At 73.6% G+C, this 57671-nt stretch carries 41 protein-coding genes and 5 riboswitches; of the genes, 18 read left to right on the forward strand and 23 right to left on the reverse strand.

Going from position 1 to position 57671, the window contains the following annotated elements; genetic code table 11:
* Window positions 1–10: 10 nt before the first annotated feature.
* Window positions 11–871, reverse strand: coding sequence for a dihydropteroate synthase (gene folP, locus ACIQVZ_RS07495; RefSeq protein WP_402447911.1), 861 nt, complete (start codon window positions 869–871; stop codon window positions 11–13).
* A 114-nt stretch (window positions 872–985) separates the two neighbouring features.
* Between folP and metF the strand changes: the two genes are divergently transcribed.
* On the forward strand, window positions 986–1903 hold the full coding sequence (metF, locus tag ACIQVZ_RS07500; protein ID WP_402447913.1) for a methylenetetrahydrofolate reductase [NAD(P)H]: 918 nt from the start codon (window positions 986–988) through the stop codon (window positions 1901–1903).
* Between the two features lie 89 nt (window positions 1904–1992).
* Here metF and metE read toward each other — a convergent pair whose 3' ends face one another.
* The 6 genes from metE to ACIQVZ_RS07530 all read right to left on the reverse strand — a co-directional run bounded on the left by metE (window position 1993) and on the right by ACIQVZ_RS07530 (window position 12762).
* Complete coding sequence (metE, locus tag ACIQVZ_RS07505; protein ID WP_402447915.1) at window positions 1993–4308, reverse strand: 5-methyltetrahydropteroyltriglutamate--homocysteine S-methyltransferase; 2316 nt, start codon at window positions 4306–4308, stop codon at window positions 1993–1995.
* A gap of 164 nt (window positions 4309–4472) precedes the next feature.
* Window positions 4473–4695, reverse strand: a riboswitch (cobalamin riboswitch).
* Window positions 4696–4724: 29 nt separating this feature from the next.
* Complete coding sequence (locus tag ACIQVZ_RS07510; protein WP_402447917.1) at window positions 4725–5618, reverse strand: ECF transporter S component; 894 nt, start codon at window positions 5616–5618, stop codon at window positions 4725–4727.
* Window positions 5615–7318, reverse strand: coding sequence for an ABC transporter ATP-binding protein (locus ACIQVZ_RS07515; protein WP_402447919.1), 1704 nt, complete (start codon window positions 7316–7318; stop codon window positions 5615–5617). Before ACIQVZ_RS07515 ends, ACIQVZ_RS07510 begins: the two co-directional genes overlap by 4 nt.
* Window positions 7315–8562, reverse strand: coding sequence for a CbiQ family ECF transporter T component (locus ACIQVZ_RS07520; protein ID WP_402447921.1), 1248 nt, complete (start codon window positions 8560–8562; stop codon window positions 7315–7317). Before ACIQVZ_RS07520 ends, ACIQVZ_RS07515 begins: the two co-directional genes overlap by 4 nt.
* A gap of 4 nt (window positions 8563–8566) precedes the next feature.
* Window positions 8567–9769 (reverse strand): hypothetical protein, encoded by a 1203-nt coding sequence (locus ACIQVZ_RS07525; RefSeq protein ID WP_402447923.1) that lies wholly within the window; start codon window positions 9767–9769, stop codon window positions 8567–8569.
* On the reverse strand, window positions 9766–12762 hold the full coding sequence (locus tag ACIQVZ_RS07530; protein WP_402447925.1) for a prenyltransferase/squalene oxidase repeat-containing protein: 2997 nt from the start codon (window positions 12760–12762) through the stop codon (window positions 9766–9768). The genes ACIQVZ_RS07525 and ACIQVZ_RS07530 overlap by 4 nt, the downstream gene beginning before the upstream one ends.
* A 103-nt stretch (window positions 12763–12865) precedes the next feature.
* Window positions 12866–13009, reverse strand: a riboswitch (cobalamin riboswitch).
* Window positions 13010–13086: 77 nt separating this feature from the next.
* Window positions 13087–13163, forward strand: a riboswitch (cobalamin riboswitch).
* 133 nt (window positions 13164–13296) lie between these two features.
* On the opposite strand from ACIQVZ_RS07530, the gene ACIQVZ_RS07535 reads away from it, so the two are divergent.
* Entirely contained in the window at window positions 13297–14724 is a 1428-nt protein-coding gene (locus ACIQVZ_RS07535) for a hypothetical protein (protein WP_402447927.1), read from the forward strand.
* Window positions 14725–14832: 108 nt separating this feature from the next.
* Window positions 14833–15180, forward strand: coding sequence for a hypothetical protein (locus ACIQVZ_RS07540; protein WP_402447929.1), 348 nt, complete (start codon window positions 14833–14835; stop codon window positions 15178–15180).
* Window positions 15181–15247: 67 nt separating this feature from the next.
* On the opposite strand, the gene ACIQVZ_RS07545 is transcribed toward ACIQVZ_RS07540, so the two are convergent.
* Both ACIQVZ_RS07545 and ACIQVZ_RS07550 read right to left on the reverse strand, forming a co-directional pair.
* Window positions 15248–15727 (reverse strand): flagellar hook-length control protein FliK, encoded by a 480-nt coding sequence (locus tag ACIQVZ_RS07545; protein ID WP_350875822.1) that lies wholly within the window; start codon window positions 15725–15727, stop codon window positions 15248–15250.
* 41 nt (window positions 15728–15768) lie between these two features.
* Window positions 15769–16842 carry a prenyltransferase/squalene oxidase repeat-containing protein gene (locus ACIQVZ_RS07550; protein ID WP_402447931.1) on the reverse strand — a complete coding sequence of 358 codons (1074 nt, stop codon included), beginning with the start codon at window positions 16840–16842 and terminating at the stop codon, window positions 15769–15771.
* Between the two features lie 99 nt (window positions 16843–16941).
* Window positions 16942–17062, reverse strand: a riboswitch (cobalamin riboswitch).
* Between the two features lie 146 nt (window positions 17063–17208).
* Here ACIQVZ_RS07550 and cobF point away from each other — a divergent pair.
* Window positions 17209–17967, forward strand: coding sequence for a precorrin-6A synthase (deacetylating) (gene cobF, locus ACIQVZ_RS07555; RefSeq protein ID WP_402448074.1), 759 nt, complete (start codon window positions 17209–17211; stop codon window positions 17965–17967).
* Between the two features lie 46 nt (window positions 17968–18013).
* On the opposite strand, the gene ACIQVZ_RS07560 is transcribed toward cobF, so the two are convergent.
* Genes ACIQVZ_RS07560 through ACIQVZ_RS07580 form a run of 5 tightly spaced genes read right to left on the reverse strand, consistent with a single transcriptional unit; the run spans window position 18014 to window position 23420 of the window.
* Entirely contained in the window at window positions 18014–18790 is a 777-nt protein-coding gene (locus ACIQVZ_RS07560) for an enoyl-CoA hydratase (RefSeq protein ID WP_350875816.1), read from the reverse strand.
* Window positions 18787–19704, reverse strand: coding sequence for a 3-hydroxyisobutyrate dehydrogenase (mmsB, locus tag ACIQVZ_RS07565; protein WP_402447933.1), 918 nt, complete (start codon window positions 19702–19704; stop codon window positions 18787–18789). Before mmsB ends, ACIQVZ_RS07560 begins: the two co-directional genes overlap by 4 nt.
* Window positions 19701–20774, reverse strand: coding sequence for an enoyl-CoA hydratase/isomerase family protein (locus tag ACIQVZ_RS07570; protein WP_402447934.1), 1074 nt, complete (start codon window positions 20772–20774; stop codon window positions 19701–19703). The genes mmsB and ACIQVZ_RS07570 overlap by 4 nt, the downstream gene beginning before the upstream one ends.
* Window positions 20774–21913: an acyl-CoA dehydrogenase family protein gene (locus ACIQVZ_RS07575; protein WP_402447936.1), complete on the reverse strand. Its 1140-nt coding sequence runs from the start codon at window positions 21911–21913 to the stop codon at window positions 20774–20776. Before ACIQVZ_RS07575 ends, ACIQVZ_RS07570 begins: the two co-directional genes overlap by 1 nt.
* Window positions 21914–21920: 7 nt before the next feature.
* Window positions 21921–23420 (reverse strand): CoA-acylating methylmalonate-semialdehyde dehydrogenase, encoded by a 1500-nt coding sequence (locus tag ACIQVZ_RS07580; protein ID WP_402447937.1) that lies wholly within the window; start codon window positions 23418–23420, stop codon window positions 21921–21923.
* Window positions 23421–23636: 216 nt separating this feature from the next.
* A riboswitch (cobalamin riboswitch) is annotated at window positions 23637–23828 on the reverse strand.
* A gap of 250 nt (window positions 23829–24078) precedes the next feature.
* On the opposite strand from ACIQVZ_RS07580, the gene ACIQVZ_RS07585 reads away from it, so the two are divergent.
* The 3 genes from ACIQVZ_RS07585 to ACIQVZ_RS07595 all read left to right on the forward strand — a co-directional run bounded on the left by ACIQVZ_RS07585 (window position 24079) and on the right by ACIQVZ_RS07595 (window position 26222).
* Window positions 24079–24561 (forward strand): BlaI/MecI/CopY family transcriptional regulator, encoded by a 483-nt coding sequence (locus tag ACIQVZ_RS07585; protein ID WP_402447938.1) that lies wholly within the window; start codon window positions 24079–24081, stop codon window positions 24559–24561.
* Entirely contained in the window at window positions 24552–25499 is a 948-nt protein-coding gene (locus ACIQVZ_RS07590) for a M48 family metalloprotease (protein WP_402447940.1), read from the forward strand. The genes ACIQVZ_RS07585 and ACIQVZ_RS07590 overlap by 10 nt, the downstream gene beginning before the upstream one ends.
* Before the next feature lie 195 nt (window positions 25500–25694).
* Window positions 25695–26222 carry a MarR family winged helix-turn-helix transcriptional regulator gene (locus ACIQVZ_RS07595; protein WP_350875802.1) on the forward strand — a complete coding sequence of 176 codons (528 nt, stop codon included), beginning with the start codon at window positions 25695–25697 and terminating at the stop codon, window positions 26220–26222.
* A gap of 3 nt (window positions 26223–26225) precedes the next feature.
* Here ACIQVZ_RS07595 and ACIQVZ_RS07600 read toward each other — a convergent pair whose 3' ends face one another.
* From ACIQVZ_RS07600 to ACIQVZ_RS07615, 4 genes are read right to left on the reverse strand one after another with little or no spacing between them, the layout of a single operon-like run.
* Window positions 26226–27689, reverse strand: a complete 1464-nt coding sequence (locus ACIQVZ_RS07600) for an ABC transporter ATP-binding protein (RefSeq protein ID WP_402447942.1) — start codon at window positions 27687–27689, stop codon at window positions 26226–26228.
* Window positions 27686–28537: an ABC transporter permease gene (locus ACIQVZ_RS07605; protein WP_402447944.1), complete on the reverse strand. Its 852-nt coding sequence runs from the start codon at window positions 28535–28537 to the stop codon at window positions 27686–27688. Before ACIQVZ_RS07605 ends, ACIQVZ_RS07600 begins: the two co-directional genes overlap by 4 nt.
* A complete protein-coding gene (locus ACIQVZ_RS07610) occupies window positions 28534–29532 on the reverse strand; it encodes an ABC transporter permease (RefSeq protein ID WP_402447946.1) in 999 nt (332 codons plus the stop codon). The genes ACIQVZ_RS07605 and ACIQVZ_RS07610 overlap by 4 nt, the downstream gene beginning before the upstream one ends.
* Window positions 29529–31085, reverse strand: coding sequence for an ABC transporter substrate-binding protein (locus ACIQVZ_RS07615; protein ID WP_402447948.1), 1557 nt, complete (start codon window positions 31083–31085; stop codon window positions 29529–29531). Before ACIQVZ_RS07615 ends, ACIQVZ_RS07610 begins: the two co-directional genes overlap by 4 nt.
* 382 nt (window positions 31086–31467) lie before the next feature.
* Between ACIQVZ_RS07615 and ACIQVZ_RS07620 the strand changes: the two genes are divergently transcribed.
* The 6 genes from ACIQVZ_RS07620 to ACIQVZ_RS07645 all read left to right on the forward strand — a co-directional run bounded on the left by ACIQVZ_RS07620 (window position 31468) and on the right by ACIQVZ_RS07645 (window position 38681).
* A complete protein-coding gene (locus ACIQVZ_RS07620) occupies window positions 31468–32448 on the forward strand; it encodes a TauD/TfdA family dioxygenase (RefSeq protein ID WP_402447949.1) in 981 nt (326 codons plus the stop codon).
* An 84-nt stretch (window positions 32449–32532) separates the two neighbouring features.
* Window positions 32533–33522: an ornithine cyclodeaminase family protein gene (locus tag ACIQVZ_RS07625; protein ID WP_402447951.1), complete on the forward strand. Its 990-nt coding sequence runs from the start codon at window positions 32533–32535 to the stop codon at window positions 33520–33522.
* Window positions 33513–34856 (forward strand): Y4yA family PLP-dependent enzyme, encoded by a 1344-nt coding sequence (locus tag ACIQVZ_RS07630; protein WP_402447953.1) that lies wholly within the window; start codon window positions 33513–33515, stop codon window positions 34854–34856. The genes ACIQVZ_RS07625 and ACIQVZ_RS07630 overlap by 10 nt, the downstream gene beginning before the upstream one ends.
* Window positions 34857–34894: 38 nt before the next feature.
* Complete coding sequence (locus ACIQVZ_RS07635) at window positions 34895–35926, forward strand: cysteine synthase family protein (protein ID WP_402447955.1); 1032 nt, start codon at window positions 34895–34897, stop codon at window positions 35924–35926.
* 35 nt (window positions 35927–35961) lie between these two features.
* Window positions 35962–37443, forward strand: a complete 1482-nt coding sequence (locus ACIQVZ_RS07640; RefSeq protein ID WP_402448075.1) for an MATE family efflux transporter — start codon at window positions 35962–35964, stop codon at window positions 37441–37443.
* Window positions 37444–37736: 293 nt separating this feature from the next.
* Window positions 37737–38681, forward strand: coding sequence for a nitrilase-related carbon-nitrogen hydrolase (locus ACIQVZ_RS07645; RefSeq protein WP_402447957.1), 945 nt, complete (start codon window positions 37737–37739; stop codon window positions 38679–38681).
* 154 nt (window positions 38682–38835) lie between these two features.
* On the opposite strand, the gene ACIQVZ_RS07650 is transcribed toward ACIQVZ_RS07645, so the two are convergent.
* A complete protein-coding gene (locus ACIQVZ_RS07650) occupies window positions 38836–39234 on the reverse strand; it encodes a hypothetical protein (RefSeq protein ID WP_402447958.1) in 399 nt (132 codons plus the stop codon).
* Between the two features lie 586 nt (window positions 39235–39820).
* Here ACIQVZ_RS07650 and ACIQVZ_RS07655 point away from each other — a divergent pair.
* Window positions 39821–40531, forward strand: coding sequence for a TNT domain-containing protein (locus ACIQVZ_RS07655; RefSeq protein ID WP_402447960.1), 711 nt, complete (start codon window positions 39821–39823; stop codon window positions 40529–40531).
* Between the two features lie 85 nt (window positions 40532–40616).
* On the opposite strand, the gene ACIQVZ_RS07660 is transcribed toward ACIQVZ_RS07655, so the two are convergent.
* Both ACIQVZ_RS07660 and ACIQVZ_RS07665 read right to left on the reverse strand, forming a co-directional pair.
* Entirely contained in the window at window positions 40617–46979 is a 6363-nt protein-coding gene (locus tag ACIQVZ_RS07660) for a hypothetical protein (RefSeq protein ID WP_402447962.1), read from the reverse strand.
* Window positions 46976–47929 (reverse strand): hypothetical protein, encoded by a 954-nt coding sequence (locus tag ACIQVZ_RS07665; RefSeq protein ID WP_402447964.1) that lies wholly within the window; start codon window positions 47927–47929, stop codon window positions 46976–46978. Before ACIQVZ_RS07665 ends, ACIQVZ_RS07660 begins: the two co-directional genes overlap by 4 nt.
* Before the next feature lie 191 nt (window positions 47930–48120).
* Between ACIQVZ_RS07665 and ACIQVZ_RS07670 the strand changes: the two genes are divergently transcribed.
* A complete protein-coding gene (locus ACIQVZ_RS07670; RefSeq protein ID WP_402447966.1) occupies window positions 48121–50214 on the forward strand; it encodes a hypothetical protein in 2094 nt (697 codons plus the stop codon).
* Between the two features lie 208 nt (window positions 50215–50422).
* Window positions 50423–50629, forward strand: a complete 207-nt coding sequence (locus ACIQVZ_RS07675) for a hypothetical protein (RefSeq protein ID WP_350875769.1) — start codon at window positions 50423–50425, stop codon at window positions 50627–50629.
* A 47-nt stretch (window positions 50630–50676) separates the two neighbouring features.
* On the opposite strand, the gene ACIQVZ_RS07680 is transcribed toward ACIQVZ_RS07675, so the two are convergent.
* Complete coding sequence (locus ACIQVZ_RS07680; RefSeq protein WP_402448077.1) at window positions 50677–52275, reverse strand: FAD-dependent monooxygenase; 1599 nt, start codon at window positions 52273–52275, stop codon at window positions 50677–50679.
* A 107-nt stretch (window positions 52276–52382) separates the two neighbouring features.
* Here ACIQVZ_RS07680 and ACIQVZ_RS07685 point away from each other — a divergent pair, with 107 nt between their 5' ends.
* The gene (locus ACIQVZ_RS07685) at window positions 52383–53105 is read left to right on the forward strand and encodes a TetR/AcrR family transcriptional regulator (protein ID WP_402447967.1); all 723 of its coding nucleotides are present in this window, start codon (window positions 52383–52385) and stop codon (window positions 53103–53105) included.
* Window positions 53106–53185: 80 nt separating this feature from the next.
* Here the strand turns inward: ACIQVZ_RS07685 and ACIQVZ_RS07690 are convergent, their stop codons facing one another.
* Window positions 53186–53500, reverse strand: coding sequence for a hypothetical protein (locus ACIQVZ_RS07690; protein WP_402447968.1), 315 nt, complete (start codon window positions 53498–53500; stop codon window positions 53186–53188).
* A gap of 284 nt (window positions 53501–53784) precedes the next feature.
* Here ACIQVZ_RS07690 and ACIQVZ_RS07695 point away from each other — a divergent pair, with 284 nt between their 5' ends.
* Window positions 53785–57630, forward strand: a complete 3846-nt coding sequence (locus ACIQVZ_RS07695) for a cytochrome D1 domain-containing protein (protein WP_402447970.1) — start codon at window positions 53785–53787, stop codon at window positions 57628–57630.
* Window positions 57631–57671: the final 41 nt, after the last annotated feature.

Here is a 57671-nt window from a genome sequence, read left to right on the forward strand (position 1 = left end):
ACTTCCTCTCTCAGACCCGGTTGGTTCGGATCGCGGCCTCGACCCGGACGGCGTCCGCCGTGTCGCGGACCTCGTGCACCCGCACCGCCCACGCGCCCTGCGCGGCGGCCAGGACGCTGGCCGCCGCGGTGGCCGCGTCGCGTTCCCGGGCCGGACGGGCCTCGCCCGTCCGCGGGTCGGCCAGCAGCTCGCCCAGGAAGCGCTTGCGCGAGGCCGCCACCAGGAGCGGGCGCCCCAGTACGCGCCAGGCGTCCAGCGACGCCAGCAGCGCCCAGTCGTCCTGCCGGCGTTTGGCGAAGCCGAGGCCCGGGTCCACGATGACCCGGGAGGGGTCGACCCCGGCCGACACCACCGTGTCCATCTGCCGTGCGACCTCACGGATCACCTCGGCCGCGACGTCCTCGTACGCGGCCAGCTCGTCCATGTGGGCGGACTGCCCGCGCCAGTGCATGACGACGAAGGGCACCGCGGCCCTGGCCGCGGCGCGGGCCATGCCCGCGTCGGCCCGGCCCCCGCTGACGTCGTTGATGATCCGGGCGCCGGCCTCCACCGCCGCTTCGGCGACCCGGGCCCGCATCGTGTCGATGCTGACCAGGACGCCCTTGTCGGTGAGCGAACGCACCACCGGCAGGACCCGGCGCAGTTCCTCCTCCTCGGACACCCTGGCCGCTCCCGGCCGGGTCGACTCCCCGCCGACGTCCACGATGTCCGCGCCCTGCTCGGCCAGCAGCAGTCCACGGTCCACCGCGCGCCCCGGGTCCAGCCAGCGGCCGCCGTCCGAGAACGAGTCGGGGGTCACGTTCACGACTCCCATCACCGCGCACCGATCCCATCCGGGCAGCCCCGACAATACCTGCGAAGGTCTTTTCATGCGCCCATTGTGCCGCCCGCCCCACCCGTCTCCCAACTCGTACCCCCGAGAGAATTCGTATCACAGAGTGGACACCTGAGGACTATCGCGAGCCCGGCTGGTTAACCTCCTGCCATGACACTCGGAATTCCCTCCACGCGCACGGATCGGGCGACCTCCGTCCGCGAACTCCTCGCGACCGGCAGGCTTTCCTATTCCTTCGAATTCATGCCGCCCCGGAGCGCCGAATCGGAGGTCGGCCTGTGGAATGCGATCCGGCGCCTGGAAGCGCTGTCCCCCACCTTCGTCTCCGTGACCTACGGCGCCGGCGGGTCGACACGGGAGCGGACGGTGAACGTCACCGGCCGCATCGCGCAGGAGACCACCCTCACGCCGACCGCCCACCTGACCGCGGTCGACCACAGCGTCGCCGAACTGCGGAACATTCTCGGCCACTACGCTGACCAGGGAGTTCGCAACATCCTGGCGCTGCGCGGCGACCCGCCGGGCGATCCGCTGGGCACCTGGCACCGCCACCCCGACGGGGTGGAGTACGCCGCCGACCTGGTGCGGCTGATCAAGGAGTCCGGCGACTTCTGCGTCGGTGTGGCCGCCTTCCCGGACCTCCACCCGAGGTCCCCCGACTGGGATTCCGAGATCAGGCACTTCATCGAGAAGTGCCGGGCGGGAGCCGACTACGCCATCACCCAGATGTTCTTCGACGTGGACAGCTACCTCCGTTTCCGGGATCGACTGGAATCGGCCGGCTGCACCGTTCCGATCATTCCGGAGATCATGCCGGTGACCAGCATCCGGTCACTTCGCAGGATTCCGACGCTGACCACCGCCGCCATTCCCGATGGGCTTTCCGAAAGCATGCTGAAGCAGCAGGAGAACCCGAACGCCGTCCGGGCGATCGGTATCGATCACGCCACCGGAATGTGCCGGCGCCTGCTGTCCGAGGGTGTTCCCGGGCTGCATTTCATGACCATGAACTTCTCCACGGTGACGACGGAGATCTACCAGAACCTCGGGCTTCCCGGGTCCGGGTGAAACCGGCCGGGCCGCCGTCGGGGAAGCGGCCCGACCCGGCCGGGCCCCGCACGCCGTGCGGGGCCCGGCCGGGTCGCGTCACCGGCGGGTCAGCCGGCGAGCTCCGCGCGCAGGTGGCGGGCGGCGCCGACGAGGCTGTCGAGCGAGGCGCGGGTCTCCGTCCAGCCGCGGGTCTTCAGGCCGCAGTCGGGGTTGACCCACAGCCGCTCGGCGGGGATGGCGGCCAGGCCCGCGCGCAGCAGTTCCACGGCCTCCTCGGTGCTCGGGACGCGCGGGGAGTGGATGTCCCAGACGCCCGGCCCGACCTCGCGCGGGTAGCCGGCCCCGGCGAGTTCTCCGGCGACCTCCATGTGCGAGCGGGTGGCCTCCAGCGAGATGACGTCCGCGTCGAGTTCGTCGATCGCCGTCATGATCGCGCCGAACTCGGCGTAGCACATGTGGGTGTGGACCTGGGTGTCCGCGCGGACGCCCGAGGTGGCCAGGCGGAAGGACTCGGTGGCCCACGCCAGGTACGCCGGGCGGTCGGCGGCGCGCAGCGGCAGGGTCTCGCGCAGGGCCGGCTCGTCGACCTGGACGACGGCCGCGCCCGCGGCCTCCAGGTCGGTGACCTCGTCGCGCAGGGCGAGGGCGACCTGCCGGGCGGTGTCGCCGAGCGGCTGGTCGTCGCGGACGAAGGACCAGGCGAGCATCGTGACGGGGCCGGTGAGCATGCCCTTGACCGGGCGGTCGGTGAGGCCCTGCGCGTAGCCGAACCAGTCGACGGTCATCGGGTGCGGGCGGGAGATGTCCCCGGCCAGGACCGGCGGGCGCACGTACCGGGTGCCGTAGGACTGCACCCAGCCGTGCCGGGTGGCGAGGTAGCCGGTGAGCTGCTCGGCGAAGTACTGGACCATGTCGTTGCGCTCGGGCTCGCCGTGCACCAGGACGTCCAGTCCGGCCTTCTCCTGGAAGGCGATGACCTCCCGGACCTCGGTCTCCATCCGCTCCCGGTAGGCCGCCGCGTCGATCCGGCCCGCCGTGAGGTCGGCCCGCGCGACCCGCAGTTCGGAGGTCTGCGGGAACGAGCCGATGGTGGTGGTCGGCAGCAGCGGCAGGCCGAGCCGGGCGCGCTGGGCCTCGGCCCGCTGCGGGTAGGCCTGGGCGCGGCGGGTGTCGTCGGCGGTGACGGCGGCGGTACGGGCGCGCACCGCCGGGTCGTGGGTGATCGGCGAGTTGGCGCGCGAGGCGAGGTCGGCGCGGTTGGCGGCCAGGTCGGCGGCGATCGCCCCCGTGCCCTCGCGCAGACCCCGGGCCAGCAGCGCCACCTCCCGGGCCTTCTGCTTGGCGAAGGCGAGCCAGCGCAGGATCTGCGGGTCGACGTCGCGTTCGGCGGCGGCGTCCAGCGGCACGTGCAGGAGCGAGCAGGACGGGGCGACGTCGACCCGCTCGGCCAGGCCCAGCAGGGTCGCCAGGGTCGCCAGCGACTTCTCCAGGTCGTTGATCCAGATGTTGCGCCCGTCGACCACCCCGGCCACCAGCCGCTTGCCGGGCAGCCCGCCGACGGCGGCCAGATCGTCCAGGTTCGCAGCGGCGGGCCCCGTGAAGTCCAGCGCCAGGCCCTCGACCGGGGCCTTGGCCAGCACGGGCAGGGCCTCGCCCAGGCGGTCGAAGTAGCTCGCGACCAGCAGCTTCGGACGGTCCGCCAGGCCGCCCAGCTCACGGTAGGCGCGGGCGGCGGTGTTCAGCTCGGCCGGGGTGCGGTCCTGCACCAGCGCGGGCTCGTCCAGCTGCACCCACTCGGCGCCGGCCGCCTTCAGGTCCGCCAGCAGCTGCGCGTAGACCGGCAGCAGCCGGTCCAGCAGGGTGATCGGCTGGAAGTCCTCGGCGACACCGGGGGCGGGCTTGGCGAGCAGCAGGTAGGTGAGGGGGCCGACCAGCACGGGGCGTGCGGTGTGGCCGAGCGCCAGCGCCTCCCGGAACTCCCCGACGGCCTTGGCCGGGTCCGCGGTGAAGACGGTGTCCGGGCCGAGTTCGGGCACCAGGTAGTGGTAGTTGGTGTCGAACCACTTGGTCATCTCCAGCGGCGCGACCTCCTGGGTGCCGCGCGCCATGGCGAAGTAGCCGTCCAGCGCGTCCGCCTCGACGGCCGCCCGGTGGCGGGCCGGGATCGCGCCGACGGCGACCGTGGTGTCCAGTACGTGGTCGTAGAACGAGAAGTCGCCGGTGGGCACTTCCAGGACCCCGGCCTGGGCGAGCTGCGCCCAGTTCTCCCGGCGCAGGCCGACCGCCGTCTCCCGCAGGGCGTCGGCGGTGACCGTGCCCTTCCAGTAGCCCTCGATGGCCTTCTTCAGCTCCCGGCCCTGGCCCTGCCGGGGGTAGCCGTACACGGTGGCCCTGGTCGCCGCGGCTGCGGACTTCGTGGTCAAGGGACTCTCCTTCGCGAGTCTGGCTCCTCAAGTGCCCGGGGACGGGACGAGAGCGCGAAGGGATGACGAACCGGGCGGCGGCTCACGTCGACGCGTGTGCCCGATCCGCCTGGTATGGTCGCCGACCCGCCCACGAGGTCACCGGGGTATCCGCACGCGGAACGGTCCGCGGGCGGGCAACGGGCAGGTCTTCGGACTCGTGGGCGCACCGGGCCTGTCGGCGTCCGGTACCTACTGGCCATCGCTTCCCAGACCCGTCCCGGGTCCAGTGCGTATGACGGCGGTCGTTCCCACTCACCGCTGCGGGGCAGTCCCGGATTCCCACCGGGTTCCCTCTTGCGACGTCCTGCCTGGCGGACAGGACGAACCAGCTGCGTGGCCAGCTTAGGGGCAAACCACCGGGGCCGACGCGGAATTCACGGAAGCCGTCCGCATGGTGAGACTCCCTCGCCGTTCGCGGCGCCGTTCGCGGCGCCGTTCGCGGTGCCGCTGGCGGTGCCGTTCGTGGTGACTCGTCGACCGTCCGGGGCTTCGAAGCGCACCACGGGCTCGAAGTTGGCGCGGCGGGCCGCGCGGCGGAGGACGGTGAGGACGGCCGGGCCGACGACGAGCACGGCCGTGAAGGTGGTGACGGCCCGGCCGGTGTCCCAGCCGAGCGAGGTGGCGAGGTCGAAGAGCAGGTAGCGGTGCCACTGCTCGGTGAACGGCAGCCCCGGCAGGTAGGCGATGGAACTGTTCGGGTCGGTGGAGAACGGCCAGAAGGAGAGGTTGAGAAGGAAGCCGAAGAGGTACCCGGAGAAGGCCCCGTACGCCGCCAGCATCGCCACCTCCCAGCGCCGCCGCCGGGTTCTCGGCAGGAGCCCGGCGAGCATGCCGACGAACGCGCAGCCGAACATCTGGTACGGCATCCAGGGGCCGACGCCGCCGGTGAGCAGCGCGGAGGCGAACAGCGAGGTGCAGCCGAGGGTGAACCCGAAGCCCGGGCCGAAGACCCGGCCGGCCAGGACGAGGATGAAGAAGACCGTCTCCACTCCTGCGGTGCCGGCGCCGAGCGGGCGCAGCCCGGCGTTGACGGCGGACAGGACGCCGAGCATGGCGAGGGCCTTGGCGTCGATGCCGCCGGCCGCGATCTCCGCGATGACGACGGCGAGCACCAGGATCAGCAGGGCGCCGAAGATCAGCGGCGGGGCGTAGGAGGAGCCGAACTTTCCCGGGGCGACGACGAACGGCCAGGTGAAGGCGACCAAGCCGATGAAGGCGGCCAGGGCCGCGACGACGCGGGCCCGGCCGGGGATCCGGACGGCGCTCACCGGGCGGTCTCGGCGGGCGCCAGGGCCTCGGCCACCTGCCGGGTCGTCAGGTAGGGCAGCGGGGCGAGGATCTTGGCGGTCTGGGGGGCGAAGGTGGGCGAGGCGACGATGACCTCGGCGGTGGGGCCGTCGGCGACGATCTCGCCCTCGGCCATCACCACCACCCGGTCGGCGGTGGCGGCGACGAACTCGACGTCGTGGGTGGAGACGACGACCGTACGGCCTTCGGCGGCGAGGGCGTCCACGATGCCGGTGAGCGCCTCCTTCGCGTGGTAGTCGAGCCCTCGGGTGGGTTCGTCCAGCAGCACCACCCTTGGCGCGGCGGCCAGTTGGATCGCCAGGACCAGGGCCAGCTTCTGGCCCTCGGAGAGGTCCCGGGGGTGGGTGCCGTCGGGGATCCCGGGGGCGAGCCGGTCGAGGATCTGCCGCGCGGTCGGGCCGGCTGCGGTCCGGCCTGCTGTGGTCGGGCCTGCTGCGGTCCGGCCTGCTGCGGTCGGGCCGGCGGCGCCGCGGGCCTCCAGGTCGCTCTGGGCGAGTTCCTGGGCGACCGTCTCCAGGTACAGCAGGTCGGTCGGGGTCTGCGGGACGAGCCCGACGAGCTGCCGGGCCCTGGTCGCGGAGAGCCGCTTGGGGTCCGCGGCCGGCCCGCCGTCGGCTCCGAGGACCCGCACGCTGCCGCCCTGTCGCGGGCCCGAGCCCTGAAGGGCCCACAGGAGCGAGGACTTGCCCGAGCCGTTGCGCCCCATCAGCGCCGTGACCTCACCGGCCCGCAGGTCCAGCCCGACCTCCCGGACGGCGGCCACCGGCCCGTACCGGACGACCACCCCCCGGGCGTCCAGCACCCGATCCCCCACCACCGCTGCCCGGCGCGGCGGAGGAACGGGCACGTCGGTGAGCCGCTCCCGCAGCGGGGCGGCGGCGCGCCGGGCGTCCCGGACGGAGAGCGGCAGCGGCCGCCACCCGGCCAGCCGCCCGAGGTCGACGACCGGCGGCGCGATCGCGGTGTGCCGGAAGACCTCGGCGGGCGGCCCGTGCACGACCGTGCCGTCGCCGGGCAGGTAGGCGACGCGGTCGGCGTACTGGACGACCCGCTCCAGGCGGTGTTCGGCGAGCAGGACGGTGACGCCGAGGTCGTGGACCAGGCGGGTGATGGCGGCGAGCACCTCCTCGGCGGCCGTCGGGTCGAGCGCCGAGGTCGGTTCGTCCAGGACCAGGACGCGGGGGTGCGCGGTGAGCACCGAGCCGATGGCGACGCGCTGCTGCTGGCCGCCGGAGAGCTCGTGCAGGGCGCGGTGGCGCAGGTCGGCGAGGCCGAGCAGGTCGAGGGTCTCCTCGACGCGCTTGCGCATCACCTCCGGCGGGACGGCCAACTGCTCCATGACGTAGGCCAGTTCCTCCTCCACCGTGTCGGTGGTGAAGCCGGCCAGCGGGTCCTGCCCCACCACACCCACCACGTCGGCCAGTTCGCGCGGCGGGTGGTGCGCGGTGTCCCGGCCGTCCACGGTGACCCTGCCTCGCAGGGTGCCGCCGGTGAAGTGCGGCACGAGGCCGTTGACGGCGCCGAGCAGGGTCGACTTGCCGACGCCGGTACGGCCGACCACCAGGCAGAGCTCGCCCTCCGGGATGTGCAGGTCGACGTCGCGCAGGACGGGGGTGGTCTCGCCGTCGTACACCACACCGACCTGGTCGAATCGGATCACGTGCTCACCTCGGGGGTCGTACGGTCGGTGCCGGTACGGCGGGTACCGGTGGCGGGCTCCGGGGTACCGCCCGGCGGCGGCGCGATCACCCCGGCGGCGCCGGCCAGCAGCAGGGCGAGCACCGGGACGAGCGGCAGGCTCGGCCAACTGAGCGGGTAGAGCGACGGGTTGAGATCCGTGGCGTCGTAGCCGACGGTGGCGAACAGCAGGACGGCGGCGGTCACCCCGCAGCCCGCGACGGCCCACTCGGCGGCCCGCCAGCGGTCCGGCCGGTAGGTAGTGCGCCGTACGCGCCGGCCGCCGAGGACCAGCCCCGCCACGCAGAGCAGGGCGCCCGCGAGGAAGGCCGGAAGCCCCAGGGCAGCGGGGGCGGTCCCGTCCAGGAGCCCGTACACCCCGGCACACAGGCCGCACATGCCGAGCAGCATCAGGGCGCCGGTGACGCGACGGGAGCGGCGGGTCGCGGTGCCGGAGCGGCCGTAGCCACGCGAGTCCATCGCGGCGGCCAGGTGCAGCGAACGCTCCAACGCGTCCTCCAGCACCGGGACGACGATGCTGCGCAGCGCGCGGACGCCCTTGCGCTGCCCGGCACGCAACCGCCGTGCCCGGGCGACGCGTTGGACGCTCTGCACCAGCTGCGGGGCGACGCTCAGCGACACCGTCACGGCCACACCCAGCTCGTACAGGGCGCCGGGCAGGACGCGCAGGGCGCGCTTGGGGTTGGCGAGGGTGTTGGCGGCGCCGATGCAGCAGATCAGGCAGGCCAGGCGCAGCCCGTCGAAGGCGGCGGAGAGGGTCGCCTCCAGGGAGACCGGCCCGCCGATCCGGATGCCCGCGTACCAGGCGGGGGTGGGCAGGTGCGGGAGCGAGAAGAGCAGATGGTCGTGCGGGGTGATACCGGTGGCGAAGACGCACCGGAACACCACCCGGATCGCCACCACGGTCAGGGCCAGCCACAGATAGTAGGTGAACCCGCGCGCCCACGGGGCCTCCGTCCGGCGGGCGGTGACCACGTAGCCGAGCACGGCGAGGACGAGCAGGAGCAGCAGCGGGTTGGTGGTGCGGCTGGCCGCCGTCGCCAGGGCCAGCGCCCAGGTCCACCAGGCCAGCGGGTGCAGGTTCCGGGGGCTGCGCCGGCTCCCGGCGTCGCGTCCGGGGGCGGGCTTCGGCTTCGGGTCGGGCTTCGGGTCGGGCTTCGGGTCGGGCTTCGGGGGGACGGCGGCGTGCTGGTCGGGCATGGTCACCGGATCACTCGGCCCGGCGGCGGCGCCGTCGCGCGACGACCACGGTGGCCGCGCCCAGCACCCCCACGAGGGCGGTCGCGATGACGGCGGGGGCCATCGACCCGGAGTCGTGCGGGGCGTCGGCCACCGGGTTGGCGTCCACCACGCCGCCGGGCACGGCGGGGGTGGACGTCGGCGCGGCCGCTGCCTCGACCGTCTGCGGGGTCGGCTGGTCGCTCGGGGCGTCCGCCGCCGGCGCGGTGGACGGCTCGACCGGCACCGGCGTGGCGGGCACGGGCGTCGGCGCTCCGGGCGGCGTGATGCCCTCCTCGGGGGTGACGACGGCGCCGGGCCCCGGGGTGGTGGCGGGCGCGGGCGGACGGGCTCCGCCCGCCGGGGGCTTGGCGGGCGCCGGGGCCCGGCCCGATCCGGTGCCACCGGCCGTGCCGGCGGTTCCGCCGCTGCTGCCGGTGCTGCTCCCGCCGCTGCTGCCGGTTCCGCTCGCGTTCCCGGTCCCGCCGCTCGAACCGGTGCCACTGCTCGAACCGGTGCCGCCGCCGGTCGTCCCCGTGGCACCCGTCGACCCGCCGCCGGAACCGTTGGAGCCGCCGGAGCCGCCGGAGCCGCCCGTGGTGCCCTGGCCGGGGTCGGCGGGCTGCCCACCGGGGCTGGAGTTGTTCGCGCGAACGCTGTCCGGTGAGAAGCCCGGCCGCCCCTCGGTGCCCTCGACGTTGGTGCCACCGAAGATCCAGAGGTCGACGCTGCCGGGCTTCGGCTGGTAGCTCATCGCGCCGAGCTGGCTGTAGGACCACTCGTTCTGGCCCGGATCGGCGTGCCAGTACGACCAGTAGGCCGTGGCCGGGGGCGTCAGAACGCACTTCTCCTGGTCCGGGGCCGGGAACTGCTTGCCGCCCTGGAAGCCGCTGTAGCCGATCCGGCAGATGAACGCCGGACCGTCGTGCCCGGTCCCGGTGGTCTTCCAGCCGCCCTGGTTGAGCAGGGTGAAGCCGGTGGTCGGGGTGGTCCCGCAGGAGCGCAGCAGCGGGCCGCCCCACTTGCTGAAGTCCACGGCGAGCACCACGCCGGAGGTGGTGGTGCACTGGTCGATCGGCAGCGGCGCCGCGGACGCCGGGGCGGTGCCCGCGGCGACGCCGCCGAACGCGAGGGCGAAGGTCAGGGCCGCCGCCCCGGACAGCCGGCCGAGCCGGCCGCCGAGTCCCCGGCTCACCGGTGCCGCCCCGGGGCGGCCGCGGCGCGGCGTCGGGCGACGAGGACCGCCGCCGCACCGAGCGCGGTCAGCACACCCGCACCCGCCGTCAGCGTCAGAGCCTGGGTTCCGGTCCCGGCCAGGCTGCCGGAGCCGGTCTGCGCCGCCGCGCCACCGGCGGGGGCGCCCCTGCCATCGGCCGGGGCGTCGATGCCGCCGGCCGACCAGGTGGCCGAGCCGTCGCCGGTCGAGGGAGCGGCGGTGTCCGAGGGCCCAGCCGTGGCGGGCGAGCCCGTCGGGCTCGGCGTGTTCGTGGGAATGCTCGTAGGTGTGCCGGTCGGGGTGCCCGTGGGCGTGCCGGTCGGGGTGCCGGTCGGCGAACCCGTCGGGGTCGCCGTCGGGGTCGCCGTCCCGGTGGAGGTCGGAGTGGGCGTCGGCGTCGACGTTCCCCCGAGCTCCCGGAACAGCGTGCCGAACGAGATCCCGGTGGCACCGCCGAGCACCTGCGTGGACGCGCGGACGTCCGACCCCGGCTGCCCGGCGGAGGCCACGTTGAACCCGCCGTCGCCGTTCTGCTGGCCCGACAGGAAGTCGCGCGCCTTGGCGATCTGGGCGCCGTACGTGGACTGGCGCAGTGTCATGCCCTGGATGGCGAGCGCGGCCGAGTTGGTCGAGTCGCCGGCCGCTCCCGGGAAGCCGCCGTCGGGCAGCTGCCGCGCGGCGAGCCAGTCGAGGCCCTGGTCGACGGCCCGCGCGGCTTCGTCGCCCGGCACGAGGGCGAGGGCCATGACGGCCATCGCCGTGCTGTCCACGTCGGAGTCACCGGTGGCGGGGATCAGGCTCGGCCACGAGCCGTCCTGGTGCTGGAGGCCCTTCAGGTAGGCGATCGCGGGAGCCGCGTTCGTCGAGTCCCCGGCCCGGAGCTGGGCCATGATGCCGAGCGCCTGGGAGAACACCGAGGTCGCGTAGGTGTAGTTGCCGGGCGCCGCGCAGCCGGTGCTCTGGTCGGCCTTGGTGCACACGAGGGCGGCCAGGGCGGCGATCAGGTCGTGGCCGCCGAAGGCGCGCGGGTTGCGGCCGACCGCCTCGGCGAGCAGCGCCTCCTTTCCGATCGAGCCGCCGCCTGCGTACTCGGTGCCGATGCCGGTCCAGTCGTTGACGGTGCGCTCGCCGGCGTCCTTGCCCGGCTGGTCCAGGAAGTCGACGATCCTGCGCAGCGCGGCGTCGTCGGTGCCGGTGGCCGCGAGGGCGTAGGCGCCGTCGATGGTGAGGCCGAAGTCGGCGAAGGCCGGGAAGCCCTCGTAGTAGCGGCCGTTGATCAGGCGGGACGGGTCGGTGAGGTAGGCGCTGCCCTTGGCGGCGTCGGGGGTTCGCCCGGCAGGCGGCGTGGTCGCGGGCGAGGTCGGCGGGGTGGTGGCGGGTGTCGTCGGCGGGGCGGTGGCGTCCGGGTTGTGCCGGACGCTGGTGAGGTCGGTGCCGGTCAGGGCCAGGATCGCCTGCTCGGTGGCCGCCGGGTCCGGGTCGGTGGTCGACGCGTCGGGGCCGAAGCCGCCGTCCGTTCCCTGCCGGGCGGCGAGCCAGGCCGTGGCGGCGGCCCGGCGGGTGTCCTGTCCGGTGGCCCTGAACGCCTGGGCCGCGCTCGCGGTGCTGATGGTGTCACCGGGGGCGCCGAGGTACGGGAGGAGGGAACCGTCGGCCTGCTGTCCGGCCGCGAGCTGGTCCGACGCCTTCTTCGCGGCCGTCTCGTACCCGGGGGCCGTGCGCAGGGCGAGGACCGCGAGGCCGGTGGTGAGCGGGTCGGACTCGCAGTGGTCGCCGGCGACGATCATCGATCCGGCCACCCCGCCGTCGGCGCACTGGAGCACCGTGAAGCGGGCGAGCGCCGGGGCGGGTGGCGTGACGCCGGCGCGCTGGAGGGCGATGACACCGAGGGACTGGACCCAGGGCGAGGCCGCGCCGAGGAAGTCCCCGGCGGCGGTGCACTTGCCGTTCTCCCCCGCCGCCGTGCAGACGTGACCGGTGAGCGCGGCGATCAGGTCCCGGCCGCCGAAGGCCCGGGGATCGCCACCGGTGCTCTCGGCGACGAGGGCCAGCAGTGCGGCGGCCTTCGCATCGGGCCGGCCGGCCGGTCCGTCGGGATACAGGAAGGCGTCGGCGTGGGCGGAGAGGAAGGCGGTCGTCCGGCGCAGCGCCGGGTCCTGCGTGCCGGCGGCGGCGAGGGCGATGGCGGTGAGGGCGGTCCGGGGGTGGTCCGGCCCCTCGACGGCCCAGTTCTCCATGTGGTCGCCGCCGACGAGTTGGCGGGCCAGCCAGGCTGCGGCGGCCGCCGGGTCTCCGGTGGCGGACGGCCCGGTCGAAGTCGAGGTCGGAGTCGGGCTCGGGGTCGGGGTCGGGCTCGGGGTCGCCGAGGGTGACAGCGGGGCGGACGGCGAAGCCGACGAGCCGCCGCTCTTCGCCCGGACGGAGTCCGGCGCGAAGCCCGGCGCCCCGCTGGTGCCGCCGATGTCGGTGCCGCCGTACACCCAGGCCTCGACCTCGCCGGGCTCGGGCTTCTGCGTCCCGGCGCCGAACCGGCTGTAGGACCACGCCTGTTGGCCGGGTTCGGCGATCCAGTACGACCAGTACGCGGTGGCCTGCGGGGTGTTGACGCAGGGTTCTTCGGCCGGCGTCGGGTACTGGGTGCCGTTGTTGAAGGTCCCGGTTCCGAGTCGGCAGATGAAGGCGGGTCCGTCGTGCTCGGTTCCGGCGGTGGTGAAGCCGGCGGCGTGCAGCAGGTTCATCCCGGTCGTGGGGTGGGCGTCGCAGCCCCGGACGACGCCGCCGCCCCAGTGGGTGAAGTCGACGGCGACGATCGCGCCCGTCGTCGCCGTGCACTGCTCGATCGGGTCGGCGGCCGCGGTACCGGGGCGCCCGAACAGGACGCTTCCGCAGGCGGCGGCCGCGACAGCACCGGCGACCACCAAGGAGGCGAGGTCCCGGTTCCTGTGACGTGTGCGACTGCTGCTGACCCTCACGACGACTCCCTGGTCGGTCGACGCAGGACGCAACGGCGCAGCCCACGGTCTCCTGGGCAGGGACCGTCCGGACCGCGTCGTAGTCCGCGACGACGCAAGTGCTCTGTGAACAGGCCCCCGGTCCAGGCATTCCGGCTCACCCACCACAGGTGGGTCCACGGTTGCGGGTCAGCGCCGGAGTTCGACCGGCTTCCCCTGAATGCCGAGGGCAAAAAATCGGTTCATCAGACCACGCCGGTCGAACGGGAGTCAACGGGTCGTCATGTCGATCACACCACCTCGTGCGCCGGTGCGCCGTGCGGTAGCGTCCGCGGTGGCCGAGCGGGGGAACCCGGTGCGAATCCGGGGCTGACGCGCAGCGGTGTGGGGCGGCGATCACGCCGCCCTGAGCCCGAATGCCCGACCGGCCACGCACCATGGCGAAAGCCGGCCCACGCGATCCGGGCGGCGACCGCTCCGGCAGTCGCGCGCCCTCGAACGGGCGCCGGAACTCCGGGGCAGGGTCGGCGCCCGCCACCCCAAGGAGCCTGTCCCATGTCCCTCCTCGCCCCCGCGCGGACCACACCTTCCCGCGCCGCCTCCGCCGTCACCGTCGCCCTGACGGCCGGCGCGCTCCTGCTCTCCGCCGTCCCCGCCCACGCGACGGCCAGCCCGACCCAGATAGCCACCTCGAAGAGCACCGGCGTCACCTACCTGAAGTCGCTCCAGGCCGCCGACGGCAGCTACGTCACCGGCGGCGGGCTCTCCAACGAGTGGGCGTTCAGCGCACTCGCGGCCGCCGGCACGGCCGCCGCGGACGTCACCCCCGGCGGCGACCCCACCAAGAACGCCCGCCTGGTCTACCGCGGCCAGCTCGCCGCCCCCGGCTGGCCGAGCGCCTCGCCGGTCGTCACGGACTACGAGCGCGGCATCCTCAACGCCTACGCCGCCGGCATCGACCCCTCCCGGGTCGGCCCGGGCCGCAACCTCGTCGCCGACCTCGCCGCCTACTGGCAGACCGCCGAACCCGGCTACTACGGCCCGTCCGCCAACTTCAACGGCACCGTCTTCGGCCTCCTCGCCCTCGCGGGCGCCAGAACCCAGGCCGGCAGCCCTCGCGTCCCGCAGCCGCTGCTCGACGCCTCCGTCACCGCGGTGCGCGCCAACCAGCACAACGACGGCGGCTGGAACTTCAGCAAGGCCGCGGGCGACCCGAACGCCCTCGCCCAGGGCAGCGACATCGACATGACCGGCGCCGCCATGGCCTCGCTCTGCACCGGGGGCGTCGCCGCCACCGACCCGGCGATCGTCGCCGCCAAGAACTTCCTCAAGGGCAAGCTCACCGCCTCCGGCGCCTTCAACGCCATGTTCGGCGTCAACACCGACTCCAACGGCTGGGCCGTCTCCGGCCTCAACGCCTGCGGCATCAACCCCCAGGGCACCGACTTCACCAGCGGCACCGGCAAGAGCCCCGTCGACTTCCTGATCGCCCAGCAGTTCAAGCCCGGCGGCGGCTTCAAGTACCTGCCCACCGACACCAACCCCTCCCCCTACGCCTCCGTCGACGGCCTGCGCGCCGTCGCCGGCGCCGGCTTCACCGCCACCCCGCCGACCCCGACCACCGCCGGCGAGCCCGCCTGGGCCGCCACCACCGGCTTCACCGCCGGCACCGCCGCCAGGCTCGCCCTGGTCGTCGACGACGGCACCGGCGCGCTCAAGGTCTGCGCCGTCACCCTCACCCCGACCGGCACCACCGCAACCCTCGGCGACGTCCTCGACGCGGCAGGCAGCGCCACCCCGGGCGGCTGCGTCACCTCCGTCACGCCGTCCACCGGCGGCGGCACCGTCACCGCGCTCAACGGCACGGCCAACAGCGGCTCGTCCACCTGGCAGGTCGGCTTGGACGGCGGCGCCGCGACCGGCGCCACCCGGGCCACCACCGTCCACCTCGGCGACACCGTCTCGCTGCGCTACGGCAGCTGATCGCACTGCGCCGGAGGGGAGCCGACCACGGATCGCCTCCCCTCCGGCGGGGCAGAACCACGATGGCCCGACGGATCCGCCGCCGGACCGACAGGACAGGGGGAACGGATGCCGACGGGTGTTTCCAGATGGGTGGCGGGCGGCTATGTGGCCTTGGTCGGCGGGCTGGCCGTCCTGGGCGGGCTGACGGAGAACGGGCGTTACTACCTCGCGTCGATCGTCCTCACCCTTCCCGTCGGCCTTGCTGCGCTGGCCGCCGTCTACCTCGCACGAGGGGTGCTGACCGGCATCGGCGGGCTGTTCACCGACACCACACTGCCTAACGGCGAGGAACCCGGCTGGCTGACCACGGGCGGCATCGTGGCCAACGCGCTGCTGTTCACCGCGGCGGCCGTCGCCACCGTACTGCTGGTCGAGCGCTTCGTCCGCCGCCGGAGGGCTTCTCACGGCAGCTGAGCCACGGGTACGCGGTGCCCCGGCCCCCCCTTCCGGAGGGGCCGGGGCACCGGGGTGTCCCCGGGGGTCAGGGCGCGGTGACGCCCGGCTGGGCGCCGGCGCCGAAGGACCAGCCCTCGACGTCGCCGGGTGCCGGGTTGTAGCTGCCCGCGCCCAGGTTGCTGTAGGACCAGGGGCCGCCGTGCTGGGCGTGCCAGTACGACCAGTAGGCGCTGCCGGTGGGGTTGGTGCAGGTCGTCGGCAGGGCGTTGATGGTGCAGACGAAGCCCGGGTAGCGCGGGTGGAAGGTGTACGCGAACCCGGCGCCGGTCAGCGCGGCCAGGCCGCTGGCGGGGTCGCCGGGTGCGCAGCCGGTCTGGATGCCGCCGCCGACGGCGGTGAAGTCGACCACGACGGTGACGCCGGTGGTGCCGTCACAGGCGGCGGCCCGCGCCTGCGGGGCCTGGACGGCGGAGACGCCGAGCAGGCCTGCGGTCAGAGCGGCGGCGGCGGCGATCGAGCCGAGGGTACGGCGGGCCGGGCGCGCGGGCGCCAGGGTGTCGGTCATCGGAGCTCTCCTTTCGGGGTCAGCGAGTGGTCAGCGAGTGGTCAGCGGGTGGTCGCCGGGCAGGCCGGCACGGGCGCGTCCCGGCGGGCACCGGCGGCGGAGAGGGCGGCCAGCGGGGTGCCGGCCAGGCCGAGGACGGCCTGCGCCGTGGCCCGGGCACCGGTGGCCGCGTTGAAGCCGTTCGCGTCGTAGGCGACGGCCCCGCGCACCGCCGGGTCGGCGGAGCAGCCCTGCTGGAGCTTGACGAGACCGCTCCAGCCCTTGAGACCGGCCCCGAAGCGCCCGCCGGCCAGCAGCGCCTGCGTGGCGAGGCCGGTGGTGTTGGCGTTGGACGCGGCGGCCCCGGCGGCCGAGAAGCCGCCGTCGGCGTTCTGGTGGGCGGTCAACCAGCCGAGCCCGGCGCCGGCCTTGGCGGTGCGGCCGGTCGCGGCGAGGGCCTGGGCGGCGAGCGCGGTGGCGTCCGGGTCGCTGGCGCAGGTGGCCTGGCCGAAGGACAGCGGGTAACCGCCGTCCGCGCACTGGCTGTCGGCGAGGAAGTCGACAGCCGCCGCCGGGGCGCCACCGGCCGTGCGGTGCAGGGCGATCACGGCCAGGGACTGGCCGAAGGCGTTGCTGTAGTCGCCCCACTGCGAGCGGTCGGAGAACCGGCCGTCGGCGGTCTGGAGCGAGCGCAGCCGGGCGGGCAGGTCGACGCCGCCGAAGGCCGTCGGGTTCCCGCCGCGCACCTCGACGGCGAGCAGCAGCTTGGCGGTCGCGCCCGCGTAGGCCTCGGTGGTGCCGTCGCCGAGGTAGCCGGTGATGATCTCGGGCTTGGCCAGCCAGGCGGTGGCCTTCGCGGCGGCCTGGTCGGAGCTGTGCGAGGCGGCGAAGGCCAGCACGGCGTCGATGGTCAGGCCCTGGTCGGGGTAGGCGGTCCCGTTGAAGACGGACTCGAAGTGGTCGCCGTCGACGAGCTGGCGGGCGAGCCAGCCGCCCGCGGCGGCGTCGGGGCGGAGCGTCGGGGACGAGGTCGCGGCAGCGGGCGCGGCCTGGGCGGCGGCGGCCGCCGGGAGGACGGTGGCGAGGGCGAGCGCGGGTATCGCGAAGAGGCGCAGGGGGCGTCGGAACGAGGACACGGTGGGCCTTTCCGGGCCCGCACGCAGGGGCCCGGAGGACGGCGGCGACAAGCCGGGCAGCCCTCGGAGCTCCGGCCCGCAGACCACGACGGGAGGAGGGGACGACACACCTCCGCCGCCGGGTACTCGGGCTCGCCGCCGACGTGAATCGGCGGCCTACCGTTGCGGGTCAGCGCCGGATTCGGACCGGACTTCCCCCAGCGGCGGAGTCACAACATGACGGCCCATCATGGCGATACGGAAAAGATCCGGTCAAGGGTTCGCGCGTCATCTCACGGTGGTCCGCACCCGGCTTCGCGACGCGCTCCTCCCGGCTGCCGGCGTGATCAGGGTGTCCTGGACGGCAGAATTCCTCCCATGCGGAACATGCGGAACCTTCTCGTCATCGGCATCGGCGCGGGCGACCCCGACCACCTCACCCTGCAGGCGGTCAAGGCACTCGCCCGCACGGACGTCTTCTTCATCCTCGACAAGAGCGAGGAACGGCAGGACCTGATCCGGTTGCGGCGCCGGATGCTGACCGAGCACGGGCGGCCCGGGCACCGCGTGGTGGAGGTGCCGGACGCGGAGCGGGACCGCACCACCCCGGCGTACGCGGCCGCCGTGGACGACTGGCGCGTCCGCCGTGCCGATCTGGTCGAGCGGTTGGCGGTCGAGCACCTCGGTGAGGGCGAGACGGGCGCGTTCCTGGTCTGGGGGGATCCGAGCCTCTACGACAGCGTCATCGCCGTGGTGGAGGACGTACGGGCCCGCGGCGCCGTCGTCTTCGACTACGAGGTGGTCCCGGGCATCAGCAGCGTCTCCGCACTCGCCGCCCGCCACCGCACCACGCTGACCCGGGTGGGCCGCCCGGTGCAGATCACCACCGGCCGCCGTCTGGCCGAGGGCTTCCCCGAGGGCGTGGACGACGTCGTGGTGATGCTCGACGGCCGGGCCGCCTTCGCCGAGATCGACCCGGAGGGGCTGGAGATCCACTACGGCGCCTACCTCGGCACCCCCGACGAGATCCTCGTCGCCGGCCCGCTTGCCGAGGCCGCCCCGCGGATCCGCGAGCTGCGCGAGTCGGCCCGCGAGAGCAAGGGCTGGATCATGGACACCTACCTGCTGCGGCGCTCCGAGAGCTGACCGGCGTGCGCCGCCCCGGGCGAGGGGCGGCGCACCGGGCGGGATGTCAGCGGTTGAGGAACTCCGGCGGGCGCTTCTCGGCGAAGGCCGCCATGCCCTCCTTCTGGTCCGCCGTCGCGAAGGTGGCGTGGAACAGCCGCCGTTCGAAGCGGACGCCCTCGGCGAGCGTGGTCTCGTACGAGCGGTTGACGCTCTCCTTGAGCATGACCGCCGCCGGGGTGGACATCGCCGCGATGGTCTCGGCCACCGTCAGCGCCTCGGAAAGCAGTTGATCGGCCGGGACGATCCGGGAGACCAGGCCGGCCCGCTCGGCCTCCTCGGCGCCCATCATCCGGCCGGTCAGGCACAGTTCCATCGCCTTCGCCTTGCCGACGGCCCGGGTCAGCCGCTGCGAGCCGCCGATGCCGGGGATGACGCCGAGCTTGATCTCCGGCTGCCCGAACTTCGCGGTGTCCGCCGCCAGGAGGACGTCGCACAGCATCGCCAGCTCGCAGCCGCCGCCCAGCGCGTAGCCCGCCACCGCCGCCACCACGGGCTTGCGCAGCGCGGCGAAGCGGTCCCAGGCGGCGAACCAGTCGCCGAGGTAGGCGTCGACGAAGTCGAGCGTCTGCATCTCCTTGATGTCGGCGCCGGCCGCGAAGGCCTTCTCCGAGCCGGTGACCACCAGACAGCCGATCTCCGGGTCACGGTCGAACTCCGTTGCGGCCGACACGACTTCGTTCATCAGCCGGGTGTTGAGCGCGTTGAGCGCCTTGGGCCGGTCGAGCGTGATCAGCCCCACCCGGCCCTTGCGCTCGACCAGGATCGTCTCGTAGCCGGTCACTTGCCGTCCTCCCGCAGGGTGGTGATGATCGCCGAGAAGTCCAGGCCGGCGCCGCCGTCGGCCTGCGCGAAGTCCGCGTACAGCTGTGCCGCCCTGCGTCCGAGGTCCGTGGACAGGCCGGCGGCGTCGGCGGCCCCGGCGGCGAGTCCGAGGTCCTTGGCCATCAGGGCGGCGGCGAACCCGGCCGCGTAGCCGCGGTTGGCCGGGCTGGCCGGCACCGGCCCGGGGACGGGGCAGTTGGTGGTGAGCGCCCAGCACTGGCCGGAGGCGGTCGAGGCGACGTCGTAGAGGGCCTGGTGGCTGAGCCCGAGGCTCTCCCCGAGCACGAAGGCCTCGCTGACCGCGATCATCGAGATGCCCAGGATCATGTTGTTGCAGATCTTCGCGGCCTGCCCCGCGCCGGGGGATCCGCAGTGCACGACCTTGCGGCCCATCGCCTCCAGTACGGGTCGGGCCGCCTCGAAGTCCGGCTCGGCGGCTCCGACCATGAAGGTGAGGCTCGCGGCCGTGGCACCGACCACCCCGCCGGAGACCGGCGCGTCCACCGCCCGGTGCCCGGCGTTCACGGCCAGGGCGTGCGCCGCCCGGGCGTCCGCGACGTCGATCGTGGAGCAGTCGACGAAGAGCGTTCCCGGGCGGGCGGCGGGCAGCAGGTCGGCGTAGGCGGCCAGTACGTGCCGGCCGGCCGGCAGCATGCTGATGACGACGTCGGCCTCCCGCACCGCCTCGGTCGCGGACGGCGCCGGACGGACGCCGCCCTGCTCCGCCCGCCGCAGCGCCTCCGGCGCCAGGTCGTAGCCGGTCACGGTGTGTCCGGCCGTGGCGAGGTTGGCGGCCATCGGGCCGCCCATGTTGCCGAGTCCGATGAATCCGATGACTCCGTTGACTCCGTTGAATCCGTTGCGGTGGGTCACCAGCGCTCCAGGGGTGTGGTGGGGGCCAGGCCGAGTTCCCGGTCGCCGAGCGGGGCGAAGTAGCGGGCCACCGCGGCGGGCCCGACGGCGCTCAGCGTCGACGGGTTCCATCGCGGGGAACGGTCCTTGTCGATGACCTGGGCGCGGATCCCCTCGGCCAGGTCCGGTGTGGAGAGCGCCGCGCAGGAGGTCCGGTACTCCTGGTCGAGCACCGCCTCCAGCGGACCGAGGGTGCGGGCCCGGCGCAGCGCCGCCAGGGTGGCCTTCACGGCGGCGGGCGAGTTGGCGGCGATCCGGTCCGCGGCCTTCTTGGCCTCCGGTTCGCCGCTGTCCCGCAGGCGGTCGAGGATCTCCTCCACGGTGTCGGCCCCGTAGCAGTGGTCGATCCAGGCCCGCCGGCCGTCCAGCACGCCGGCCGGTGCGGGCCCGACGTTGCGTTCGAGGGCGTCGTGCACGGGGAGTTCGGCCAGGTCGTCCAGCAGCGCGGGCAGCCGCTCGGCCGGGACGAAGTGGTCGGCGAGGCCGCACAGCAGCGCGTCACCGGCCTCGACGGAACCTGCGGTCAGGGCCAGGTGGGTGCCCGACTCGCCGGGTGCGAGGGCGAGCAGGTAGGTGCCGCCGACGTCGGGGACGAAGCCGATGCCGGCCTCGGGCATGGCGACGCGCGTGGTCTCGGTGACGATCCGGACGCTGCCGTGGGCGGAGACCCCGACCCCGCCGCCCATCACGATGCCGCTCATGAGCGCGACGTAGGGCTTGGGGTAGCGGGCGATGCGGGCGTTGAGGCGGTACTCGTCGCGCCAGAACTCCTCGACGGCGCCCGGGTCCGCGCCGGTGGCGGCGCGGTGGATGGCGACGATGTCGCCGCCGGCGCAGAAGGCCCGCTCACCGGCGCCGGTGATGACCACGGTCGCGACCCGCTCGTCCTCCTCCCACGCGTCCAGCGCTTCGGAGATCCTGCGCACCATGCCGTGGGTGAGGGCGTTCAGGGCCGCGGGGCGGTTGAGGACGATCAGGCCCGCCCGGCCCTCGCGGTGGACCAGGACCTCGTCGAGGTCGGTCCCGGCCATCACGCGGCCCCGATCAGGCCGCGGGCGACGATGACGCGCATGATCTCGTTGGTTCCTTCCAGGATCTGGTGCACCCGCAGGTCGCGGACGATCTTCTCGATGCCGTACTCGGCCAGGTAGCCGTAGCCGCCGTGCAGTTGGAGCGCCTGGTTGGCGACCTCGAAGCCGGTGTCGGTGGCGTGCCGCTTGGCCATCGCGCACAGCTCCGGGGCCCTCGGGTCCCCCCGGTCAAGCGCCGAGGCGGCCCGCCAGAGCAGCGATCTGGCCGCCTCCAGCTCCGTGGCCATGTCGGCGAGCCGGAACTGCAGCGCCTGGGCGTGCAGCAGCCGGGCGCCGAACGCCTCGCGGTCCGCCAGGTAGCCGGTGGCCCGTTCCAGGGCGTCCTGCGCTCCGCCGAGGGAGCAGGCGGCGATGCCGAGCCGGCCTCCGTTCAGCCCGTTCATGGCGATCCGGAAGCCCTCGCCCTCGGCTCCGAGGAGGCGGTCGGCCGGGAGCCGGACGCCGTCCAGGAGCACCTGGCGGGTGGGCTGGGCGTTCCAGCCCATCTTCTTCTCGTCGGGACCGAACGAGACGCCGGCGTCCTCGCGTTCGACGACGAACGCGGACACCCCGCCGGCCCCCGGCCCGCCGGTGCGGGCCATCACCAGGTAGATCCGGGAGACGCCGGCACCCGAGATGAACTGCTTGACGCCGTCGAGGACCCAGTGGTCCCCGTCCCGGCGGGCCCGGGTGGTCAGTGCCGCCGCGTCCGAGCCCGCGCCGGGCTCGGTGAGGCAGTAGCTGGCGGGGGTCGCCATGGCGCTGAGACCCGGCAGCCACCGGGCGCGCTGGGCGTCGTCGCCGTAGCGGTCGATCATCCAGGCGACCATGTTGTGGATGGACAGGTAGGCGGCGATGGACGGGCAGCCGGTGGCCAGCGCCTCGAACACGAGCACGCCGTCGGCGCGGGTGAGTCCGGAGCCGCCGGACTCCTCGCGGACGTAGACGCCGGCCAGGCCGACGTCCGCCGCCTTGCGCAGCACGTCCACCGGGAAGTGCTTGGCCTGGTCCCACGCGACCGCGTTCGGCGCCAGGTGTTCGCGGGCGAAGGCCCGGGTGGTCGCCGCGATGGCGAGCTGGTCCTCTGTGAGGTCGTGCACGACGCCCTCAGCCCATCGTCGGGATGGTGAAGCTCGCGCCCTCCTTGACCCCGGAGGGCCAGCGCGAGGTGACGGTGCGGGTGCGGGTGTAGAAGCGGATCGAGTCCGGCCCGTGCTGGTTGAGGTCGCCGAACCCGGAGCGCTTCCAGCCGCCGAAGGTGTGGTACGCGACCGGCACGGGGATCGGCACGTTGACGCCGACCATGCCGGTGTTCACCCGGCGGGCGAAGTCCCGTGCCGTGTCGCCGTCCCGGGTGTAGATGGCCACGCCGTTGCCGAACTCGTGCTCGCTGGGCAGGCGCAGCGCCTCCTCGTAGTCGGCGGCGCGGAGCACGGTCAGGACGGGGCCGAAGATCTCCTCCCGGTAGATCCGCATGTCGGGAGTCACCCGGTCGAACAGCGAGGCGCCGAGGAAGTAGCCGCCCTCGTGCCCCTCCAGCCGGAAGTCGCGCCCGTCGACCACGAGTTCGGCGCCCTCCTCGACCCCGAGGTCGAGGTAGCCGCGGACTCGCTCCAGCGCGTCGGCGCCGACCAGCGGGCCGAAGTCCGCCGCCGGGTCGTCCGAGCGCCCGACCTTCAGCGCGGCGATCCGCTCGACCAGTTTGGCCACCAGGGCGTCGGCGGTCTCCTCCCCCACCGGGACGGCCACCGAGATCGCCATGCAGCGCTCGCCGGCCGAGCCGTAGCCGGCGCCGATCAGGGCGTCCGCGGCCTGGTCGAGGTCGGCGTCCGGCATCACGATCAGGTGGTTCTTGGCGCCGCCGAAGCACTGCGCCCGCTTCCCGTGCGCGGCGGCGGTGGCGTAGACGTACTGGGCGATCGGCGTGGAGCCGACGAACCCGACCGCCTGCACCCGCGGGTCCTCCAGCAGGGTGTCCACGGCCTCCTTGCCGCCGTTGACCACGTTCAGCACGCCCGGCGGCAGCCCGGCCTCCAGGAACAGCTCGGCCAGGCGCAGCGGCACCGAGGGGTCGCGCTCCGAGGGCTTGAGGACGAAGGCGTTGCCGCAGGCGAGGGCGGGTGCGGCCTTCCAGAGCGGGATCATCGCCGGGAAGTTGAACGGCGTGATGCCCGCGACCACGCCGAGCGGCTGGCGCATCGAGTACACGTCGATGCCGGTGCCCGCGTTGTCGCTGAACTCGCCCTTCAGCAGGTGCGGGATGCCGGCGGCGAACTCGACGACCTCCAGGCCGCGCTGGATGTCCCCGTGGGCGTCGGCCACGGTCTTGCCGTGCTCGGCGGACAGCAGCCGGGCCAGTTCCTCCTTCTCCTGCTCGACGAGCTGGAGGAAGCGCAGCAGGACGCGGGCCCGCCGCTGCGGGTTCCAGGCCGCCCACGCGGGCTGGGCCTGCGCGGCGTCGGCGATCACCGCCTCGACCTCGGCCCGGCTCGCCAGCGGCACCCGGGCCTGCACCCGGCCGGTGTTGGGGTCGTACACGTCGCCGAAGCGACCGGAGGTGCCGGCGGTGGGCTTGCCGGCGACGAAGTGGGTCAGTTCTCGGACCATCGGGTTCCTTCTCTCGACAGGGGTGGGGAGAGGAGGAGGATCGGAGGCCGCCGCGGGTCGGCGGGCACACGGTGGTGCGCCCCGCGGCACGGGCGTGCGGCGGCGGAACGGAACGTCAGGGCGTGGACGCCCCGGCGGCCGTGGGCACGGGACAACCAGGAGCGGCAGTGGAGCGGGAGCAGCCCGGGGTCATGCGTGTCGTCTCCATCCTCGTGGAAAACACGGAACACCCGCGGCCGGTATCCTGACTCCCGGATCACCGCACGCCCCCAGGCCTTCCCGGCTGGCTGCCAGTGGCCTTCGTCTGCGAGGACGAACTCCCCGGTCACAGTGGCGGGACCGTGCCGGACTCACACCGGCTTCCCTGACACCGCGGACCTGCCATCGACCATATAGTTGGACGTCCTAGTAAGTCCAGAGGCCCGCACGCGCGTTGCGCCACCGGCTTTCCACCGCGCCGAGCGACACGCGACCGGACGGGGTCCGCGATCAGGCGCCCGGCAGCGCGGGGCCACGAGCCCGTAAAGTTAGCTGAGGCACACCTAAGCAACACAGGCCGAGCCCATCCTCGCCATACCGGCGCGGGTGGGCCTCGACTGCCGACCGCTGTCGGCGCCGGGGGTGTGTCTGCCGGGAGTGTCGGGACAGGGAGAACGATGTGAGGGACGGTCGGGACGCCAGGCGTCCGCACGGGGAGCTGGTCGCGGACGTGCTGGCGGTGTTGTGGGCGGCCGGCGAGCCGCTGACCGCCCAGCAGGTCAAGGCGGCGCTGGACCACGGGCTGGCCCGCACCACCGTGGCGACGATCCTCACCCGCCTGCACGAGAAGGGGACCCTGGTCCGCAGCCGCCCCGCGCGGTCCTTCGCCTACGCCCCGGTGGAGGACGCCGCCGGGCTGGCGGCCGGGCGCATGCGCCGGGAGTTGGAGAAGGAACCCCAGCGGGACCTCGTGCTGAAGCGGTTCGTCTCCTCCCTGTCCGAGGACGACGAGGACGTCCTGCGCCGTCTGCTCCTCGATGCCGAGACCGAGGCCGAGGCCCAGACCGATGCCGCTGCCGAGGCCGCGACCGCGACCGCGACCGCGACCGCGACCGCGACGGACTCCGGCAGGCCCGAGCCCGAGGACGACGCATGGGCCTGATCCTGGTGGTCGTCGCCCTGGCCCTGCTGCTCCCCTGGGCCGCGGCGCCCGCCGCCCGCCGCCTGGCTCCGCTGCTCCCCCCGCGCGAGGCCTCGCTCGCACTCACGGGCGCGGCCGCCCTGCTGGCGGGCGGCACCGTCGCGGCACTCGTCGGGCTGTTCCACGTCCCGTTCCTGGCAGGACTGGAGCACCTGCCGCTGTCCGACGTCGTCACCCGGTGGCCCGCCGTGGTACCGGTGTCCTGCGCCGCCGGGGCCGCGCTGGCCGTCCAGGCGGTACGGCTGACGCTGCGGTGGCGCGGGCACCGCGTGCTCCTCGCCCGCGCCTGGGGCCTGACCGCCGATGCCACGAGCGACGGCGACCTGCTCGTGGTCGCGGGCAAGGAGCCCGAGGCCTTCGCCCTGCCCGGCCACCGGGGGCGCCCCGGCCGCGTCGTCGTCTCGACCGGCATGCTGAGCGCGCTGGGCCCGGCGGAGCGCGCGGTGCTCCTCGCCCACGAGCGCGCCCACCTGCGCGGGCGCCACCACCTGCTGTCCGTCGCCGCCGACCTCGCCGCCGCCGTACACCCGGCGCTGGCCCGGCTGCGGGCCGACCTCGACTACCACCTGGAGCGCTGGGCCGACGAGCGGGCCGCCGCCGCGGTCGCCGACCGGCGCACCGCCGCGACCGCCATCGCCCGGGCGGCCCTGGCCGGATCGCCGGCCGCCCACCGGGGCGCCGGGCCCCTGCTGTCCGTGAACACCGGCCCCGTGCCCCAGCGCGTCCAGGCCCTCCTGGGCCCCGAACCCGCCCGCCCGACCGGCCGCAGGGCGCACGCCGCCGTCGCCCTGGTCGCCGCCGTCACGGTCGCGGCCCTGCTCGGCCTGGCCCTGGCCTACGGGCTGCACGAGTACGTCGAGTACGCGGCCCGGACCTTGAGGGCTCACGGCACGGTCTGACGACATCGATGTAGACCAACCGTGCGGGTCCGGGTATCGTGAGGCTCGGCTTACCCGCGCGGGCCTTGGCGCAGCCGCCCGCCGGCGATTCGGAGGCCGTGTCCACCCCGGCCTCCGGGCTCGGCACCCCCGCGCGGTGCCGCCACCACGGCCCCGACCCGAGAACACGGCGGCCACCGGACGATGGGACCTGGTGTGTACGACGGGAGGACGGGCTCGACGAGCCCCTTCGAACAGACCGTCTACCTCCTGTCGACGGCCGGCCGGGCGGTCGACCGGCTGCTCGCCGACCGGCTCGACGCGAGGGGACTGGGCCCGGCCCACCAGGCGCTGCTGTCCACCCTCTCCCGGCTGGGGCCGCACGGGCGCCGTGACCTCGCCGAGCACGCCGCCGCACCCGAGACCGACTCCGCCCGGGCACTGGACGACCTCCTGTCGGCAGGCCTGGTGCACTCCATGGTCGTCCAGATCGGCGGGCGGCAGGAGGTGCTGACGATCACCCCGGCCGGGCAGGCCGCGCTGGACGTGCTGCACGACGACGCGTCCGCCGTACAGGGCGACCTGCTCGCCTCGTTGACGAAGGGCCAGCGCACCGAACTCAACTCCCTGCTGCGGCGGGTGTGCACGGCGGCTGCCCGCGGCGCGGGGCGCCGCACACCCTCGCGGCCGGGCCCCGAGCGGGAGCTCATCGGCGGACAGCGCCGACGGTGGGTCGCCGAGTAGGGGTCAGCGGATGCCCGCGGGGTGCTGCGCCGTGAGCGGTGCGGGGTGGGGGCCCGCGAGAGGCAGGACGTGGTCGGCGCGGCCGGTGACGAGGGGGAGGTCGTGGCTGACGAGGACCACCGCCAGGCCCCGGCTGGTGCGCAGGTCGTCGAGGAGTTCCATGAGCGCGGCGGCGGTGTCGGTGTCGAGGGCGGAGGTGACCTCGTCGCAGAGCAGGACGTCGGGTTCGGCGGCCAGGGCGCGGGCGAGGGAGACGCGCTGGCGTTGGCCCCCGGAGAGTTCGTGGGGGTGGCGGGTCGCGTGGTGCGGGGGCAGGCCGACGGCGGTGAGCAGGTCGGCGACGCGCTCCTCGCACCGGGCGGCGGGAAGGCCGAAGTGCAGCTTCAGCGGCCGGGTGAGGGTGGCACCGACGGTGTGGGCCGGGTTGAGGGCGCCGAGGGGGTTCTGGGGGACGAGCTGGATGCGGCGGCGCTGGTCGCGGCTGCGGCGCCGGTAGGACGGGGCCAGGTGCTCGCCGTGGAGGATGACGCTGCCGGACTCGGGCCGGTGAAGGCCGGCCAGGGTGCGGAGCAGCGTGGTCTTGCCGCATCCGGACGGGCCGGTGATCCCGGTCAGCGTGCCGGGCATCAGGACGAGGTCGACGGCGGCGAAGACGCGGTGGCGGGTGCGGGCCGTACCGATGCCGGCGCTGAGCGCCTTCACCTCCACGACGGGCGGCATCTCGGCGGCCCGGGTACGAACGCGCGCGGCCTGCGCGCCCGTCGCCGACGCAGCCCCGGCCGGGACTGCGGCAGGGCGGTCGGGCCCCAGGGCCAGAACGTCGTCCGCGCAGCGGGCGACGAAGTCGGGGTCGTGGCTGGTGAGGGCGATGGCGAGGCCGTCGGAGTCGGCGATCTCACGCAGCAGGTCGGCGATGTCGTCGCGCAGCGCCGCATCGAGGCCGGCGGTGGGTTCGTCGAGGAGGAGGATCTCGGGCCGTCGGGCGAGGGCGCGGGCAAGCGCGACACGCCGCTGCTGACCGCCGGACAGGCCCGCGGGGCGGCGGTGTTCGAGGCGCTCGCCGACCGGCAGGCGGACCGCGCGCAGCAGGTCGGGTACGGAGGTCCGGCGGCGGTCGGCGGCGGTCTCGGTCAGGAGGCGGTCGACGCGCATGCGCGGGTTGAGGTCCGAGCCGGGGTCCTGGCCGACGAAGGCGAGCTGGTGGCGGCGGAGGCGGCGCAGGTCCTCGGGCGGGAGGGCGAGGATGTCGTGGCCGAGGACGTCGAGGGTGCCGGTGGTGACGCGGGCGCCCGGCGGGAGGGCTCCGACGAGGGCGCGCAGGAGGGTGGTCTTGCCGGCGCCGGAGGGGCCGGTGATGGCGGTGACGCGGCCCGGGGTGAGGGTGAGGGTGGCGTCGGTGAGCAGGGGCGTGTCCGCGAGGGTGATGGACAGGCCCGTGGCGCGGGCGGCGGGGGCGGCGGTGCTCACAGCGGGGTCTCCGGGGTCGGCCGGGCGGGGACGAGGGCTTCGGCGGCGAGGTTGACACTGATGGCGAGCAGCCCGATGGCCAGGCACGGCGCGCCGACCGCCCAGGGGTTGAGGGTGATCCCGGCGGCGTTCTCGCGGATCATCAACGCCCAGTCGGCTTCCGGGGGTTGGGGGCCGAGCTGGAGGAAGGCGGCGACCGAGACGATGTAGACGCCTTCGACGAAGCGCAGGCCGAACAGGGCGAGGAGGGTGGAGCGCAGGTTGGGCAGCACCTCGCGGACCGTCAGGTGCCACAGGCGTTCGCCGCCGACGGCCGCGGCCTCGACGTAGCCGGTGGCGGCGATGGGGGCGGCTGCCGCGGCGACGATGCGCACCGCGTAGGGAATGCCCAGGAGGGTGGCGGCGGCCGCGACGGCCAGGCGTCCCCCGGCGGGCCAGGCCAGGGCGATGAGCATGATGGCGAGGACGGAGGGCAGGAGGATCGTCAGGTCGGCGGCGCGTTCGATCCACCGGCCGAGCCGGGGCCGCAGGACGGCGAGGATGCCGAGGACGGTGGCCGCCGCCGTGACGACCAGGGCGATGGCCACGGCGGTGGCGATCAGGGGCGCGCCGCCGGTCAGCAGGCGGCTGAGGACGTCGCGGCCGAGCTGGTCACCGCCGAGCGGCGCGTCGCCGCCGGCTTCGGCGTAGGGGAAGGTGACGGGGGTGTCGATGGGGTGCGGGGCGAGGAGCGGTCCGGCGAGGGCGAGGAGGACGAGCAGGAGCGCGGGCACGGCGCGGACGAGCACGCGCCTGCTTCGCCGGGTGGCGGGCGCGGGGGCCGCTGCGGTCGGGGCATCGGCGGTCATCGGCGCTCCTCTCCGAGGGCGGTGGTGCGGATGAGGTCGGCCAGCATCAGGAGCAGGCTGATGGCGGCGCCTGCCGCGGCCACGACTCCGGCGACGAGCGGGGTGTCGCGGTCGGCGATGGCCCCGGCCAGGACGGCGCCGATGCCGGGGTAGTTGAAGAGGGTCTCGACGACGACGGTGCCGCCCAGCAGCATGCCGGCGGAGGTGGCGATGCCGACGGCGATGGCGGACAGGGCGCCGGGGAGCATGTGGTGGCTGAGGATGCGTCGGCGCGCGAGGCCGTCGAGGACGGCGGCCTGGACGTGCGGCAGCGCGGCCTGGTCGGCGAGCGCGCCGCGCACGATGCGGGTGTTCCAGCCGATCTGGGGGATGGCCAGCGAGAGCACCGGCAGGACGAGCATGGTCCAGGACTCGGGGGCTCCGTCGGGGCCGGTGAGGGTGACGGCGGGCAGCCAGCCGGTCCACTGGGACAGCAGGAGCAGGAGCGCGACGGAGACGACGAACTCCGGGAGGGCGAACGCGGCGGTGGAGGCGGCGTCGATGGCGCGGTCGGTGCGTCCGCCGGGGCGCAGGGCGGCCCGGCTCCCGAGCGCGAGGGCGCCGACGGTGCTCAGGGCGAGGGCGAGGGTGCCCAGGAGCAGGGTGTTGGGGAAGGGGCCGGCGAGGATGTCGGTGACGTGCTGGCCGCGCGCGGTGACGCCGAGGTCGCCGGTGGGCAGGCCGGTCATCCAGTCCCAGAAGCGTTCGGCCACCGGGCGGTCGAGCCCGAGGGCGCTGCGGCGGGCGGCGAGGTCGGCGGCGGTGACCCCGCGCTCGGCGGTCGCGCCGGCGGCGTCGCCCGGGAGCAGCTCGACGGCGGCGAAGACGCCGGCGAGCAGGACGGCGAGCAGGGCCAGGCGCCGGGCCGCCTGACGGGCGACCCGGCCCGCACCGGGGAGGATGCGGGCCGGGACGCCCTGCGGCGCGCGGGCGCCGGCCGGCTGAAGCGTGGTCAACGCGCCAGCCAGGTCTTCTCGAGCTGGACGCGGCCGTAGCCGGGAAGCCTGGGCAGGTCGCGCACGGCGGCTCCGGCGAGGTCGATGCCGTCGGCCATGCCCCACAGCAGGTAGCCGGACCGGGCGAACTCGATCTCCTGGAGCCGGTGCAGCAGTTTGTCGCGCGCGGCGGCATCGGCGGTGCCCATGGCCGTGCGGTAGGCCTCGTCGAATGCGGGGTCCTTGAAGGCGGACTCGTTCTGGCCGGCGTCGGAGAGCATCGTCTTGGAGGCGAAGAAGACGACCGAGTCGTTGGTGCCCCAGTACGTCGTGTAGAGCGGCGCCTTGAGCCAGGTGGCGTCCCAGAAGGTCTTGGAGTCCTGCTTCACGACGTTGATCTTCACGCCGGCCTCGCGGACCTGGGTGGCGAAGAGGGTCGCGGACTCGGCGAGGCCGGAGACGTCCTCGGTGGTGATCAGGTCGTAGGTCCGGGAGGTGTCGAACCCGGCGTCGGAGAGCAGCTGCCTGGCCTTGGCGAGGTCGCGCCCCCGCTGCGGTATGTCCTTGGCGAAGGCGGGGTCGCCGGTGCCGAGGACGTCGTTGGCGACGCTGCCGTAGCCGGAGAGGACCTGCTTGACCATGGCGTCGCGGTCGACCGCCAGCTTCAGGGCCTCGCGCACCCTCGCGTCGGCGAACGGGCCGTCGGCGGTACGCATGACGACGGGCATCGCCATGTCGTTGGGGCGGCGCAGGATCTGGACGTCCTTGCGGGCCTCGGCGGTGCGGGCGGCGACGGCGCCGACGTTGGAGGCGAGGTCGATCTGCCCGGCGAGCAGGGCGTTGGCCATGGCCTGCGGGCTCTCGAACAGGCGCACCTCGACGGCGTCGAGCAGCACCTTGCCGCCGTACCAGTTGTCGTTGCGCACCAGCCGGGCGTTGCCGTCGCGGTACCAGTCGAGCTTGAACGGGCCGGTGCCGGGGGCGCCGGCGATCGCGTCGTCCTTGGTGTCCTTCTTCAGGACGAAGGTGGTCAGGCGGGTCAGCAGCGGCAGATCCGCGTTGGGGTAGTCGGAGACCAGGACCACGGTCTTCGCGTCCTCGGCGCTGATGCCCTCGGGCTGGATGCCGGGCAGCCGGCTCTTGCCCGCCGGGGTGTTGCGCAGGCGCTGCAACGACCAGACCACGTCGGCGGCGGTGACCGGGGTGCCGTCGTGGAACGTCGCGCCGTCGGCGATCGTGAAGCGCCAGGTCTTCAGGTCCTCCGACGGCTTCCAGGAGGCCAGGCGCGGGACGGTGTTGGCGGTGGATCCGGGAACGGCCAGCGTGTCGTAGAGCAGGCTGATGATCAGGTAGTCGCTCTCGTTGGCCTGCGTGCCGTGCGGGTCGCGGGTGACCGCGGAGGCCTTGCCGAGAGCGCCGACCTTCAGCGTCCCCCCGGCGCGGGGCCGCGAGGACGCCGAGCCCGCGGATGCGGCGTCCCTGGATCCGCCCGCGCCACTGCCGCAGGCGGCGAGCGCGCCGGCCGCCCCGACACCGGCACCGACCCACAGCAGCTGTCGTCTGGTGACGCCCACGTTCGTTCCTCGATTCGGGTTGAGCTCGATTTGCTTAGGCTTACCTACCCTAAGTTTGAGACAGGTCGCAAGCCGCCCGACGGAGCGCACCGACCCACCGGGCGTGCGCCTCCCTGCCGCAAATGGCAATCCGAGCAGCGGAGTTGGCCCTGCGCGGCAGGTGCGCCGCCACCCCGAACTGAGACTACGTAAATGTAGACATCTGGCCGGGTAAGGCTTGCCTTACCTCGAAGTCGTTGTTACGTTTCCTGCCGTCCGGCCGTCGGAGCCGACCCGGACCCCACGCCTCACGCGCTGCTCCCGCCCGCCGTCCCGCACCGGCGCGGTGATGCCGCGTGCCCGCACCACCTCCTCCCCAGCCCTGCCCATGGAAGGCCCCGTCGTGCCCACCTGCCCTGCCCCGGTACGCCGCCTCGACCCCGCCGCCACCGCGGAACTGACCGCCACCGCCGCCAAGCTGCTGGACTTCCACGGCTCTGCGACCAGTCCCCACCTGCTGGCCGACCTGCCCGTGATGTGCGCCCAGCTCAGCCGCGAACTCCGGCACGCGCTGCGACCCGTGGACACCGCCGACGGCCTGTTCGTGCTGCGCGGACTGCACCCGGACGACGCGGAGCTGGGCCCGACGCCCGGCCACTGGTCGACCGTCGGGGACGCGGGCGCGCTGTGGGACGTGGTCCTGCTGCTCGTCTCCACGCTGATGGGGACCCCGATCGCCTGGGACGGCCAGCAGGAAGGCCGGTTCGTGCACAACATCGTGCCCTCGCCCGGCCACGAGAGCGAGCAGACCGGTGCCTCCAGCTCCGTCCTGCTCACCCCGCACACCGAGGACGCCTTCCACCCCGGCCGCGCCCACCTGCTCCTGCTGTGCTGCATGCGCAACCACGACGACATCGCCACCACCGCGGCCAGCATCCGCCTCACCGACCTCGCCGACGAGGACGTCGACCAGCTCAAGCGTCCGATCGTGCCGATCCTGCCCGACGACGCCTACGAGCAGGCCCGGCAGTTCGCCGGCCGACCCGCACCGGTGCCCACCCTCTTCGCGGCACCCGAGGGCCTGACCATGCGCTTCGACCCCGCCTACACGCCGGTCGAGGACGCCGACGAAACCTGGCGCGCGGCCTACCGGCGCCTGGAGGACGAACTCGCCCGCGTCTCGGTGGCGGTGAGCCTGGAGCCGGGCGACGTGCTGGTCGTCGACAACGACATCGTCGTCCACGGCCGCGTCCCCTTCCGGGCACGCTACGACGGCACCGACCGCTGGCTCAAGCGCGCCTCCGTGCGCGTCGAGGGCCGACCCACCCGCCCGGTCGCCGAACACGACGAACACGGCTACGGCCAGGCCGCCCTCACCGCCTGACCCGCCTTACCGCCTTACCGCCTTCCTGCCATACCGACTTACCGCCTTCCAGATGCCGCCTCACCCATCCGAAAGGGCACCCCCGTGGACCGGGACGACACCACCCTGCGCGTACTCTCCACCAGCGACCTCGCCGGCCTGGACATCACCCTGACCGACGTCGTCGACACCGTCGAACAGGCCTACCGCACCCTGGCCGCGGGCCAGTCCGACAACCCGCGCAAACTCACCGTCAAACCCGCCGACGGACACTCCGTCTCCTACGCCATGCTCGGCCGCGACGGGGCGCGCAACGTCGTCGCCATCAAGACCTCGTACAAGCACGGCCTCGACAAGGGCCGCGAGGAACAGCACTACTACACGACGCTGACCGTCTACGACGACGTCACCGGCCTACCGGTCGCCATGATGGACTGCTCGCGCATCGGCTCACTCCGCACCCCGGCCGTCTCCGCCCTGCTGGCCCGTGAGTGCGCCTCCCCCGACGCCTCCACGGCGCTGGTGATCGGCACGGGCACGCAGGGCCGCCTCGCGCTGCCGTTCCTGCTCACCACCCTGCCGAAGCTGGAGCGGCTGCTGCTGGCCGGCACCCACCCCGACGGCACAGCCGCCGTCCGCCGGGAGCTGGAGCGCCACTTCCCCGGCCGTGAGCTGGAGTTGGTCACCGACCTCGAGCGCGCCGCGCACGACGCGGACGTCATCGTCGCCACCGCCGGCGCTCACACCCGCGCCGCCGTCGAGGCCGACTGGCTGAAGCCCGGCGCGACCGCGATCCTCGTCGGCCACGGCCTCGCACCGTCCACGCTGCACCGGGCCGACCGCGTGATCGCCACCAGCGAGGCCCAGATGCGCGTCACCGGCACCGACATGGCCGACGCCGACGGCAACCTGCCCGTCGTCGACCTGGAGCTGCCCGCCGCCATCTCCGGCGCCTCCCAGGCCCGTACCGCACCCGACCAGCGGATCTTCGCCTACAACAGCGGCCTGGTCGTCACCGACATCGCGCTGGGCCACCGCTTCGCCCAGCTCGCCGCCGACCAGAACCTCGGCACCGAGGTCGCGCTGTGGCGCTGACCCTTCCCGCCCACCCCGACCCCCTCCACGACAGGATCGCGGCCGGAGACCTCCTGCACGACCTCTCCCACGCCTTCGGCGGACCGTTCCACTTCGTGCTGCCCGAACGCTTCGACGCCAACCTCGCGGCCTTCCGGGCCGCGCTCGACGAAGCGCGGGTGGCGGGCACGGTGTACTTCGCGAAGAAGGCCAACAAGGCCGCCGCGTTCGTCGAACGCTGCGCCCACGCGGGAGCCGGCGTGGACGTCGCCAGCCACGGCGAGCTGCGCGAAGCCCTCGGCCACGGTGTACGCGGCGAGGACATCGTCGTCACCGGCCCCGCCAAAGCCGAGCCGCTGCTGCGCGTCGCGGCCCTCCAAGGCGCACTGACAGCCGTCGACTCCCTCGACGAACTGAGCCGCATCCTGCACCTGGACGTCCCCCGACCCGTCCGCATCCTGCTGCGCCGCTTCCCGCCCACCCACCCCGGGAGCCGCTTCGGCCTCACCGACGACCAGCTCGACACCGCGCTGCTGCGCTGCGCCGCGGCGAAGGAGCGGGTCCGGATGGAGGGCTTCAGCTTCCACCTGTCCGGCTACGACGTGCAGCCCCGCACCGACCTCGCCGGAGAGCTCGTCGAACTCTGCCTCAAGGCACGGCTCCTGGGGCTGCAGGCCGACCGGATCAGCATCGGCGGCGGCTTCGCCGTCGACTACGTGCCCGCCCAGGCCTGGCGCACCTTCCTCGCCGAGCAGGGCCCCGACGACTACCACGCCCGCAAGTCCTTCAGCACGAGCGACTTCTACCCCTACCACTCGCCCGTCGCCGGGGCCGATGCCCTGCGGGCCGTCCTCGCCGCCCGCCCCCACGGCACGGGTGACTCGCTGGCCGGGCGGCTGCGGGAGGCGGGCGTGAAGCTGCTGCTGGAACCCGGACGCGCCCTGCTGGCCGGGGCCGGCTCCTCGGTGTTCGCCGTCCAGGGCGTCAAGGACCGCTCCGGGTACGGGATCGTCACCGTCGCCGGCACCAGCCTGAGCCTGTCCGAGCAGTGGTTCAACAGCGAGTTCCTGCCCGACCCCCTGCTCCTCACCCCGCACCCCGGCCAGGACGACGAGGAGTACCGGGCGTGCGTGGGCGGGGCCAGCTGCCTCGACTCCGACCTGCTCACCTGGCGCAAGATCGCCTTCCCCCGCCGCCCCCGGGTCGGCGACCTGCTCGTCTACCCCAACACCGCCGGCTACCAGATGGACTCGAACGAGTCCCCCTTCCACGACCTCCCCCTGCCGGCCAAGGTCGTCATCCACCACGAGAACGGCCGGCCGCGCTGGCGCCTCGACCGCCGACCGGCCCTGTGACCCCACGCCACCCCGCTCCCGAGAGGGCCCTCCCTGCCATGACCGACGCTCTCCACCGCCCCCCGGTGGTCACCCGGATGACCGACCTCATCGGCTGCACCCCGCTGTTCGAGCTCGCCCGCGCCGACAACGGCGCCCGCCTCCTGCTGAAGCTGGAGATGTTCAACCCCACCGGCAGCGCCAAGATCCGCATGGCCCGGCAGATGGTCCTCGACGCCGAGGAACGCGGCCTGCTGCGCGAGGGCGGCCACATCATCGAGTCCACCTCCGGCAACACCGGCCTCGGGCTGGCCGTCGTCGCCGCCGAGCGCGGCCACCGCTTCACCGCCGTCGTCGACAACCACGCCGCCACCGACAAGCTGCGCGGCATGAAGGCGATGGGCACCGAGCTCGTGTACGTCGACGCCGACACCGACGGCGAGGAGCTCCACACCGCCGCCCGCGAGGAACTGGCCGAGGAGATGGCCCGCGGCAAGGACAACACGTTCTTCACCGAGCAGCACAACAACCCCAGCAACGCGGTGGGTTACTTCGCGGTCGGCCGGGAGATCGCCCAGGCCCTCGACAACCGGGTCGACGTGCTGATCGGCGCGGTCGGCACCGGCGGCGGCCTGTGCGGCACCGCCCGCGAGCTCAGGAAGTACGTGCCCGGTGTCTCGGTCGTCGGTGTCGAGCCGAAGGGCTCGATCGCCTTCGGCCCGCCCGCCCACGACTACTACCAGTCCGGCACCGGCACCCCCGAGGGCGCCACCATCGGCCTGCTCGTCGACTACGACCTCATCGACGAGGGCGTCAAGGTCGGCGACGTCGAGGCCTTCGCCACCGCCCGCGTCGTCGCCCGCCGCACCGGCCTGCTCATCGGCGGCTCCGCCGGCGGCGTCGTCCACGACGCCCTGGCCCGCCTGACGACCCTTCCGCCGGACGCCGTCATGGTCGCGTTCATCAACGACGGCGGCGAGAAGTACATGGATACCGTCTTCAACGACGACTGGATGACCGCCCGCAACCTCGTCGACGAAGCCGTCGAGGCCGAGATCGACGAGTCCCTCGCCAAACTCCGCAGGCCCTGACTTCTGGAGACGTGACCAGAGACGTGACACCCACCATGCAGCAGCTGACCACCCTGGCGCGCGACAGCCGCGCCCTCACCGCCCTCGCCGTGCCGCTCGCCCTCACCCAGCTCGCCCAGGTCGCCCTCACCACCACCGACACGATCATGATGGGTGTCCTGGGCACCGAGGCGCTGGCCGCCGGCGGCCTCGCCCTGGTCATCTTCAACCAGCTCCGCACCATGGGCGTCGGGCTGGTCACCTCCGTCGGCAACCAGGTGGCGGCGGCAGCGGCCCGCGCCGAACGCGGCGCCGAGGAGGCCGGGGCCGCCACCCAACCGGCCACCGGCGCCGCCCCCGAAGCGGCCACCGGCGCCGCCCCCGAAGCGGCCACCGACGCCGACCACGAGGTCCGGGGCCTGGTGCGTGCCGCGATGGCCGTCGCCACCCTCGCCGGCCTGGCCGGCGCCGTCCTGATGGTCCTCATCGGCCAGGCCGCCACCTGGCTCGGCCAGGACGCCACCGTCGCCCACCGCGCCCAGGGCATGCTCGCCGCCCTCGCCCCCGGCCTCGTGCCCTGCCTCTGGTTCCAGGCCGTCCGCCAGTTCACCGTCGGCATGCGCCGCCCCCAGGCCCTGCTGCAGATCACCCTCGCCTCCGTCGCCGTCAACGCCGCCCTCAACTGGGCCTTCATCCACGGCACCTGGGGTCTGCCCCGGCTCGGCCTCACCGGCATCGGCGTCGCCACCAGTAGCGTCTACCTGCTGTCCTTCCTCGCCCTCTACGCCTCCGCCCGCCGCGACCCGCACCTCGCACCCCTGCTCAGCCTCGACTTCTGGCGCGCCGATCCGGCGACCGTCCGCCGCCTGCTCGGTCTGGGCACCCCCATCGCGGCCACCTACGGCTCCGAAGCCGGATTCTTCTCCGTCACCGCCCTGCTCGCCGGCAGCTTCGGCCCGGCCGCGCTCGCCGCCCACACCGCTGTCAACCAGCTCATCTACATCGTCTTCCAGGTCGCCGTCGGCCTCTCCCACGCAGCCTCCATCAACGTCAGCCGCGAACTCGCCCTCGGCGAGCACGCCGCCGCCCGCCGCATCAAGAACACCGCACTCGCCTGCGGCGCCGCCGTCACCACCCTCGTCGGCATCGTCTACCTCACCGTCCCGGACCTCGTCCTGCGCCCCTACTTCGACCCGGACTCGCCCGCCGACCAGCAAGGCCTGGCCATCGCGACCAGCCTCCTCGCCGTGGTCGCCGTCCTGCAGTTCTTCGACTGCGCCCAGAACATCGGCGTCGGACTGCTACGCGGCCTCGACGACACCAGGAGCGGCTTCCGCATCACGCTCATCGGCTACTGGGTCGTCGGCCTGCCCTTCGCGTGGCTCCTCGCCTACCCCCTCGGCGGCGACATCCGCGGCCTCTGGTTCGGGCTGCTCATCGGCCTCGCCACCACCGCCGCCCTCCTCCTGCGCCGCTACAGCCGCACCCTCACCGCGAAGGCCGCTGCGGCGCCCGACGCCGTCTCCGCCGGAGCCTGACCGCCCGCCGGAGGTGCCGGGGCAAGGCCCCACCCCGCCCTCCGGCGGCACGTGTCGTTCCTTCGCGGGCCCCCGCCCCTTGCCGGAACGTTCCGGCATGGCTACATTCTTCATCACGCCAGCAAAGCTGACTGAACTTTCAGTTACATCGCAGGGCCGCGCCAGCACCAGAGAGCAGAAGGAACACCCATGACCACGTCCACCCCCACCGGCCGCACGGCCGCCGGAGGCCCCGCCTCCGGCGCCTCCCGCGCCTGCCGGACGTCCCACCGGCAGACGAGGACGGTCCGCCCGTGACCTCGTACGCCGTTCTCACCTCCTTCGGCTCCCCGCTCGGCTCCCCCGGCCGCACCAAGCCGGCCGAACGCGCACCGCTGCGCGTCGGGCTCGTGCAGATGCGCTGGCACGCCGACCCGTCCGAGCACGACGCCCGGCTGCGCGAGGGCGTGGCACTCGCCGCCGCGCAGGGCGCGACGATGGTGTGCCTGCCCGAGCTGACCCGCAGCCCCTACTTCTGCAACACCGACGACCCGATGGGGGAGGGCGCCGCCCGCTACCTGGAGGACGTCGGGACCGGGCCGACCGCCGGCCTCGCCGCCGAACTCGCCACCGAACTCGGCATCAGCGTCCACGCCTCCCTGTACGAGCGCGCCGAGGACGGCGGCCTCGGCTACAACACGGCCATCTGCGTGGACCGCGACGGCACCCTCGTCGCCAGGACCCGGAAGAACCACATCCCGGCCTTCCCCGGCTACCGCGAGGACCTGTGCTTCCGCCCCGGCGACAGCGGGTTCCCCGTCCTGGCCCACCAGGGCGCCGCCTTCGGCTTCCCCACCTGCTGGGACGAGTGGTTCCCCGAACTCGCCCGCGCCTACGCGCTCGGCGGCGCCGAAGTCCTCGTCCACCCCACCGCCATCGGCTCCGAGGTGGACCTCCCGGACTTCGACACCCGGCCCATGTGGGAGCACGCCATCAGCGCCAACGGCCTCGCCAACGCGCTGTTCATGATCGTGCCCAACCGGATCGGGACGGAGGACCGGTCCACCTTCTACGGCTCGTCGTTCATCTCCGACCCGTACGGCCGGATCCTGCTCCGCGCCCCGCGCGACCGGGCCGCCGTCCTGGTCGCCGACCTCGACCTCGACCAGTGCCGGGACTGGCGGGAGTTCGGCCTCCTGCGCACCCGCCGCCCCGAGCTGTACGCCCCGCTGACCGCGGCGAGCCGCACCGACGCCTGACCGGACGCCCCGGCGCACCCCCGCCGGGGCGTCCCGCCGCCCCGGCGAAGGCCTGCGAGTCGACACTCGCGACACACCGGAGGCCGGATGCGCGCCGGGACTGGCGTCAACCACCTGGCCCAGTAGCGAAGTTGACGTACCCGCCGCGCCGGCCTCAGCCGGTGGCCGCCGGAGTGGGCGAAGCCGCGCCGGTGGGCGGCGCCTGGCAGGGCAGGACGACCATCACACTCACACCCTGGCCAGGCTTCGACGGACCCGCCGAAACGGTGTAGCCGTCGGGCTCGTGGACGGCATCGAACTCCCCGGTGGGCGCGGTGGACTGAGCGTCCGAACCGGACGCCGAGGAGGTGATCCTGAAGCCCTCGCCCGCGAGCTTCTCCCGCAGCGCCCGCAGCACCTCGGGGCGCTGGTCGTCCGTGGCCTTCAGCAGGACCCCCGAGTTGAGCTGGTACGCCTCGCCCTCGTCGGCGATACCCAACCCCCGCCCCGGGCACCTGTAGTAGCCGATGAGCTTGCTCCACGGATCCCGCTCAAGGCCCGTCAGCTCGCGCACGTGGTCGTGGACCCGATCCGTCCGGGCCAGCGCTTCGTCCCGGGACTCGACACGTGTGGGCGCGCTCGGCGTTTGCCGTCCTCCGCCCGGCGACCCCACGGACGAACACGAGCCGAGCACCAGGGCGCCCGACACCATCAACACGGCCGCGCGGGCCGCCCGTGCGGCCGCCACGGACGGCACGGCCGTCGATCTCTTCAACAAGTGCAGTACTCTCCCCCGCTGACAGGTGTGCGTTATACCATCCGGATGCTACGGCACCACCGAGCAGGCTCCGCAGGTGGTACTGAGCACCTCGACGTGGAGCCCGGCCGTCGAGCCCCATGAGCAGGATCGGCGAGCTGTTCCACCGCCGGCCGCGTGGCCGGCCGCAGGTGCGGCGAGGGCCAGGGCGAGCCCCGCGAGCGCGGCTGCCGCCACCGAGATCGGCCGAACGGGTGGGCACCAGCGGCGTCGACATCTTGTGCGCACACGAAGGCAAATCGCCGTGCGTAACTGTGCGCGGGTCCGGCGGCCACACGGTCCGCCGGACGAGCCGACGGCCGCAGCCCTCGCCGCCCCGCACCCCGAACGGAGTCGCCCCCCCATGCGCACCCCCGCTCTCGCCGCCCTCTCGCTGGCGGTCGCCCTGCCCCTGACGGGGTTGGCCGCCACCGGCACAGCCGCCGCCCAGTCCTCCGCCTCCCGAGCGGTGCCGATCACGGAGTGCGAGGGCGTCCCCAAGGTCCACGACGCCGGCGCCGAGAACTACCTCTGCACCCGGAAGGAACTCGGCCCGGTCACCCTGCCGACGGACCCCGTGCTGACCAAACTACTGAAGGGCTACGACCGGCTGGGCGGGGTCACACCGGTGCGCTTCCTGGACTGGTACCGGGACTGGAGGGGGTGGAAGTACCCGGACCACAACGGCTTCACCGACAACAACGGCACCCTCGACATGACCGTACAGAGCATGACGGAGCACCAGAAGCTGGACCGCTTCGGGAACAGCGCCTACGGCTCCTTCCTCGCCCCCGGCGGCACGCCGTTCCCCCAGCGCGCCCTTCCGCCGGACTCCCTCAACGGAGGCGAGGACAACTACCACTGCTTCGAGGTGCAGAGGCCGTTCGACGTCCAACAGGGCCACATCGCGGGCGCCTTCTCCCAGCCGGGCAACGGACTCCAGCAGTGGCTCGACCCGACCCTGAAGCCGGGCGACATCCCGGGCACGTACGACGTCGCCGCCCTCATCACCGCCGGATACCTGACCGAACACGCCGACAAGGACTTCTGCCTGCCGAGCCACAGCCACGCCTGACCCCCACGCGGCCGGACCTGACCCCGCACGCCCGGCAACCGGCCATCGGCCAGCCCCGCCCCGCCCTGCAACCCGCTCGGCGGGGCTAGTCGAAGGATGGGCTGACCGAATCGGAGAGTCCGACCGCATCGAGGTCCTTCGCCAGCCAGTTGTAGGCGAGAGCCGTAGCGGGACTGTCCCCGAACACCGACAGAACCTCACGGACGACGCTCCGGCTCGACCATGCGGCCGATTCGGGGCGGAGGTGGCGGAAGTCGGCCTGGCCGTCGACGGAACCGGACCACGGCCAGGAGTCGGGTTCGGCACGGACGTCTTCCACCCGTGTGACATCGACGTGCGACGAGGAACCGAGCGGCAACGGGACGACGACACGCGAGAACATGGGCCCGAAGTCCAAGCCCCGGTCGGTCCCGGCGGGGGGCCAGCTGATCTTGCAGGCGAACCGCACCGGCAGCGCACCACCGAGGAACAAGGTCCGCCGGACGGGAGACAGGTACTCCGCGACGATGTCCTCGTAGACGGAGAGGGCCCCGGAGTAGACCTGTCCGACCAGGTCGATCAGCACCTCCTTGCTGTACGCACTCGAAATGTCGCCCGTCATCTGCTCCAGCGGGACGTCCGGTACCGGATAGGGGCGGTGGATCAACCCGTCACGCGTGATCGGGAGGCTCTGCTCGACGCACTGGTCGCGGAGTTGCGCCAACTGCCACCGCGGCACGACCTCGCCGCGCCGGAACCGCAGCAGGACGGCGTCCGGCACCTGGCGGAAGATCTCGTCGATCGTGGAGACGACGTCAGGGATCGGAACGGGACGGTGCGGCCATGTGCCACTCTGGTCGGTCAGCAGCCGGGAGAGGCTCCAAGCCTCTTCGAGCCGCGCGGTCGGGTTGTCGGGCAGTGGAAAGGCCCTGTGTTCCAGCACCTGTGCCATGCTGCTCTTCACCCAGGACAGGGAGACCCGCCACGGCCAGGCGGGGACATCGGACGCGACGCTCACGGAACGGACCGAGGTGATCCTCAGCCCGTCCACTTCGCCTCGTTTCAGGTCCGGTGGGGCAGTGGTCTCGAAGAAGCGCTCACGGCCGTCGAAGGCTGTGGGGTCGGCGAACACGAGGCCGAGGCTGCTGGAACTCTCGCTGCCCGATCCGACCCCGATGGGGACCCCTCGGCCGGTTCCGTCCGAACAGCTGAGCAGAGCGCTCGCGCGGCCGACTCCGCCGAGCCAGGCGTCGAGCGTCCCGGACAGGCGCCGGGCGCATTCGAGGGCCTCGGGGTGCGCGACCGTCGATCCGCGGCCGAAGCTCGGGACGGCCTTCTCGGTGATCCATGCGGCCAATCCCGGGTCGACGGCCGTCAGATCGCCCAGCAGAGCCGTCACGCGGTCCCAGGGGCCGCTGGAGACGACGAAGGTCAGGGCGTCCCGCCACCGGTCCCGGCGCTGCGGGGAGAACTCCACGAGCTCCGGCAGTCCGTGGTCCAGGACGTACTGGCCTCCGAAGTACTGTCCCAGCACCGGGAGGGCGAAGGTGAGCGTGCGCTGCCGGTGGACGACCAGTCTGGTCCGGACGAGCCGGAGCTGTTCCTCCCTGGTCCCGGCCTCGCCTGCCGGGACGGCGCCACCGGAGTCCAGGGCGAGCCGGCCGAGTCGGCCGAGCAGGGTGTACGTGTCGTCACCGAGTCCCGGGGCCCGCGCGAGCGCCCGTTCGACGAGGGCGGCGAGGAACTCCCCTCGTGACTGGGGTACATCGGAGCCGGCCTTCCGGCAGTCGGCGGCGATCAGCGCGAAGAGCGGCCGGTGCAGTGCGTCGCGGATCTCGGGGTTGGAGTGCCATGCCAGCGTCCGTGGTGCCCCCACCCTGTCGAGGAGGTCGCGGAGTTCGGTGTCCGAGAGTGCGGGCAGGGTGAGGCAGTCAGTGCTCTGGAGGAGGCTGTCGGGGCGGCTGGTGGCCAGGACCTTCCGGCCGGACCCGCCGTAGGCCCAGGCCCGGAGGTCGTCGAGGATCTCCGCCGAGCGCCCGGCACCGAACTCGTCCAGGCCGTCGAGGAAGACCGTCACCTGGTCGTGGTCGCCGGAGAACCGTGCGAGCTGTTCGTCGAGCGCTCCCAGCAGGTCTGACCCACTCGACTTCACGGTGAGGTGGACCGGCAGCGGCGCGCGGGGGTCGTCGACGGCCCGCAGCACCGACGCCCGGTACTCGCGTTCCAGGGCAACGGTCTTCCCCGAGCCGAAGTCGCCGGTCAGAACGGCGATCCTGCGTCCGCCGTGGAATCGCTCGAACTCCCGGCACACGCCGACGGCGCCGTCGTCGGCCAGCTCCTCCGCCTGTTCGGGTGCCAGCCCCACGGCGAGCCAGCGAGTCACCAGCCGTCCCCGGCTGGCGGACAGGCCGGCGAGGAGCGCGTCCCTCCTGGCCGACCCGCTCGCCGTGTCGTCGCCGGAGGCCGCCCGCCGAACCTGGCGCGCAGCGGCCGCAGCCCTGTGACCGAGGCCGATCGGGCGAGCGAACCCGTCCTCGGACGAGGGGAGTTCGGACCTGCCGTTCAGCTGTCCGATGACGTTCGTGTCGATGTAGTGACCGTTGAACTCGTAGTGGTCCCCCAGGACGATCGTTCCCCCCTGTCCGGGGGACGACAGGATGCCGACCAGTTCGTCGAGGGGAACTCCCGACCATCCGGCCGCGGCATAGCCGTTCTGTGCGGCGACGAGCGCGGACTTCAGACCCATTCGCCAAGGGAATTCCGCGACCAGTGACTTCAGGACACGGAGCGCTTCCGGGGTGCATCTGCGAGTCAGCGTCCGGGGGATGGCGTCCCGCCACTCCACGACCTGCTGCTCGACACCGATGACATGGGCTCCGACGGGGTAGGCGAGTTCGGTTGCGGCGGACAGGGAGTGCAGCCAGCGGTAGAGCTCGGCCAGTTCGGCCTCTGCCAGCGGTGCTTCGATCCGCTGCCGGTCCTCCTCCGCGGTACAGGCCTGCGCCAGGCCGCGGCTGAACGACTCCGATCTGCCGGTCAGCGTCCGAAGGCGCGGCCACGCCCCGGGGGAGTCCGTGGTCAGCAGCGCCTTGGCCGCCCTCACCGCCAGCTCCCCTCCGGCGGGCTCCTGGAAGTCCGCCACCCCCTTCAGCACCTCGGCCACGAGAGCGTGTGCCGGCTCGCTTCCCGCCGGCAGCAACGCTTCGAGCAGCACCGACCAGGTGTCCAACGCCGCCCTGTCGTCACCCGCTGACGGCCCGATCCCCTCGACCACCGACCGGGCCAGGCCCTCCATCGCGCGGGCCAACGGCGCGGACCAGTGCGGTTCCAGGAGCCGCAGGTTCCACGGGTGCCGCCCGTGCTCCAGGTCCGCTCGAACACGTCGTTCGACGGTTTCGGCGAAATCGTCCGGAGCGTGCTCGGCGGCGAGGCGCAGGAGCGCGGCCTGCACTTCGCGAAGTGCCTCCTCAGGTGCGGTCGGCGGACTGCACGCGACTGCCGCTGTCCAACGGGACCAGATCTGTTCGGAAACCTCGCCGATTCGGCCGGCCCGGTACAGGAGGACGAGCGCCTGATGGCCCGCCCAGGCTCGCAGGTCCTGCTTGTCCGTGCCGAGCCAGGAGTCACGGTGGTCGTGCTCGGCCCGGAGGTAGTGCAGCGCGCAGTCCGGAATTTCGGCGAGCTGCTCGGTGGAGAACAGCGCGGCGCCCGGCCAGTCCTTGATGTCACCGCTGTCGCACGCCTCGGTCCTGCCGCCTTCGGGAGGCACTTGGAGGTTCCACAGCAATTTCCAGAAGCTGTCGGTGTCACCGCTTCGGGCACCGACAAGTGCCGCATGCTGAAAACCGGACAGTTCGGCGGATGCGCCGGCCGTCTCGGACGAATCGCGTTCGGCTTCGGAGTTCATGCGCAGGAAGTCCGCCATCTCACCGTCCAGCGGAACCCCCTCGAAGATCCACTTCAATCGCGCCCAGGTCGGATCCTCCCGCCGCTCCCAGAGGAGTTCGAAAGCCTTCCGGTCGTCGTGGCGGTAGAGGTGGAGCGCGAGGGTCGCGTAGGCTTCCGCGGCCTCCGGCTCGCCGGCCCGCACCGCCCTCTCCCCCTGGTCCAGGACCCACCCGAAGTCCTCCGCCCTCGCCAGACTGCACAGGGACCCACGATCCGGTGCCGCCCACCGCGGGCGGGTGAGCTCCCACAGCACCACCACGGACGACCGACCGTCGCTGAGGCTCTCCCTGACCAGCGCGTCCACGAACGCCAACCGGCGGGACCGGGCCGCGGCGGCATCGCAGACGCCCGGCCCGGTGTCGTCCATGGCGCTCGGACAGGAAACCCGCGCGTGCCGCCGGAGGCGCCCGGCGACGATCACCGCCGCCTGCGGACAGAGCGCCGCGGCACGCTCGGAGCTCAGCACGCGATCGACGACCGCGTCGACGAACTGCTCCACCGCCGGATCGTCCGAACCGGGGAACCCGGAGTCCCGGGCGACCAGCCGGCGCAGCAGACCGGCCGCCTGCTCCTCGTCGCAGTCGGCCACCAGAACTCGGAGGAACGCGCGATAGCTGCCGTACAGCTGGGTGTTCCGCGGTGGTCGCAGCACCCTCAGCACCGCCGCGAGGTCGAGCTGACCGGGCCAGAGTCCGGTCAGCAGGACGCCTCGGAGCTCATCGTCCGGATCGACGCGCGCGGCGTACTCGTCGTCCTCCAGGGAACCGAGCAGGGGCCGCAGTTCCGTCGCGGCCAGCTCGGGGGCGCAGGCGAACGCCGCGCTCATGGCGAGCCGGCGCTCGGTCGCCGGCCAACGGTCGTCGCGGCAGAGCGCGAGCAACGGGACCACCAGGGCCGACGCGGCGCAGCCCCGGGCGAGCTGCAGAGCCACCCGTACCCGCGCCCGCATCGGCCAGTCGTCGTCCAGCGCGGTCGGGTCGCCCACCAGGGCCGCCCGGAGTTGCTCCCCCAACCGTGGGTGCAGCAGGCTCCAGCGGGTGAGCTGCCACCGGTTGGGGCTCAACTCCACCTCGGCCGCGTCCTCCAGGAGCCGGGCCACGATCAGCTCGCGCATCGCATCGGACCGCACCAGCGAGCTGTGGACGGTCACGCTCTCGGGATCCGCGTCGGCCAGCCATCCGACGTGCTCCGGATCGAGGGCGACCAGCCAGGCCGCCGTCTCGCGCAGGGGCGGAGGGATGCGGGCCGCGCTCGCGCCCGGGATGTCGACCAGGAAGAGCGCCTTCAGCTGCCGGCGCGTCAACCGTCGACGCACCAGGTAGGAGGCGGCGAGATAGGCCGACAGCGACGAATGCCGGAACGCGCTGCGTTCACGGTTGGTCGCGGTGAACAGGGCGGTGTGAAGCACCTCCCGCACCGCCGGCGGGGTGACCTGGAAGCGGTCCCCCGGCGCGGTCTCCTCCTCTCCCCCGGCCACGTCGTCGATCTCCAGGTCGAGCCGGTGCAGCTGATCGCGGTGCGCGGGCTCGTGCCAGAGCGTCCGTCGTCCCGACAGCAGCATCCGGGCGGCGATCCGGCCGGCGATCTCCACGCGCTGCTTGGGCAACGTCTGCGGTGGGCCCGGGGTGTTGCGTCCGGGATCGTGTTCGGCGGCCAGCAGCCGGGCACCGCTCGCGAAGAGTCCGTGCGGATCGCCGCTCAGGCCGTCGTTCTCCCGGCAGGAACGGACGAGCAGTTCCAGCGTCAGCGGCGCGCTGGCCAGGGCGCCCGCGCCGACCGACACCGCGGCGGTCACGAGTTCCCCGCCGTCCGTACCGGTGCTGTCGACCAGGCGCACGGCCTCGGCACGGGACAGTGGCGCGAGGTCGACGAACAGGCAGTCGCTGAAGTGTTCGGTGAGTACGTCGGTCAGCCGCGGGGGCCAGTCGGCGGTTCGGCAGGCCAGCAGCATCCGCAGGCCCGTGGTGTCCCTGCCGTTCAGCGACCTCGCCAGGGCGCCGTGCAGGGGGAGCAGCCGGGGGCTCTCGTCCAGCTGGTCCAGCACGATGGTCAGGCGGCGGGCGGCTGCCGTCCGTGATGCCACCCGGGGCGGCTCCGACCCCGTACCGTCCCCGCTCCGCCGGGGCTTACGGGGCAGGCCGTCCAGGAACCGTCCGACCAGCTGCTGGTAGGAGTACTCGGTCAGCTCGGAGCCGTCGACCCAGACGTAGCTGTCCGAGGTCTCCGGGTTCGCCGGGTCCGCCGGGTCCGCCGGGTCCAGCGGTGTCAAGTCCTCGACCAGCCGTCGCAGCACCGTCGTCTTCCCGCCGCCGGGCTCGCCCAGCAACACCATGGCCCCGGCTCCCGCCACTTCCTCCGGCCTCAGCAGGGCCCCCGGGAGCACTTGACCGTCCACCGGCCGATATCCCGCCTCCTCGTCCAGGAAGCCGTCGTACCCGAGCGGAAAAAGGTCCTCGACCGGATCGCTGCCCGCCCGGACCCGGCACAGCCGTTCGGCCTGGACCTGGAACAGACTCCTCAACGATCACCACCCGGGTGGGGCCGCTCCGCACGGCGACCTGCTTGTCCGCCCGTCACCGTTTGCCTGCCCGTCACCGTCGAACCCGTGAAGACTCCGTTGAACTCGTAGTGGTCACCGCCGTAACGGCGATCACCGCCGGTCCTGCCCGCAGGTCGGTCCCGTGCTGCGGCGGACGTGGCGGCGGACGTGCCACCACCTGGACCGGCCGACTGCCTCGGAGGGAGGCCGGCGATCACGGACGACACCGCGGCGGCAGCGGAAGCAGCCGCTCTCGATCGCGACCCGTCGGCGTCGACGGCTCGTCCGGCATCCTGCGCACGACCGCCCACCCCGCACACCACCAGCGCCTGGCGGGCACGGCGCAGGTACGCCACGGCGGGCCCTGCGCTCCCGTCGTCGACCGCCACCGCGTCCTGGTGGTCGTTGCTCGACCGTTCGGCCACCTCTCCGGCCACCTCTGCGGCCGTCACGTCGATCGGGACACCTCCGGAAACGATGGGCTCGAAGTGGACGGCCGGTCTCCCGGTCAGGAGCACCCCCGGAGCGATCCGGTCGCGCCATCGCCCGTCGGCGAGAGCTGCCGAGGCATCCTGCACCAGGGACACCGGTGGCTGCCACGGCCGTGGAGAGCCGCCGAGCCCCTCGGAGTACGGGCCCACCGGTTCGTGACGCACCTCGGTGGCGACCACGACGTCGCCCAGCGCGATGTCGTCCTCCAGGCAGTTCACGACATCGACGAAGAACAGGGCCGCGGGTTCGGTTTCACCGACACGTTCGGCAATCACCGCGGCGGCCCGGTCGTACCCGCTGACGAGGACGGGCGCGACCCGCCACGAACTCCCGGCCAGCCGGCCGCACGCCACGAACTCCCCTGCCCCGACCGGCCATCGCTCCACCTCATCGAGCTGGCGCAGAACTGCCTGGTACATCACCGGCAGGGTCGTCAGCACGGTCACCGCTCCCGAATACCCACCCACCCGCGCACCCTTCGTCACCCTTCCTCCCTTCACCGCAGCGGTCCGGAGCGACCGTGCAGACGACTTTCGAGCTGCCAACTTCCCTGTATACCAGTCTTGTTGATCATCGCAATCGAATCCCGGCGTTTGCCCATCGTTACCTCGAAACCCGCTAGTGTCCGGCCATGGCCAACCCCCCGGACACGCATCCCGACGAGGCGGCGGACGAGGAGTGCGGTACCGGTACCTCGTTCGAGGACCTGGCCGACCTCCTGAGCGCCGGCGATCGGACCGGCCCGGTCATCTACGCGCCGCACGGAAACATCAACACCGGTTCGGTACACGGCGACCAGCGCATCCTCAACGAACACGCGGCCCATCATGAGGACCCTCACCTACACGTCCGCAGCGGCCCGATCCCACCGGCGGAGCTCGCCGATGCGCAATCGGGCTTCGCGGAACCGGACTGGTTCACCGGCGCCCTGGCGTCACCCGGAGCGCGGCTGTTCTTCCTCACCGGGCGGCCGGGGACGGGACGGCGCACCGCGGCCGTCAACCTGCTGCTGCGCCTGCTTCCGCGCCGCAGTCGACCGGACAGCACGCTGTGGGCCGTCGACGGCGGTACGGACCTGTCGTCGTGGCGGCCCCGGCGAGGAGCGGCCGGCGGCTACCTGCTGGACGACCGGCAGGCCCCACGCCCCTTGAGGCTCAGCACCGTGCATCATCTCCGGCAATCGCTGGACAGCGCCGACGCCTACCTGGTGATCGTCGTACCCGACAGCCCCGAACTCGTCCGAGGTCTGGAACACGAGCTCCACGTCAGTCCGCTGAGACACCGACCGCCCGTCCCCGAAGCCGTGTTCGCGACCCGCTTCGCGGCCGCAGTACCGGACCCGAACGAACGCGACCGGCTGCTCGGAGGCCTGGCGCCCGGTCTGCTGGACTCCCTGCTCGTCCCCGAACTGGTACCCGCCGAAGTCGCCGAGCTGGCGACGGCGGTGGCCACCTCGGCCGGGGAGCCCCCGACACTCGGCAGTCTGCGGGAGCGACTGGACCTCCTCGCCGACAGCGAAGCTCCCCGCATCGTCGCCGAGTTGCGCGCGAACCCGCACGCCTTGGCGTTCCTGCTGGCCGTCTGCGTCTTCGAGGGCCTCGACTACCGGGTCGTCCAGGAACAGGCAGAACGGCTCCTCGGCATCGTCGACGGCGCTCCTCGGACCGTGCCGAAGAACCGAGGCGACGGAAGCCCACAGCTCTGCACCGATCCCGGATTCGTCCTCGCGTGGCCGTGGGAGGAACTGCTGCACATCGTCCGCGCAGAGCGGATGCCGCCGGAGATCCGCACCGGGCCACCTCGCCCCCGGACGCCGGAGCCGGTCCGATTCACCCGACACCGGCAGGCGCAAGCCGTCCTACGACATGTCTGGCGCGAGTACAGCGACCTCGCCGCCGCGCTGACCACATGGCTCGAACACGTCCCCGACACTGCTGAACTGACCGCGGCGGCCGGCCGCGCCCTGGGCCTGGCCGCGGGTTGCGGCGTCGGTTCCCGGACGTTCCGGCGGATCGGCGCCCTCGCCGCGTCGGGACGCGGCGCCGACCGGGCGATCGCGGCCCATGCCCTGAGTGCGGCGGCCAACGATCCGGCTCTGACTGAACAAGTCGACTCCTTTCTGAACCAGTTGAGTCGGAGCCACGATCCGCGCCTTCGCGTCACCCTGGCCCACGTCTGCGGCACCTCCTTCGGACGCTCTCGACCGGATCGTGCCATGGAGCTACTCCTACGGGCCGCACACGGGCCCGGCGGTGAACCCAGCCTGCTGGTCCAACGCGCCGTCCGTCCCTCCGTGGTGAGCCTGTTCACCTCAGGCAGCCAGCCGACGGTGGTGCGGCACCTGGCGAGCTGGCTGCGGCAGAGCGAGGCCGACGCCGAATCGGCCCTGCGCCTCTTTCCGCATCTCCTGGCGGATCCCCTCACCGAGGCGTCCTGGTTCCACCATGAAATCCTCGCCGAGGGCGAGTGCATGGAGCCGATCGTCGAACTGATCCGCCGCAGCCTGGAGCACGACGGGGTCTTCGACCTGACCTGTCGGCACCTGGTCCGATGGTGCCGCCCCGCTCCGACCGGTCGCCGGAGCGGGGCCGTGGAAATCCTGTTCCGCGAGCTGGCCCGGCACCCCGGACGCGGGACACGACGACTGGCCACCGTCCTCGCCCCGGACAGCGACCTCCTGCCGGCCGATCGCCGGAGCGAACCCGGGACGACCCGGGGCACATGACGGCCCTCACCCGCCGTACGCGGCCGGGCGGTTCGTTCGTCGGTGGGCCCCCGGGGCAACGCCCCCTGCTTCTGGCCGCCTTGCAGCCGATCCAGAGCATGGCGATCCTCATCCCGTCCAGGGCGACCGTCTCCCCCATCGACGGCGAGTTCGACGAGTTCTCCCGGCGGGTCGAGAAGGCCGGCGGGTTCGTCCAGGTGACCCGCCGATGAGCCGGCGGTACGGGATCGTTCCCGCCGACGCCGCTCACGGGGCCTCGTACCCGGTCTGGGTCATCCGGGACCACGAGACCGGTCAGCTGGTGAAGGCGCTGCCGCCCCGCTCCGAACCGCTGCGCTTCTACTCGTACGATCGAGCGGAGCGATGGGTGAGCGCCGAGGAGAAACCTCGTCCGGACTTCACGACCGCCGGGTGACCGTCCAAGCCACTCCAGGTTCCGGGGGCGGTCGGAGGGTTCGGAGTTCAGCGCACCGGCTCGGGCTGCGGCGAGGGGGACGGCTTGCCCGCCCAGCAGTGCAGGGCGGCTTCGAGGCCGGCAATGACGGTATCGGTGGTGGCGGTGTCGGTGGTGTCGCAGGCCCAGGCGACCACTCCGTCCGGGCGGACGAGGACTGCGGTCGGCGTCGCGTGGCCGTCGGGCACAGCGGTCACAGTGGCCACCCGCCCGGTCCAGCCCGCGGCGAGGCGGGTGAACGCGCCGTCCGCCGTGCGGTCGAGCAGCAGGAACCCGCCGCGGTGGCCGTGGTCGACCAGTCGGGAGCCGTCGCCCAGCCACAGGTCGGGGACGTGCCGCCCGACCAGGGGGTGGTCGCCGGGCAGGTCGATGCGCTGCGCCACCCCGGAGATCTTCTTGACCGCGTAGGTCGCGCCCGCCCCGGTGCCCAGCAGGTCGGCGACGACCTCCCGGAGCGCGGCCGACTTGGCGTCCCCGCGCATCACCCCGATCTGGGCCCGCGTCCAGTCCAGCACCCAGGCGCCGAGGGGGCGGCGCTCGGCGTCGTAGGTGTCGAGCAGCCCTTCGGGCGCCCACCCGGCGACGACGGCGCCGAGCTTCCAGCCGAGGTTCATCGCGTCGCCGACCCCGAGGTTGAGACCCTGGCCGCCGAACGGCGAGTGCACGTGCGCGGAGTCGCCGGCCAGGAGCACCCGCCCCGAGCGGTAGGCCGCGGCCTGGCGGGCGTTGTCGCTCCAGCGGGTCGCGGTGCCGCGCAGCGCGGTGAGCGTGACGTCGGTGCCCGAGACCCGGCGCAGGCTGCCCTGCACTTCTTCGAGCGTGACCGGCGCGGAGCGGTCGACGGGGGCTCCGCCGAACTCCACGGTGACCACCCGTCCGGGCTGTGGCCCGCAGCGGTAGGCGCCCTTGGCCGACCACACCCATCCGTCCGCGAGCACCGTGGGGTCGTCGATGTCGACGACCGCCAGGTGTCCGGTGAGTTCGGGGTCGGTGCCGGGGAAGCCGATGCCCGCGAGGCGGCGCACGGTGCTGCGTCCGCCGTCGCACCCGACCAACCATCCGGTGCGCACCGTGCCGGCGGTGGTGGTGACGAGCACGCCGTCGCCGGTGTCTTCGAGCCCGGTGACCTCCACCCCGCGACGCACCGCCACGCCCAGGCGCGCGACGTGGCCGGCCAGCAGCGCCTCCAGCTCGCGCTGCGGCACCATCCGCGCTCCGTCGACGGCGGTGTGCGCAGCGAGGTCGGCGTCGGACCAGTCCACGAGGCCGGCGTCGAGGACCATCCCGGCGAAGTGCCCGGTGAAGCGGGGTGCGCGTGCCGGCCGGTCGCCGCCGGGCGGCTGGTCGACCGCGCGGGCGAACGACCCGACCCGTTCGAGCTGCTCCCGCTGGACTTGTTCGGCGGCCGGCAGCAGGCCGCGGCGGTCGAGTGCCTCGGCCGTCGGGACGTTGATCGCCCCCGCCTTCATCGACCGGTCCGGCTCGGCGAGTCGTTCGAGCACCTGCACCGTCGCCCCGGTGAGCGCCAGCTCGGCGGCGAGCACGAGGCCCACCGGCCCGGCGCCGACGACGGTCACGTCCACGTCCACGTCCACGTCCACATCCATGTCCTGGTGCTCACGGCTCACGAGCTGGTTCGAGTTCTGGTTCACATTCCTGGTCACGAACAGTGTTCTATAAACGAACGGCGTTCGTGTCAAGCTATGATGGTCCGGTGAACCCGAGAGAGCGACGCGCGGCACGCCACCAGCCGCCGAACCCCGACGCCGGAACCGACCCCAGGCCGCGGCGCCGCAAGGCCCCCCTCACCGTGGACCAGGTCGTCGACACCGCGCTGGACGTCATCGCCACCGAGGGCTACGAGGCACTGACCATGCGCCGCCTCGCCGGCGCCCTCGACACCGGGCCCGCCTCGCTCTACGCCCACGTCGTCAACAAGGCCGACCTCGACGAGCTGCTCATCGGACGGCTGTGCGCCGCGCTCGCCCTGCCCGAGCCCGACCCCGCGACCTGGCGGGACCAGATCCGCAGCATCTGCACCCGGATCCGCGACCAGTACCTGGACTACCCCGGGATCTCCCGCGCCGCGCTCGCCATGGCCCCCACCGACCTCGAAACCATGCGCGTCAGCGAAGGGATGCTGGCGATCCTGCTCGCCGGCGGCGTCGCGCCGCAGGCCGCCGCCTGGGCCGTCGACGCGCTCCTGCTGTACGTGGCCGCGTACTGCCTCGAAGCCTCGATCGTGCGCCAGCGTGCAGCACACGACGACGACGCGTGGGTCCTCGACCGCGACGAACTGCTGCGCCGCCTCACCGCCCTGCCCGCCGCGGCCTTCCCCCACACCACCCGCCACGCCGCCGAAATCACCGCCGGCACGGGCCACGAACGCTTCGACTTCGCCGTCTCCCTGATGATCGACGGCCTCGGCCGCCGCTAGGCCCTGTCCGACTCCGTTCACACAGCTCCGCCCGCCGCCCCGGCCGGAGAACGAGGGCCGGAGCGACGGGCAGGTGAAGGTCAGGCCTGGGCGTTGCCCGGCTGGCGCCCGGCGGCGTCGGTGGCGCTGTCGAGGAGGACGACACCGGGGGTGCGGGCGGCGGCCTGGTAGAGCGCGGCGGCGAGCTCCCCGGGGACGGCCTGTTCACGGATCAGGTCGGCGATGGTGACGAACGCCTGCTGGTCCGGCCCGCGTGTGCCGGAACCGCGTGCGAGTGCTCCTGGAACGACTGCCGGAAGGCGCCCGGGCCCCCGGCTCCGATCCGTTCGTGCAGCGAACAGTCCACACCTCTGGTTGTCCGGCCGCCGCGAAGCAGTTCCAGTGAGCTGCGTCACAGGTGTGCCGGCAACCGGCGGATGTCTTTGGCGCTGACGACGGGTCCTCCGCGCAGGTGCCGATTTGAGCGGCGGCACCTGCGCGGCGGCACCTGAGGCGCTCGGCCCGGTGGCAAGCGGCTGCCACCGGGCCGTCCCCCGAACGCCACGAGGTGTTCCGGCGAACCCCCCGTTGCCGAGAACTCTGCAGCGGCGGCGCATTGTCCGAAAGAGCCCTCTGGGCAGGACATTCAAGTCGGACAACGATGTGAGGGGGCGGGAGGGGCCTGCCAGGGGTGGTGAACGTGGACGCGCGGCCGAACGGGACACAGCGCAAGGCCCGACTGGGCAGACCGGAGCGGTTCGTCGATCCGCAGGCCGGTCCGGTGGAGCGGCTCGCCTGGGAGCTTCGCCAGTTGCGGGACCGGTCGGGCGCACCGAGCTACCGCGCGCTGGCGAAGGAGTCGCACTACTCCGCCAGCACGCTGGCGGAGGCGGCGAAGGGCGAGCGCCTGCCGTCGCTGGCCGTGGTGCTCGCCTACGCGCGGGTGTGCGGCGGGGAGAAGGCGGAGTGGGAGGCCCGCTGGCTGGCGGCTTCCCGCGCCGTCCAGGGGCCGGCCGCCACGGCACAGGACGGCGATGAGAACCGCGCGGACGGGGGCGACCCCGCTCGCTGCCCGTACCTGGGACTGGCCGCGTTCGGCACGGGGGACGCCGACATCTTCTTCGGCCGGTCGGAACTGGTGAGCCACCTGGTCCGGCACGTGGGTGACCACCGGCTGACGGCAGTCGTCGGCGCCTCCGGCAGCGGCAAGTCCTCACTGCTGCGGGCCGGGCTGCTCCCCCGGCTCGACGAGTCCTGGCACACCGCGCCGCTGGTCCCCGGCGACCACCCGCTGCGGGCGCTGGCCCTGGCGGTCTGCGCCCTGACGGGCGGTGACGCCGAGGCACTGTCCCGCGCGCTGGCCGACGAGCCCGCGGCCCTGGGGATCGCGCTGGACACCTGGCTGGTCACGCAGCCCGCCGACCGGCGCGTCGTCCTCGTCGTCGACCAGTTCGAGGAGCTCTTCACCACCTGCGCGGACGCCGGGGAGCGGGAGGCGGCCCTGGCCTGCCTGGCCTGGACGGCCGGCGACCGCACGGCCGTCGACGGGACGGCCGTCGACGGGACGGCCGACGGCCGCACAGCCGGCGGCGGAGCGGCCGGGGCCGGCGCGGCCGAGGCCCGGGTACGGGTCGTCATCAGCGTGCGCGCCGACTTCTACGACCGCTGCCTCGCCCACCCCGCCCTGGCCGCCGCCCTCCGCTCCGGCGCCCAACTGCCGGTCGGCGCACCCACCCGGGCCGAACTGCGGGACATCGTCGTCGAACCCGCGGCCCGAGCGGGCGTCGTGGTGGACCCCGACCTGCTGGAGGCCGTCCTCGCAGAGGCCACCGGCCAGCCCGGCGCGCTGCCGCTGGTGGCCCACGCGATGCGCGAGACCTGGACCAGGCACCGCGGGACCGTCCTGCGGCTGGCCGACTACCGGGCCACCGGCGGCATGCGGGGAGCCATCACCCAGACCGCCGAGGCCATGTACGCCGCTCTCCCGCCGGGCCACCAGGAGGCCATGCGGCTGCTGTTCCTCCGGCTCACCGCCCCGGGCGAGGGCACCGAGGACACCCGCCGCCGCCTGGCCCGGAAGGAACTCGACGGCCTCGCCGACGCCGCGACCGTCGACGACCTCCTGCACCGGCTCGCCGCCGCCCGCCTGATCGTCCTGGCCGACGGCACCGTCGACGTCGCCCACGAAGCGGTCATCCGCGCCTGGCCTCGGCTGCGCCACTGGCTCGACGTCGACCGCGAGGCCCTGCGGACACACCGCCGGCTCACCCAGGCCGCCCTGACCTGGCACGAACTCCAGCGCGACCCGGGCGCGTTGTACCGGGGAGCGCAGCTCGCCACCGCCTGGAGCTGGTCCCGTACCCGCGGCGCGGCGCTCAACCGGCTCGAGTCCGCCTTCCTGGACGCAAGCACCGCGGCGGACGGCCAGCGTGGCCGTCGCCGGCGCCGGACGGTCGTGGCGCTGGCCGTCCTGACCGTGCTCTCCCTGGTGCTGGCGGTGACCGCGTTCGTCCAGGGGGAGCAGTCCGACGCGCAGCGCCGCGTCGCGGTCTCCCGCGAACGGGCCGCCCAGTCCAGGCAACTCCTCGAAACGCAGCCCGAGGCCGCGGCGCTGGTCGCGCTGGAGGGCTACCGGACGGCCCGCACCACCGAGGCCCGCGGCAGCCTGCTGAGCGCCTACGCCGCCTACTCCTCCAACCAGTTCACCGGTCACACCGGCACCGTGACGGCAGTGGCGTACGCGCCCGACGGCCGCACCCTGGCCACCGGCAGCGCCGACCACACCGTGAAGCTGTGGGACACCACCACCCACCGCATGCTCGCCACCCTGACCGGCCACACCGGCATCGTCAACACGGTCGCCTTCAGCCCCGACGGCCGCACCCTGGCCAGCGCCGGCGCCGACCGCACCGTACGGCTGTGGGACGTCGCCTCCGACCGCACGACGGGCATCCTCACCGGCCACACCGGCGCCGTCTCCTCGGCGGCGTTCTCGCCCGACGGCCGCACCCTGGCCACCGCCGGGTACGACCAGACCGCCCGGCTGTGGGACGTGGCGTCCCAACGCGCCCTCACGACGCTCACCGGTCACGCCGGTTCCGTACGAGCGGTGGCGTACGCGCCCGACGGCCGCACCCTGGCCACCAGCGGCGCCGACCACACCGTGAAGCTGTGGGACACCACCACCCACCGCATGCTCGCCACCCTGACCGGCCACACCGGCGCCGTCGGCACCGTCGCCTTCAGCCCCGACGGCCGCACCCTGGCCAGCGCCGGCGCCGACCGCGCCGTGCGGCTGTGGGACGTGGCGTCGCACGACACCACGGCCGTCCTCAACGGGCACACGCAGGAGGTGAGCCAGGCCGCGTTCACCGCCGACGGCCGCACCCTGACCACGATCGGCCAGGACAACACGGTCGCCCTGTGGGACGTGGCCGAGCGCCGACTGACCGCCACCCTCCACGAGACCAACACCTCCGCCCCCGCGCTGGCGCTCTCCCCCGACGGCAACGAGCTGGCCACCACCGCCACCGACAACATCGTCCACACGTGGGACCTCAAGAGCCGCCAGATCGCCGCCACCTTCAGCGCGACGAACGACCTGGACACCCTCGCGACCGTCGCCGCCTACTCCCCCGACGGCCGGACCCTCGCCATCGGCCACACCGACGGCTCCGTCACCTCGTGGACCACCGCTCCGCTGCGCCCCGCCGTGACCTTCGCGGCGCACAGCCAGGGCATCATGCACCTGGCGTTCTCCCCGGACGGCCTGCTGCTGGCCGCCGCGAGCTCCGACCGCACGGCACGCCTGTGGGACGCCGCGTCAGGCCGCCCGGTGGCCACCCTCGAAGGCCACACCGACCAGGTGTCGAGCGTCGCCTTCTCCCCCGACGGCCGCACCCTGGCCACCAGCAGCCTCGACACGACCGTGCGACTGTGGGACGTGGCGACCCACCAGACGACGGCGGTCCTCCAGGGGCACACCAGCCTGGTCTCCAAGGCCGTCTTCGCCCCCGACGGCCGCACCCTGGCCACCGCCGGGTACGACGGGACGGTGCGCCTGTGGGACCTGGCCACGCACCGCACCCTCGCCGTGCTGTCGGAGAACACCAACGCCATATCTTCCCTGGCCTTCTCCCCCGACGGCCGCACCCTGGCCACCGGCAGCTCCGACGCCACCGTGCGCCTGTGGGACGTGGCGCAGCGCCGGACGGTCGCCACCCTCACCGGCCACATCAACACCGTCTTCTCCGTCGCCTTCAGCGCCGACGGCCGCACGCTGGCCAGCACGGACGCCAGCGGCACGGTGTGCCTGTGGGACGTGGCATCACAGCAGGTCACGGCCCTGCTCGTCGGTCACACCAGAGCCGTGCACACGGCCGCCTTCAGCCCCGACCAGAGCACGCTCCTCACCGCCGCCGGCGACGGAGCACGGCTGTGGCCCACGGACGCGGACCGGACCGCCGACCGCATCTGCGACCTGAGCCGGAGCAACCACTGGCCCGAATCCCTCGCCGGCTCCGCCACGGGCCACGCCTGCCGGTGAGCGGCCTCGCGGCGGAACCGTCCGGGGCCCGGACGGCGGTG

It is taken from the genome of Kitasatospora sp. NPDC098663 (assembly GCF_044760075.1).
Classification (GTDB): Bacteria; Actinomycetota; Actinomycetes; order Streptomycetales; family Streptomycetaceae; genus Kitasatospora.

What these genes read in the sequence shown, in the direction of transcription:
- folP (WP_402447911.1), bottom strand. Translation starts at nt 871, where the DNA reads ATGAAAAGACCTTCGCAGGTATTGTCGGGGCTGCCCGGATGGGATCGG.
- metF (WP_402447913.1), top strand. Translation starts at nt 986, where the DNA reads ATGACACTCGGAATTCCCTCCACGCGCACGGATCGGGCGACCTCCGTC.
- ACIQVZ_RS07535 (WP_402447927.1), top strand. Translation starts at nt 13,297, where the DNA reads ATGTCCCTCCTCGCCCCCGCGCGGACCACACCTTCCCGCGCCGCCTCC.
- ACIQVZ_RS07540 (WP_402447929.1), top strand. Translation starts at nt 14,833, where the DNA reads ATGCCGACGGGTGTTTCCAGATGGGTGGCGGGCGGCTATGTGGCCTTG.
- ACIQVZ_RS07545 (WP_350875822.1), bottom strand. Translation starts at nt 15,727, where the DNA reads ATGACCGACACCCTGGCGCCCGCGCGCCCGGCCCGCCGTACCCTCGGC.
- cobF (WP_402448074.1), top strand. Translation starts at nt 17,209, where the DNA reads ATGCGGAACCTTCTCGTCATCGGCATCGGCGCGGGCGACCCCGACCAC.
- ACIQVZ_RS07570 (WP_402447934.1), bottom strand. Translation starts at nt 20,774, where the DNA reads ATGGCCGGGACCGACCTCGACGAGGTCCTGGTCCACCGCGAGGGCCGG.
- ACIQVZ_RS07580 (WP_402447937.1), bottom strand. Translation starts at nt 23,420, where the DNA reads ATGGTCCGAGAACTGACCCACTTCGTCGCCGGCAAGCCCACCGCCGGC.
- ACIQVZ_RS07590 (WP_402447940.1), top strand. Translation starts at nt 24,552, where the DNA reads ATGGGCCTGATCCTGGTGGTCGTCGCCCTGGCCCTGCTGCTCCCCTGG.
- ACIQVZ_RS07605 (WP_402447944.1), bottom strand. Translation starts at nt 28,537, where the DNA reads ATGACCGCCGATGCCCCGACCGCAGCGGCCCCCGCGCCCGCCACCCGG.
- ACIQVZ_RS07635 (WP_402447955.1), top strand. Translation starts at nt 34,895, where the DNA reads ATGACCGACGCTCTCCACCGCCCCCCGGTGGTCACCCGGATGACCGAC.
- ACIQVZ_RS07640 (WP_402448075.1), top strand. Translation starts at nt 35,962, where the DNA reads ATGCAGCAGCTGACCACCCTGGCGCGCGACAGCCGCGCCCTCACCGCC.
- ACIQVZ_RS07655 (WP_402447960.1), top strand. Translation starts at nt 39,821, where the DNA reads ATGCGCACCCCCGCTCTCGCCGCCCTCTCGCTGGCGGTCGCCCTGCCC.
- ACIQVZ_RS07670 (WP_402447966.1), top strand. Translation starts at nt 48,121, where the DNA reads ATGGCCAACCCCCCGGACACGCATCCCGACGAGGCGGCGGACGAGGAG.
- ACIQVZ_RS07675 (WP_350875769.1), top strand. Translation starts at nt 50,423, where the DNA reads ATGAGCCGGCGGTACGGGATCGTTCCCGCCGACGCCGCTCACGGGGCC.
- ACIQVZ_RS07680 (WP_402448077.1), bottom strand. Translation starts at nt 52,275, where the DNA reads ATGGATGTGGACGTGGACGTGGACGTGGACGTGACCGTCGTCGGCGCC.